The following is a 57,671-nucleotide window of genomic DNA, read 5'->3' on the forward strand; positions in this document are numbered from 1 at the left end:
AGATCAACGTGGACATCCTGACCGAGGCCCTGGCCTCCATGCGGACCGGGAGTCCGGCCTCCGTGCGGACCGACGGGCGGGCGCCCTGGGGGCTGCGGCTGCCGTCCGTCGCCGGGGCCGGGTTCCATGTGGTGCTGCACGGCGCGTGCTGGATCCTGCCGCTGGAGGACGGGTCCGTGGACACGTACCAGGAGCCGATCCGACTGGAGGAAGGTGACGTGATCTTCCTGCGGGACGGGCGCGGGCACATCCTCGCCGACCATCCGGACACCCCGGCCCAGTCCGAGGACACGGCGGATTTCTGTGCCGGCACCCCGATCGGGACGGTCTCGGTGGGCGGCGACGGCGCCCGTACCAGTCTGCTGTGCGGCAACTACCACCTGGACCAGGGCCGGCCCCACCCGCTCGTCGGCCGGCTGCCCGCAGTGATCCACCTGCCGGCGCGGGACGGCCGTCACCCCGAACTGAGCGCCGCCGTGCGGCTGCTGGGCGCCGAGGTGGAGAACCCGCGGCCCGGCTCGGCAGGCATCGTGCCGTCGCTGATCGACTCTTTGCTCCTGTACATCCTGCGGGCCTGGCTGGCGGAGTGTCCGGCCGGGGACAGCGACGGTGCGGGGTGGGCCGCCGCGCTGGCCGATCCCGTGGTGGCCCCGGCGCTGGCGGCAATCCACGAGGAGCCTTCGGCGCAGTGGACGGTCGAGGCGCTGGCCGGGCGCTCCGGGCTGTCCCGGGCGGCGTTCGCCCGTCGCTTCACGGCGCTCGTCGGGGAGCCGCCCGTCGCGTACCTGACCCGCTGGCGGATGACGACGGCGGCGCGGCTGCTGCGGGAGTCGGACGTTCCCCTGGCGGCCGTCGCGGCGCGGGCCGGGTACGGGTCGGAGTTCGCGTTCGCGAAGGCGTTCAAGCGGGAGTTCGGGCAGGCGCCCGGGGGTACCGGCGGGCGGCGAGGGTGGAGCGGGCCGTGGCGTGAGCGGCGCTCCGCGGGTGCGGACAGGGCAGGGCAGGGCAGGGCAGGGTGCCCCGGTCCCGCCCCTTCACCGTTTCTTGTGGGGGCAAGCCCCCACACCCCCGAAACCGCGCTCGGCGCGCCCGGATGTCCCTCCAACGGCCCAACGCAGCGCGCCGCCGGACATGCCCCGTGGCCATGGTGGGCGTGCCGCCATCCGGCGGACGAACCGTCCGGGAGGAACCATGCGCAGAGCGATCCTGGCGGCGGCCCTGGCCGCCGTGAGCGTCATCGGCGTCACCAGCGCCCAGGCCGACCCCGTGGCCCCGGCCGACATCGACGTCTTCACCTGTCTGGACGGGGGTGGCGTCCCGGACTACGGCGACGCCGACCCGGGCGTGCTGACGGTCGACATCAAGGCCATCTGCAAGGGTGGTACGCACAACGGCGAGACGGTGTCCTGACGAGGCGTCTCACCCGCCGCCCGCCATCCGCTCCAGGCGGCTGATCCGTTCGGTCATCGGGGGGTGGGTGGAGAAGAGCTTGGACAGGCCCTCGCCCGGCCGGAACGGGTTGGCGATCATCATGTGGCTCGCCGTCTCCAGGCGCGGCTCCGGCGGGAGCGGGAGCTGCCGGGTGCCCGTCTCCAGTTTGCGGAGGGCCGAGGCCAGGGCCAGCGGGTCGCCGGTGAGGCGGGCGCCGGACGCGTCGGCCTCGTACTCCCGGGAACGGCTGACGGCGAGCTGGATGAGGGACGCCGCGATGGGCCCGAGCAGCATGATCATGATCATGCCGACGATTCCGGGGCCCTCCTCGTCGTCGTCGGACCGGCCGACGGGGATCAGCCAGGCGAAGTTCACCAGGAACATCACCACCGAGGCGAGCGCCCCCGCGACCGACGAGATGAGGATGTCGCGGTTGTAGACGTGGCTGAGCTCGTGGCCGATCACGCCGCGCAGCTCGCGCTCGTCGAGGAGGCGCAGGATGCCGTCGGTGCAGCAGACGGCGGCGTTGCGGGGGTTGCGGCCGGTGGCGAAGGCGTTGGGGGCCTCGGTGGGCGAGATGTACAGCCGGGGCATGGGCCGGCGGGCGGCGGTCGAGAGCTCGCGCACCATGCGGTAGAGGTCCGGCGCCTCGAACTCGCTGACCGGGCGGGCCCGCATCGCCCGCAGGGCGAGCTTGTCGCTGTTCCAGTACGCGTAGGCGTTGGTGCCCAGCGCCACCAGGACGGCGACGATCAGACCCGTCCTGCCGAAGACGCTGCCGATGACGATGATGAGCGCGGACAGCCCGCCTAGGAGTACGGCGGTCCTGAGCCCGTTGTGCCGGCGGTGCACGGTACGCCCTCCAGGTGGTGCGGCAGGGGAACCCTTGAACCAGTGGAACCTTTCGTACTGGTCAACGCGAGGCGGAAGCCGCTAGTTCCCTTGTGCACGGGGTGGGGGGTACGCCGACCGGGTGAGGCGCGCGCCGAGGCGTCCCTCTACAGCAGCGCCCCCGACGCGTACCGCAGCACCAACTGCGGCGCGCCCGACAGCGCGATGCCGGCCGCCGCGGCCAGGCCGATCGCCGCCGCGAGGGAGCGGGGCACGGGTGCCTTCGCCGCGTCGGCATCCACGGTTGCGCCCGCGCCCGTCTCCCCCGCCGGCCGGAAGAGGAACGCCGTCCACTGGAGGTAGTAGTACAGCGCGATGACGACGTTGACGGCCATGACGGCGGCCAGCCAGCCCAGCCCCGCGTCGACCGCCACCGAGAAGACGGTGACCTTGGCGAACAGCCCGATGACGCCCGGCGGCAGGCCGGCCAGGCAGAGCAGGAAGAAGGCGAGGGCGAGCGCCGCGAGGGGGTTCCGCGCGTACAGCCCGCGGTAGTCGTCGACCCGGTGGTGGGCCGCGGTGCGGCCGACGAGGACGGCGACCGCGAACGCGCCGAGGTTCACCGCCGCGTACATCAGCGCGTACGCGACGGTGGAGCCGACGGCGTGCCCGGGGTCGTTCCCGTACCCGGCGGCGGCCAGCGGCACCAGCAGGTAGCCCGCCTGGCCGACCGAGGACCAGGCGAGCAGCCGGACGGCGCTGAGCCGCCGGTCCGGGCGCTGGCGCAGCGCGGCGACGTTGCCGACGGTCATGGTGAGGGCGGCGAGGACGGCCAGGGCCGGCCCCCAGACGTCGGAGTACGACGGGAACGCGACGACCGTCACGAGGGCGATGCCCGTGAAGCCGACGGCCTTGCCGACGACGGAGAGGTAGCCGGCGACGGGCAGCGGCGCGCCGGCGTACGCGTCCGGCACCCAGAAGTGGAAGGGGACGGCGGCCGTCTTGAAGGCGAAGCCGACGAGGGTCAGGACGACGCCGGTGCGGGCGAGGACGGCGAGCCGCGGGTCGACGGCGGCGAGGCTGTGGGCGACGTCGGTGAGGTGCAGGGTGCCGGTGGCCGCGTAGACGAAGCTGACGCCGAGGAGGGTGACGGCGGTGGCGGTGACCGAGGAGAGGAAGAACTTCAGCGCCGCCTCGGAGGAGCGCCGGTCGCCGCGGCGCAGGCCGACGAGGGCGAACGCGGGAAGCGAGGCGACCTCCAGGGCGACGACGAGGGTGGCGAGGTCGCGGGAGGCGGGCAGCAGGGCGGCGCCGGCGGCGGAGGAGAGCAGCAGGAACCAGTACTCGCCGGCGGGGAGTCGCTGTTCCCGCACGGTGGTGGCGGACAGCAGCGCGGTCAGCAGGGCGCCGCCGAGGACCAGGAACTGGAGGATCAGCGTGAAGTGGTCGGCTTCGTAACTGCAGGTGTGGCTGCCGCCGGTGAGGCAGAAGGTGCTGCGAGTGCCGGAGTGCAGCGGGAGCAGAGCCAGTCCGGCCAGCAGCAGGCCGCCGACGGTGATGCCGCCGAGGACGTTCTTCCGCTCGGCGGGCAGGAAGAGGTCGGCGACGAGGACGGCGAGCGCGGCGACGGCGGCGATCAGGGGCGGTGCGACGGCGAGCCAGTCGACGGACTGGACCAGGGAGACGGCCGCGGAGTCGGCGAGGAGAACCATCAGTTGCCTCCTCCGAGGAGCTGCTGGACGGCCGGGTCGGTGAGGCCCAGGAGGGCCGCGGGCCAGAGGCCGGCGAGGACGGTGAGGACGACGAGCGGCGTCCAGGCGGCGAGCTCGTACGGGCGGACGTCCGCGAGCACCGGACCGGCCTCCGCCGCCGGGTGCCGTTCGCCGTCGCCGCCCATGCAGACGCGGCGGACGACGACCAGCAGGTAGGCGGCGGTCAGCAGGGTGCCGAGGCCGGCCAGCGCCATGAAGGTGAGGTAGGCGGGGCGGCTGAGGCCGTCGGCGGGCCGGAAGGAGGCGAACATCGCGAGCATCTCGCCCCAGAACCCGGCCAGTCCGGGCAGTCCGAGGGAGGCGACGGCGCCGAAGGCGAGGAGGCCGCCGAGGCGTGGCGCCCGGCCGTAGAGCGCGGCGCCGGTGGGGCCGGAGAGCCGGTCGAGGTCGGTGGTGCCGTAGCGGTCCTTGATGCCGCCGACCAGGAAGAAGAGGAGGCCGGTGATGAGGCCGTGGGCGATGTTGGCGAAGAGGGCCGCGTTGACGCCGGTGGGCGTGAGGGTGGAGATGCCCAGGAGGACGAAGCCCATGTGGCCGACGGAGCTGTAGGCGATGAGCCGCTTGAGGTCGCCGCCGGAGCCCCGGCGGGCCAGCGCGAGGCAGACCAGCGAGCCGTAGACGATGCCGACGGCGGCGAACGCGGCGAGGTACGGCGCGAAGGTGTGGGCGCCGTCCGGGGCCATGGGAAGGACGATGCGGACGATGCCGTAGGTGCCCATCTTCAGCAGCACGCCCGCGAGGAGCACCGAGCCGACGGTCGGCGCGGCGGTGTGCGCGTCGGGCAGCCAGCTGTGCAACGGGAACATCGGCGCCTTCACCGCGAGCCCCGCGCCGATCGCCAACACCGCGATGACCTGCGTCGAATGGCTCAGCCCCGACCCGTTGTCAGTGGCGAGTGCCACCATGTCGAAGGTGCCGCCCTTGATGCCGACGAGGAGGAGGCCGAGCAGCATGACCACGGACCCGAGCAGGGTGTAGAGGACGAAGCGCCAGGCGCCGCGCTCACGTCCCTCGCCGCCCCAGCGGGCGATGAGGAAGTACATCGGGACGAGCACCGTCTCGAACGCGAGGAAGAACAGCACGAGGTCGAGGACGGCGAACGAGGCGAGGGTGCCGGCCTCCAGGAGCAGCAGCAGCGCCACGAAAGCCTTCGGTGACGGGCCGTCGGGCACGCGGTGGTAGCTGTACAGCGCGCAGAGGAAGGTGAGGAGCGAGGTCAGGACGAGGAGGGGGAGCGAAACGCCGTCCACGCCGAGGTGGAACCGGATGCCGAGGGCCGGGATCCAGCTCACGTCGGTGGTGGCCTGCATCCGGGCCGGCCGGTCGTGGTCGAAGCCGGCGGCCAGGGCGACGGTCAGCGCGAGCACGGCGCCTGTGACGGTGACGCCGTGCCGCAGGACGGCCTGTTCGGGGCTCCGGCCCTTGAGCCCGGGCGGTGCCGGGAGGAGGGCGGCGACGGCTCCGGCGAGGGGCACGCCGACGATCGCGAGGAGGAGGATCTGGAGAACGGTATGGCTCACGGTCAGGCTCCGGAGGCGACGAGGACGGCGGCGACGGCCAGGACGACGGAGCCCGCGAACAGGACGCTCAGGTAGGTCTGGGTGTTGCCGGTCTGGGCCCGGCGGACGGCCGCGCCCAGCAGGCCGGGGGCGGACGCCGCGCCGCGCACGTAGGTCTCGACGACCTCGCGGTCGAGGAAGCGGGCGAGGCGGGCGGCACCGCGCGCCGGACGGACGGCCACCGCGTGCACGACGGCGTCCAGGTGGAAGCCGACGGCGGCGTGCCGGTGCAGCGGGCCGAGGAGGAGCCGGCCGGGGTCGGCGGGGTCCTGGGCGCCGGCGACGCTGCCGTACGCGGCCTCGTGGGTGGCGATGGCCTCCTCCTCGGAGACGGCCGGGGCCTGCTCCGGGTCCGCGGCCACCGCGCCGAGGGGGGTACGGGCGGCGAGGGCGGCGGTGCGGCGCCAGGCCGCGGTGACGACGAGCACGCCGGCGAGCGCGCAGCCGGTGGACAGGAGGGAGGTGGTGAGCGTGGGCGTCAGGGAGCCGCCGTCGAACCAGTCGGGGAGCTTCCAGGCGGCCAGGCCGAGGGCGACCGTGGGGACGAACAGCACCCACAGGACGGCCGTCATGGCGGCGGGCTGCCGGCCGTGGTCGGCGGCCTCGGGGCCGCTGCCGCGGAAGGCGAGCAGCCACAGGCGGGTGGCGTAGGCGGCGGTGAGGACGGCGGTCAGCAGGCCGGCGACCAGCACCGTCCAGCCGACCGCGCCCGGGATGCCGTCCGCCTCGCCGCGGGCGGCGTGCTCGGCGGCGCCCAGCACGGCCTCCTTGGAGAAAAAGCCGCTGAAGGGCGGGATCGCGGCGAGCGCGAGGAGGGCGACGGTCATCGTCCAGAACGCGTCGGGGACGCGCTTGGCGAGGCCGCCCATGCGGGCCGTGGCGGCCAGCGAGTTGGTGCCGGCGGCGTGGATGACCACGCCCGCCCCGAGGAAGAGGAGGGCCTTGAACGCGCCGTGCGAGACGAGGTGGAAGACGGCGGCGCCGCGGTCGCCGACGGCCAGGGCGCCGGTCATGTAGCCGAGCTGGCCGACGGTCGAGTAGGCGAGGACGCGCTTGATGTCGTCCTGCGCGAGCGCGGCGACGGCCGAGCCGACCATGGTGACCGCCGCCAGCACGGCGAGCACCGCCAGGGCCGCGGTGGAGGCGGCGAAGACGGGGAGGAGCCGGGCGACGAGGTAGACACCGGCCGCGACCATCGTCGCGGCGTGGATCAGCGCGGACACCGGCGTGGGGCCGGCCATCGCGTCGGGCAGCCATGTGTGCAGCGGGAACTGGGCCGACTTGCCCGCCACTCCGGCGAGCAGCAGCAGCGCCGTGAGGGTGGGGTGGGAGAGGTCGCCGGAGGCGGCGGTGCGCACGATGCCGTCGATCCGGAACGTCCCGGCGTCGTCGGCGAGCGCGAACACGCCGATCAGGAAGGGGACGTCGCCGAGCTTGGTGACCAGGAACGCCTTGAGGGAGGCGGCGCGGGCGGCCTCCGTCTCCCAGTAGTGGCCGACGAGGAAGTACGAGCAGATGCCCATGACCTCCCAGCCGACCAGCAGCACCATCAGGTCGCCGGAGTAGACGACGAGGAGCATCGCGGAGGTGAAGAGGGAGACGAGCGCGGCGTAGGACGGGTAGCGCGGGTCGTCGCGCAGGTAGGCCGTCGAGTACAGCTGGACGCAGGTGGCGACCACGCCGACGAGCACGGCGACGAGGACGGCGAAGCCGTCCAGGTGCAGGGCGAGGTCGATGGGGACGGAGCCGGTCGGGGTGAGCCGCGTCGCCGCGTCGAGGGCCCGGCCGCCGCCCTGCTGCCAGGCGACGACGACGGCGAGCACGGCGGCGACGGCGGTCGGCAGGAGCGCGAACGGCCGGACGAGTCCGGGCGCGCGGCGGCCCGCCAGGATGCCGCCGACGGCACCCAGGAAGGGCAGCAGCGGGACGAGGGCGGCGGTGGTCGTGGTCGTCACGAGGCGGCCTCGGCCTTCTGCTCGCGGTCGGTGGCGCTGTTTTCGGATGTGGCTCCGTCCGCGTCGTCCTCGCGGAGGTCGCGGAGCCGGTCGAGGTCGGCGGTGCCGCGGTTGCGGTGGACGAGCAGGACGATGGCCAGGCCGATGCCGATCTCGGCGGCGGCGATGGCGATGGTGAACAGGGTGAGGGCCTGCCCGGCGTGCAGCTCGTCGCGCAGCCAGACGTCGAAGGCGACGAGGTTGAGGTTGACGGCGTTGAGCATCAGCTCGACGGACATCAGCACCAGGATGGCGTTGCGCCGGGCGAGGACGCCGTAGAGGCCGGTGCAGAAGAGGAGGGCGGCGAGGACCGCGGGGTAGACCAGGTGCATCAGCGGATCTCTTCCTTCCCCTGCGGCCCCTCGGCCCCGGTCTCGTTCTCCTTGCCCCGCCGGGACAGCACGATCGCGCCGACGAGCGCGGCGAGCAGCAGGACGGACAGCGCCTCGAAGGGCAGCACCCAGTACCGGAAGAGCATCTCGCCGGACACCTTGGTCGAGCCCTGGACCGGTCCGCGGAGGTCGATCCACGTCCTCCGGAAGGCGTCCACGACGACCCAGACCAGCGCGAGGGCGGCGGCGCCGGCGACCGCGATCGCCACGGGCCGGTTACCGGAGTCGGCGTCCGGCGAGCGGCCGATGGGCGCCTTGGTCAGCATCAGCCCGAACAGCAGCAGGACGACCACCGAGCCGACGTAGATCAGCACCTGCACCCAGGCCACGAACTCGGCCGTCAGCAGCAGGTACTCGACGGCCAGCCCGCCGAGCGCCACGACCAGCCACAGGGCGGCGTGCACCAGCTGCCTGGTGGTGACGGTCAGCACGGCGGCGCCGAGGGTGACGAGGCCGACGAGGAGGAAGGCGACCTCGACGCCGGTGGGCGACAGGAAGCCGTGCGCGCCCGAGGCGAGTGCGACGCCGTGGGTGCTCATGCTCCGTCCTCCTTCGCTTCCTTCTCCTGGGCTTCCCGCGCTGCTTGCGCGGCCGCCATCTTCTCGGCCGTCTTGCGGGCCGCCGCGACCTCCTTCGGCTCCTCCGCCGCCGCGTCGAGCGCGGGCGGCTCGGGCACGGTCCACATCCACTCGCGGAGCCGGTCGCGTTCGTGGGTGAGGTCGAGGATGTCCGTCTCGGCGTACTCGAACTCCGGCGACCAGAAGAGGGCGTCGAACGGACACACCTCGATACAGATGCCGCAGTACATGCACAGCGCGAAGTCGATCGCGAACCGGTCGAGGACGTTGCGGCTGCGCTCGCGCCCGCCCGGCGCGGCCGGGGGACGGTCTCCTTGTGGGAGTCGATGTAGATGCACCAGTCGGGGCACTCGCGGGCGCACAGCATGCAGACCGTGCAGTTCTCCTCGAACAGGCCGATCACACCACGGGTGCGGGGCGCGAGTTCGGGCTGCGCGTCGGGGTACTGGACCGTCTGCGTGCGCCGGGTGAGCGTCCGCAGGGTGACGGCCAGGCCCTTGGCCAGGCCGCTGCCGGGGATGTTCATGAGATCGCCACCTTGACGACGCCGGTCAGCGCGATCTGCGCGAGGGCGAGCGGGATGAGCACGGTCCAGGCGAGCTTCTGCAACTGGTCCTCGCGCAGCCGCGGGTAGCTCACCCGCAGCCAGATCACGACGAACGCGAGCACCGCCGTCTTGAGCAGCGTCCACACCCAGCCGAGCCCGTCGGCCCCGAACGGGCCGTGCCAGCCGCCGAGGAACAGCACGGTCGTCAGCCCGCAGAGGACGACGATGCCCGCGTACTCGGACAGCAGGAACATCGCGAACCGCAGACCCGTGTACTCGGTGTACGCGCCGAAGATGATCTCGGAGTCGGCCACCGGCATGTCGAACGGCGGCCGTTGCAGCTCGGCCAGGCCGGCGGTGAAGAACACCAGCCCGCCGACGATCTGCCAGGGCACCCACCACCAGTGGAACGCGTCCAGGATCCCGGGCAGCGAGACCGTGCCCGCCGCCATCGCCACGGAGGCGGCGGCGAGCAGCATCGGCAGCTCGTACGCCATGAGCTGCGCGGCCGTCCGCAGGCCGCCGAGCAGCGAGAACTTGTTCGCCGACGCCCAGCCGGCCATGAGCGAACCGAGCACGCCCACGCCCATCACCGCGAGGACGAAGAACACGCCCGCGTCGATGTACCAGCCGACCGCCGCGCCGGGGCCGATCGGGAGGGCCACCAGGACGAGGAGGTACGGCAGGAGCGCGACGGCCGGCGCGAGCTGGAAGACCCGGCGGTCAGCGTCGGCCGGGACAATGTCCTCCTTCTGCGCGAACTTCACGCCGTCCGCGACGAGCTGCGCCCACCCGTGGAACCCGCCCGCGTACATCGGCCCGAGCCGGCCCTGCATATGGGCCATCACCTTGTGCTCCATCTGCCCCACGAGCAGCGGGAACACCAGGAAGACCCCGAACAGGGCCACGAGGCGCAGCACCACGTCGAGGGCGTCGCTGCTGCTCATGCGGGGTCGCCTCCGGCGGGGTCAGGGTCGTTCTCGGGGGCGCCGCCGTCGCGGGCGGCGGGTCGCTTCCCGCCGGGGGCGGGGGCGTTCCGGCGGGGGCGCCGGGGTGGTCGGCGGGCTCATCGCCGCGTGCGGCGGGCGCGGCGCCGGGTTTCTCGACGGGCGCTCCGGCGGGCTGCTCGCCGTAGGCGGCGGGCTTGTCGTCGGACGCGGCGGGCGTGGCACCGGACCTGTCGGCGGGCGCGACACCGGGCCTGTCGACGGGCGCAACACCGGGTCCCTCGACGGGCGCTCCGGCGGGCTGCTCGCCGGAGGCGGCGGGCTGCTCGCCGGAGGCGGCGGGCTTGTCGCCGGGCGCGGCGGGCTTGTCACCGGGCGCGGCGGGCTTGTCGCCGGGCTCCCCGGCGGGCTGCTCGCCGGACGCGGCGGCCCTCGCGGCCGGCGCGCCCTGCGGGGCGGAAGCGTCCGTCCCGGGCTCCGCCGCTTCGCGCGCGCCCGGCTTCGCAGCCTCCGCCGCTTCAGCCGCCTCCGGCGCCGCGGGCTCCGCAGCGGGCGGGGTCGAGGGGTCGGCGGGGCGATCCGACGCGGTCGGCTTCTCGGCCTGCGGCTCGTCGAAGGCGGGGCGGGCGTGGTGCCACGGGGCGTCGGACGAGCGCGGGGCCGGGTGGCGGGTGGCCGGGGTGGCTTTCGGGGCGCCCGTCGGCGTGGTCGCGGGGGCCGGGCCCGTACCCGCGTCCGTACCGGACTGGCTCACCGAGCCGTCGCTCGCGCTGCGCGCACGGCGGGGCGTCGCGCCGGCGGTCCCCTGCCGGCTCGTCGAGCCCTCGGAGGCGCTGCCCGTAGGGCGGGGAGCGGCGGCGCCGGGCCGGGTTTGGCTCTGGTCCTGGCTCGCCGAACCGTCCGACGCACTCCGGTTCCGCCGGGGGGCGGCGGCGCCGGCCTCGCTCTGGCCGGCGGAGTCCTCGGACGCGCCGCGCGTCCGGCGCGGCGCCGGAGCGGCGCCCTCCGGGGCCGTCGGCACCGACTGGCTCGCCGAGCCGTCCGACACACCGCGCGTACGCCGGGGAGCGGCGGCGCCCGCCTCACTCTGGCCGACGGAGCCCTCCGACGCGCTGCGCGTACGACGCGGAACGGCCGCACCCGCCTCGCCCTGGCTCGCCGAACCCTCCGACGCGCTCCTCGCGCGGCGCGCCGGGGCCGTCGTTTCCTGGCTCGCCGAACCGTCGCCCGCGGTGCGGGTGCGGCGGACCGGGCGGTCGCCCGCCGCGGCCGGGCCCGTCGCGCGGGCGGCGCGGGCCGGGCGGGCCGGGGCGGGCGGGAGCTGGCCCTTGAGGGGCCCCACTCGTTGGGGTCGGGGACGCCGGGCGGGAGCATCTGCCGCCGCTTGGGCCCGCCGTGATCGGATTCCCCCGGCTCCTTCGCGCCCGGCCACGCCTTGACGACCCGCGCCGCCAGGACGAAGTCCTTGCGCAGCGGGTGGCCCTCGAAGCCCTCGGGAGCAGCAGCGGCGTCAGGTTCGGGTGGCCGGTGAAGTCGACGCCGAACATCTCGTGCGTCTCGCGCTCGTGCCAGCCCGCGCCGGCGTACACCTCGACCGCGGTCGGGAGCGCGGGCGCGTCGTGCGGCACGGTGGTGCGGACGACGAGGCGGCGGACGGACGCGTCGGCGGCGGTCGGCAGGGCGACGAGGTGGGCGCAGACGAGGAAGCCCGTGCCGGGCTCGTCGACGGCGCTCAGCCAGTCGAAGAAGGTGCAGCCGAGCACGTCGCGGGCGGCGGTGAGGGCGGGGATCCAGGACGCCGCGGGGACGTCGACGGTGAGCAGGCCGTACGCCTCCTCGGCCGTGGCGTCCGCGCCGAAGAGGTCGGTGACGGGTGCGGGCAGCCAGCCGGTCATCGGCCGCCCTCCCCGGGGCCGTTCGCAGGGCCCTTCGCCGGGCCGTTCCCGGAACGGTCCTCGGAACCGTTCGCCGAGCCGCTCTCAGAGCTGTTCGCCGGGCCATCCCCGAAGCCGCTCGCAGCGCCACCCCCGGAACGGCCCCCGGAGTTGCCCTCCGCACCGTTCCCGGAGTCGGCCCCAAGGGCGCTCCCCGAGTTCCCCGCGGACCCAGCCGCCCCGGCCGTCGGTGCCACCCCCGCCGCCGGCGACGCCGGCGCCGTCACCGGCGCGCTGTGCAGCTCCGCGACGGACGCGGCCGGTACAGCGGCGGAGGGCGTCGTACCCGCCGGCGCCCCCGGCGCCACAGCGCCGTACCGCTCCGCCGTCGACTCCGCCGCGATCTTCTCCTGCAGCTTGAGGATGCCCTGGAGCAGCGCCTCCGGCCGGGGCGGGCAGCCGGGGACGTAGACGTCCACCGGGATGATCTGGTCGACACCCTTGGTGACGGAGTACGAGTCCCAGTAGGGGCCGCCGCAGTTGGAGCAGGCGCCGAACGAGATGACGTACTTCGGCTCGGGCATCTGCTCGTAGAGCCGCTTCACGGCGGGCGCCATCTTGTCCGTCACCGTGCCGGAGACGATCATGAGGTCGGCCTGCCGGGGGCCGGGCGCGAACGGGATGACGCCGAGGCGGATGAAGTCGTGCCGGGCCATGGACGCGGCGATGAACTCGATCGCACAGCAGGCGAGGCCGAAGTTGAACACCCAGAGGCTGTAGCGGCGGCCCCAGTTGAGGACCACCTTCATGGGCTCGGGGGCCAGCCGGGCCAGCGCGCCCAGGCGGCGGGGCTCGGGCAGGCCGACCGGCTCGGCGCGTGTCACGTCCACTCCAGGACGCCCTTCTTCCATGCGTACAACAGGCCAACGGCGAGGAAGCCGAGGAAGACGAACATCTCGACCAGGGTGGCGGCACCGTAGCCGGGCGCGGCGAAGACCGTGGCCCAGGGGAACAGGAAGACCGAGTCCACCGCGAAGATCACGTACAGGAAGGCGTAGACGTAGTAGCGCACCTGGGTGTGGGCCCAGCCCTCGCCGACGGGGTCGACGCCGCACTCGTACGTCAGCAGCTTCTCCGGCGTCGGCACGACGGGCCGCAGCAGCCGCCCAGCGCCGAACGCCACGGCGACGAAGAGCGCGCCGAGGACGCCGAGCAGGGCGACCAGGCCGTAGCCGTGGAAGTAGGCGGTGGACTCCGCCGCGAGCCGGATGTCGGCCGTCGCGATGCGCGCGGTTGCCTCCGGCACGTCCGGCCCCTCACTCCCTGTGTGCGGCTGTTCGTCCGCATTCGACGATCTGTACGCACAGGAGTCTAGGCGCTACGGGCCGGGGACCGGGCAGCGCTGCCCGGCCGGGGGTGGGGTTCTCCCCACCGGGACGCTCCCGGGGCCCCCATGGCGGGGACCCCGGGGCTCCGGGCAGGCTTGGACCGTGACCGCCCGTATCCCCTCCCCGACACTCACCCGCCCCCGGCCCCGGGTCCCCGGCCTCCACGAGGGCGGGCCCGAGGACGAGCGACTGCCGCCCGCCCGGTTCGCGTTCGACGCGTGGACCTGGAAAGAGGTCCTCTACCTGCTGAGCAACCTGCTGACGTCGCTCCTCGGGTTCGTGTACGTGGCGCTGTGGCTGTTCGCGGGCGTGCTGCTGTCGTTCACCGTCATCGGTCTGCCGCTGCTGGCGGTGGGCCTGGTGGGCGTGCGGTTCGTGGGGCGGATGGAGCGTGGCCGGGCGCGGGCGCTGCTGGGCGTCCGGGTCGACGAACCGAGCCCGCTGCCGCGCGGCGGATCCCGCGGCGGGGCCGTCGGCTGGGTCTGGAGGACCCTCAAGGACACGGTGGCCTGGCGGACCACGCTGTACACGCTGATCCGGCTGCCCTGGGGCGTGCTCACCTTCGGCGTGACGATCTGCGCCCTCTTCGTCGCCTGGCCGGTGCTCGGGCACCTCGCGCGGGCCATGGCCTCGGTCGACCGGGCGATGGCGCGCGGGCTGCTGAGCCCCTCCGACGAGCTGGAGCGGCGCGTGGCGGAGCTGGAGCAGGACCGGGGGATCGTGGTCGACACGGCCGCCGCCGACCTGCGGCGCATCGAACGCGACCTGCACGACGGCGCGCAGGCCCGGCTCGTCGCCCTCGCCATGGGGCTGGGGCTGGCGAAGGAGAAGGTCCTGGAGGACCCGGAGGCCGCGGCGAGGATGGTCGACGAGGCGCACGGCGAGGTGAAGCTCGCCCTCCAGGAGCTGCGGGACCTGGCCCGCGGCATCCATCCGGCGGTGCTGACGGACCGCGGCCTGGACGCCGCCCTGTCGTCGCTGGCCGGCCGCTGCACCGTCCCCGTCGCCGTCCATGTGGACCTCGACAGCCGCCCGGCGCCCGCGATCGAGGGCATCGCGTACTTCACCGTCTCCGAACTCCTCCAGAATGTCAGCAAGCACAGCCGGGCCCGGACCGCCGAGGTGGAGGTGTGGCGGAAGGGCGACCGGCTGCTGCTCCAGGTGCGGGACGACGGGCAGGGCGGCGCGTCCACCGCCGGCGGCAGCGGGCTGGCCGGGCTCGCGGAGCGGCTGGGCTCGGTCGACGGCCTGTTCGAGGTGGACTCGCCCGCCGGCGGCCCGACGATGATCACGGCCGAACTGCCCTGGCGGTCACGGAGCTGACGGCCGAGGGAGGTGGAGGCGGAAGGACACTTGTGCTTCCGCCTCGACTCCTCCTCACCATCCCCAGGGGCACCGGGGGTAGGGAGAACCCCACCCCGAGGACACCCACTCACCGCATGGCCGGGCCCTCCCCCGCGGGAGAACCTGAAGGCATCCCGCACTTCCGGCGGACGCGACGGACGCAGAGGACAGAGGAACCCTGGAGATGGCCATCGACTACGGAGACCACGGATACCCGACCGCCCCCGCGGAGCCGCACCACCGGCTGCCGCTCGTGCTGCGGGCGCCCCTGTCGGGACGCACCTGGCGCGCGTTCCTCTACCTCCAGCTGAGCCTGCCGATCTCGATCGCCGGCTTCACCTGGGCCGTCACCACGGTCTCGCTGGGCCTCGGCCTCCTGGTCACCTTCATCGGCCTGCCCGTGCTGGCCCTCGGCCTCGCCGGGGCGCGGGTGCTGGGCACGGTGGAGCGGACGCGGGCCCGGCTGCTGCTCGACGCGGACGTCGAGGGGCCGCTGCCCGTCCAGGCGGAGAACCGGAACGGCGGGTTCATGGGCTGGGTGTGGGCGCTGCTGAAGAGCGGCGCGTCCTGGCGGCACATGGTCTACGCGGTGGTGCAGATGCCGTGGGCCATCTGCACGTTCGCGGCGTCGCTGATCCTCCAGATCCTGGGCTGGGGCCTGTTCCTCTACCCGGCCTACCAGTGGATGTACCCGGCGTGGTGGGGGCAGCCGGGCATGCAGGTCTTCAGCGACCGCACCCACGAGATCTACCTCGACAACCCCTTCGAGGTCGCCGCCACGTCCGCCGTCGGCCTGGTGATCGTCCTGGCCACCCCGTGGCTGATCCACGGCATGGCCACCATGGACCGGGTGCTGGTGAAGACCCTGCTCGGCCCGTCGAAGCTGGCCGTCCGGGTCGCCAGGCTGGAGCAGGACCGGGGCGTCGTGGTCGACACCGCCGCCGCCGACCTCCGGCGCATCGAACGCGACCTGCACGACGGCGCGCAGGCCCGGCTCGTCGCCCTCGCCATGGACCTCGGCCTGGCGAAGGAGAAGCTGCTGGAGGACCCGGAGGCCGCCGCGAAGATGGTGGACGAGGCGCACGGGGAAGTGAAGATCGCCCTCCAGGAGCTGCGGGACCTCGCCCGCGGCATCCACCCCGCCGTCCTCACCGACCGCGGCCTGGACGCCGCCCTCTCCTCCGTCGCCGGCCGCTGCACCGTCCCCGTCGAGGTGCACGTGGACCTCGACCGCCGCCCGGCGCCCGCGATCGAGGGCATCGCGTACTTCACCGTCTCCGAACTCCTCCAGAACGTCAGCAAGCACAGCCGGGCCCGCGGCGCGCGGGTGGAGGTGTGGCGCTCGGGCAACCGCGTGATGCTGCAGGTGTGGGACGACGGGCGGGGCGGCGCGTCCACCGCCGACGGCAGCGGGCTGGCCGGGCTCGCCGAACGCCTCCGCTCGGTCGACGGCCTGCTGCTGGTCGACTCCCCCGCCGGCGGCCCCACCACCGTCACCGCGGAGCTGCCCTGGCGCGACCGCTGACCGTCCGCCCGGGCGACCCGCCGGCCGACCACCGGGCCGACGCGCCGGCCATCCCACCAAACGACCCGCCGCCCGCCGCTTGCCGCCCGCAGACCGCCGACTGCCGACTGCCGACTGCCGACTGCCGACTGCCGACCGATCACACCGCGGCCCCGGACCGTCCGTCCCGGGGCCGTTTTGCTGCGATGCTGTGGGGCGTCGCAGTCGTAGCGCGGGCCGGAGCGTCCGCAGGAAAGCCAGGGGGCCGGACGCGTGGTCGAGAACGCCGCGGACAGGGTGCGGGTGGTCATCGCCGAGGACTCGGTGCTGCTCAGGGAGGGCCTGACCCGGCTGCTCACCGACCGCGGTCACGAGGTCGTGGCCGGGGTCGGGGACGCCGAGGCGCTGCTGAAGGCGGTGCGGGTGCTGGCCGACGAGGGGGCGCTGCCGGACGTGGTGGTCGCGGACGTCCGCATGCCCCCCACCCACACGGACGAGGGCGTCCGCGCCTCCGTCCGGCTCCGTAAGGACCACCCGGACCTGGGTGTCCTGGTCCTTTCGCAGTATGTGGAGGAGCAGTACGCGACCGAGCTGCTCGCCGGCAGCAGCCGCGGGGTCGGCTACCTGCTCAAGGACCGGGTGGCCGAGGTGCGGGAGTTCGTGGACGCCGTGGTCCGGGTGGCCCGGGGCGGCACCGCGCTGGACCCCGAGGTCGTCGCCCAGCTGCTGGGCCGCAGCCGCAAGCAGGACGTCCTGGCCGGGCTCACCCCGCGTGAGCGGGAGGTCCTGGGGCTGATGGCGGAGGGCAGGACGAACGGTGCCATCGCCCGCCAGCTCGTGGTGAGCGACGGGGCCGTGGAGAAGCACGTCAGCAACATCTTCATGAAACTTGGGTTGTCGCCGAGTGACGGAGATCATCGGCGGGTGCTCGCGGTGCTCACGTACCTGCGGTCGTGAGCGGCGCCCCGGCTTTCCGTTCTCCGCCGGTTCCGGGGGCCGCGCCCCCCGGACCCCCTCGGCATGCGCCGTCCCCAAGCGCCGGACGGGCCGGAGCGTGCGCCGGGACGCGCTTGAACACCTTCCCGGCGCTTCCGCTTCCGCCCGCCTGACACCCCGTCAGCCCGGCGGGTGCCGGGGCCGGACGCCCGGCCTCCTCCTCCGGTCCTGGTCCCCGGGGCGGAGGGCGTACGCCGGAGCACCGACGGGATCGAGGATGGCCGGAAGCGGGCATGCCAGGATGGGGGTGCTGCGGGGCCTCCCCATCCCGTGATCCGTCCCGGATGGCCGTGCCCCGCCCACGTACGATGGCGATGGGAACGCCGGTCGGCACCTCGTGTGCGGGACCGCCGTCACGAGGGAGGTCCGAAGCAGTGACCAGCCAGGTCAGCAGCCCGGCCGAACAGGCCGAACCAGCCGAACAGCAGCCAGGCTTCTCCCCGCCCGGGGCCGGGGACGAGTCGTCGCGCCTCACCGGGCAGCGCGCCTCCGCGCCCGAGGCGGGCTCGGGCGGCAAGGAGGTCCGCCGCCTGGACCGGGTGATCATCCGTTTCGCGGGTGACTCCGGTGACGGTATGCAGCTCACGGGTGACCGTTTCACGTCCGAGACGGCCTCGTTCGGCAATGACCTGTCGACCCTGCCGAACTTCCCCGCCGAGATCCGGGCGCCCGCGGGAACCCTGCCGGGCGTCTCCTCGTTCCAGCTGCACTTCGCCGACCACGACATTCTCACCCCCGGCGACGCCCCGAACGTCCTGGTCGCGATGAACCCGGCCGCGCTCAAGGCCAACATCGCGGACGTCCCGCGCGGCGCGGAGATCATCGTCAACACCGACGAGTTCACCAAGCGCCCGATGGCCAAGGTCGGCTACGCCACGAACCCGCTGGAGGACGGCTCGCTGGACGCCTACAACGTCCACCCCGTCCCCCTGACGACGCTGACGATCGAGGCGCTCAAGGAGTTCGGGCTCTCCCGCAAGGAGGCCGAGCGCAGCAAGAACATGTTCGCGCTGGGGCTGCTGTCGTGGATGTACCACCGGCCGACGGAGAACACCGAACGGTTCCTGCGGAAGAAGTTCGCGAAGAAGCCGCAGATCGCCGAGGCGAACGTCGCCGCGTTCCGAGCGGGGTGGAACTTCGGTGAGACGACGGAGGATTTCGCGGTCTCCTACGAGGTCGCCCCGGCGGCGTCCGCGTTCCCGGCCGGTACCTACCGCAACATCTCGGGGAACCTGGCGCTGTCGTACGGGCTGATCGCCGCTTCCCGTCAGGCGGATCTGCCGCTGTACCTGGGCTCGTACCCGATCACTCCGGCCTCCGACATCCTGCACGAGCTGTCGAAGCACAAGAACTTCGGGGTGCGCACCTTCCAGGCGGAGGACGAGATCGCGGGGATCGGTGCGGCGCTGGGGGCGGCGTTCGGCGGGTCGCTGGCGGTGACGACGACGTCCGGTCCCGGGGTGGCGTTGAAGTCGGAGACGATCGGGCTCGCGGTCTCCCTCGAACTGCCGCTGCTGATCGTGGACATCCAGCGTGGTGGCCCCTCGACCGGTCTGCCGACCAAGACCGAGCAGGCGGACTTGTTGCAGGCGATGTACGGGCGCAATGGTGAGGCGCCGGTGCCGGTGGTGGCGCCGAAGACGCCGGCCGACTGTTTCGACGCCGCCCTGGACGCGGCGCGGATCGCGCTGACCTACCGCACGCCGGTCTTCCTGCTCTCCGACGGCTACCTGGCCAACGGCTCGGAGCCGTGGCGGATCCCGGAGCCGGACGAACTGCCCGATCTGCGGGTGCAGTTCGCGACCACGCCCAACCACGAACTGGCCGACGGCACCGAGGTGTTCTGGCCGTACAAGCGCGACCCCGCCACGCTGGCCCGCCCCTGGGCGGTGCCGGGGACGCCGGGGCTGGAGCACCGCATCGGCGGGATCGAGAAGCAGGACGGCACGGGCAACATCTCCTACGACCCGGCCAACCACGACTTCATGGTCCGCACCCGCCAGGCGAAGATCGACGGGATCGCGGTCCCCGACATCGAGGTGGACGACCCCGCGGGCCAGGCCCGCACCCTGGTGCTGGGCTGGGGTTCGACCTACGGTCCGATCACCGCGGCCGTACGCCGCGTCCGCGCCGCCGGCGCCCACGTCGCCCAGGCGCACCTGCGTCACCTCAACCCCTTCCCGCGCAACCTGGGCGAGGTCCTCGGCCGCTACGAGAGAGTCGTGGTGCCGGAGATGAACCTCGGCCAGCTCGCCCTGTTGCTGCGCGCCAGGTATCTGGTGGACGTGCGCTCCCACACCCAGGTCAGCGGCATGCCGTTCAAGGCCGAGCAGCTCGCCACCGTGCTCAAGGAGGCCATCGATGTCTGAGGCGCTGAAGCTGGTGCCCAAGGCGGAAGCCAAGCAGTCCATGAAGGACTTCAAGTCCGACCAGGAAGTGCGCTGGTGCCCGGGCTGCGGCGACTACGCCATCCTCGCCGCCGTGCAGGGGTTCATGCCCGAACTGGGCGTCGCCCGGGAGAACATCGTCTTCGTCTCCGGCATCGGCTGCTCCTCCCGCTTCCCGTACTACCTCAACACCTACGGGATGCACTCCATCCACGGCCGCGCCCCCGCCATCGCCACCGGGCTCGCCACCTCCCGCCGCGACCTTTCGGTGTGGGTGGTCACCGGTGACGGCGACGCGCTCTCCATCGGCGGCAACCACCTCATCCACGCGCTGCGCCGCAACGTCAACCTCAAGATCCTGCTGTTCAACAACCGGATCTACGGGCTGACCAAGGGCCAGTACAGCCCCACCTCCGAGGTCGGCAAGATCACCAAGTCGACGCCGATGGGGTCGCTGGACGCGCCCTTCAACCCCATCTCGCTGGCGATCGGCGCGGAGGCGTCATTCGTCGCCCGCACCATCGACTCCGACCGCAAGCACCTGACGGAGGTGCTGCGCCAGGCCGCCGACCACCCGGGCACGGCGCTGGTGGAGATCTACCAGAACTGCAACATCTTCAACGACAACGCCTTCGAGGCGCTGAAGGACAAGGAGCAGGCGCAGGAGGCGGTGATCCGGCTGGAGCACGGGCAGCCGATCCGCTTCGGCGCGGAGCTGTCCAAGGGCGTCGTACGCAACGCCGCGACCGGCGACTTGGAGGTCGTCGAGGTCACACCCGAGAACGAGGCCCAGATCCTCGTCCACGACGCCCACTCCACCTCCCCGACCACCGCGTTCGCACTCTCGCGGCTCGCCGACCCCGACACGCTGCACCACACGCCCATCGGCGTGCTGCGCAGCGTGCAGCGGCCGGTCTACGACACGCTGATGGCCGACCAGTTGGAGACGGCCGTGGAGCAGCGGGGCAAGGGGGACCTCGCCGGACTGCTCGCGGGGGGCGACACCTGGACGGTGGTCGGGTAGGGGATCCCCAGCCCCGCCCTTTCACCGTTTCTTCCAGGGCTGCGCCCCGGACCCCGGCAGCGCGGCTTCACCGCGAGGCCCTCAGACGCCGGACGGGCCATTCAGCCCGTCCGGCGTCTGGGGACAACCGCGCGGAGCGCGGCTTCCGGGGGTGCGGGGGCCGGCCCCCGCAAGAAACGGAGAAAGGGCGGGACCGGGGCACCACCAAACGAGTGCCCCCACCGCGTCGGGCCCGCCCGCCCCCACGACGGCCCGCTGTCATAGGGGCATGGCCGAAGCCGACGTCCCCCTTCCCCCGACCGCCTCCGCTACCGCGTGAAACGCGCCCTCCTCGGCCCACCCCTGGTGACGGAGCGCCTCGCACAGGAGAAGCTGTCCAACCCGTTGGCCCTCGGCGTCCTCGCCTCCGACTGCATCTCGTCCACCGCGTACGGCTCGGAGGAGATGCTCCGCATCCTCGTCCCGGTGGCCGGAGTCGCCGCGTTCACGCTACTGCTGCCGGTGACCGGGGCGATCCTCCTCGTCCTGCTGCTGGTGACGCTGGCCTACCGCGACGTCGTGTCCGTCTACACCCGGGCCGGCGGCTCGTACGTCGTCGCCCGGGAGAACCTGGGGCCGCGCGTCGCGCAGATCGCGGCCGTGGCGCTGCTGGTGGACTACACGGTCACGGTCGCCGTGCAGACCGCCGCCGGCACGGACGCGCTGATCTCGCTCGCCCATCTGGCCGGCCACGGCTACCACGGCATCGACCACCTCAAGCTGCCGCTCACGGTCGCCGTCGTGGTGCTGCTGATGTACGGGAATCTGCGCGGGCTCCGTGAGGCGGGCCGGGCGTTCGCGCTCCCTGCGTATCTGTTCATGGCGGCGGTGGCGCTGCTGCTGGTCGCCGGGCTGGTCCGGTGGCTGGTGACCGGCGGGCTGCCGCACGCCGACACGGCGGCGCGCGGTGCCGTACCGCTGGGCACGGCGGGGCACGGCTGGCTGTACGGCGCGTCGCTGTTCATCGTGCTGCGCGCGTTCGCGAACGGCGGTTCGTCGCTCACCGGCCTGGAGGCGATCTCCAACGGCGTGTCCGCGTTCCGTCCCCCGCAGGGCCGCAACGCGCGCCGCACCCTCACCGTGATGAGCGTGATCCTCGGGATCATGGTGTCCGGCGTCTCGGCGCTGGCCCACTTCACGCACGCCATCCCGTACGAGGACGGCAACCCGACCGTCCTCGCCCAGGAGGCGCACCTGGTCTTCGGCGACGGCCGGGCGGGGACGGCGGGGCTGGTGTTCGTCCAGCTCGCCACCGCGCTGATCCTCTACACCGGCGCCAACACACCGTTCACCGGCTTCCCCTTCCTCGCCAGCTTCGTCGCCGAGGACCGCTTCCTGCCCCGCCAGCTCACCCGGCGCGGCCACCGCCTCGCCTTCTCCAACGGCATCATCTGCCTCACCGTCGTCTCGCTGGCGCTGCTGCTCCTCACCGGCGGCAATGTCGACAAGCTGGTCGCGCTGTACGCGATCGGCGTCTTCACCGGCTTCACCATGGCGGCCGCCGGGATGACCGCGCACCACCTGCGCTCGTCCGGACCGGGCCGGCGGGCGAAGGTCGGGGTGAACCTCGCCGCCGCCGTCGTCTCGGCCCTGGTGGTGCTGATCTTCGCGATCACCAAGTTCACGGAGGGCGCGTGGCTGGTGGTCGTGGTCTTCCCGCTCGGCGTGTGGGCGCTGATCCGCATCAACCGCCACTACCGGACGGAGGCGGCGGTGCTGGAGAACGTCCCCGCCTTCACCACCGGCGGGCCGCACTGGCGGCGGCACCTGGTGTACGTCCTGGTCGACAGCCTCGACCTGGCCGCCGTCAAGGCGCTGCGGTACGCGCACGAGCTGCGGCCGGACGAGGTCCGCGCCCTGCACTTCGTCATCGACGAGGCCCGGGCGCGGCGGCTGGCCGCCCGCTGGGAGGCGACGCCCGGCACGAACGTCCCGCTGGAGCTGATCGACTGCCCGGACCGCCGGCTCCGGCACGCCGTCCTCGAACTCGCGGCCCGGACCACCTCCGACGGGTCGACCGCGCTGACCCTGCTCGTCCCCCGGCGGATGTACTCGACGCCGCTCGGCCGGCTCCTGCACCGCAACACGGGCGAGCAGATGGCGCGGACGCTGGAGCAACTGCCCGACGTGGTCGTCACCATCCTGCCGTTCGACGTCTCCCGGGCGGTGGAGCGGCTGCGGGGGCGCTACGGCCGGGGTCGTCCCGCCCGTCGGCGCCGTCATGACCGTCATTCGGTACGGACATGACAGGCACCCCCGGACGGCGTTACCTTCGCGAGGTCGTCGTCGCACCGCCGGGAGGGATCCGTGAAGCCGGACACGCAGCAGAACGAGACGCGCACGGGGTTCCTGTGCGGTCTCGCCGCCTACGCGATCTGGGGGCTGTTCCCCCTGTACTGGCCGCTCCTGGAGCCGGCCGGGGCGTTCGAGATCCTGGCGCACCGGATGGTGTGGTCCTTGGTGACGGTCGTGGCCGCGCTCGCCCTCACGCGGCGCTGGGCCTGGATACCCCCGCTGCTGCGGCAGCCGAAGCGGCTCGGGATGATCGCGCTGAGCGCCGCGACGATCTCGGTGAACTGGGGCATCTACATCTGGGCCGTCAACGCGGGCCATGTGGTCGAGACGTCGCTCGGCTACTTCATCAACCCCCTCGTCGTCATCGCCCTCGGCGTCGTCGTCCTGCGCGAACGGCTGCGGCCCGCGCAGTGGGCGGCCGTCGGCGTCGGCGCGGCGGCGGTGATCGTGCTGGCGGTGGGCTACGGCAAGCTGCCGTGGATCGCGCTGGGCATCTCGGCGTCGTTCGGCACCTACAGCCTCTTCAAGAAGCAGGTGGGGCTGGGCGGACTGGAGTCGATGGCCGCCGAGACGGCCGTCCAGTTCCTGCCCGCGCTCGGCTTCCTGATCTTCCTCGGCGCGGACGGCAAGAGCACGTTCGCGAGCGAGGGCACGGGGCATCTGCTGCTGCTCCTGGCCTCCGGCGCGATCACCGCGCTGCCGCTGGTGTCGTTCGGCATGGCGGCGGTCCGGCTTCCCCTGTCCGTCCTGGGCATGCTCCAGTACCTGGCCCCGATCTTCCAGTTCGCCCTCGGCCTCGCCGTCTTCCACGAGTCGATGCCGCCGGAGCGGTGGGCGGGCTTCGCGCTGGTGTGGCTGGCGCTGGCCATGCTGACCTGGGACGCGATGCGCTCGGCGCGGGCGACGCGGGTGGAACTGGCGGCGGCCCGGGAGCGGGCGGCGGCGGAGGTGGTGGGGTCCGACGGGCCGGGTGTCACGGCGGGCGCCACGGCCCCGGCGGAGCGGACGCGGCCGGAGGCCGCCGTGGAGGCTGCGGCGGGTGTCGCGGGCGAGCCGGATGGGGCGGCGGGGGGCGGCGGGGTGTGAACGGATGGGCGGGGGCGGCGCCTGGCTCTACGATCTGGAGCCTGAGAACGCTGCCCGTGCGCTCAACGCACAGCCCTGGAGGCCGGTTTGCTACGAAACAGCCCGAATGCCGGGATCTGCGACAGTGAGTAAAAACCGGCCTGCCACTACTTAAACGCGCAGGTCACGCCCTGTGATCCCCGCGCACGCGGGGGTGGTCCCCCTTCGCAGTGACATGCTTTGAATCGGGCAAGTGGTCCCCGCGCACGCGGGGGTGGTCCCGCAGGAACAGGGTCGGCGCCCCGGGGCCCGGTGTGGTCCCCGCGCACGCGGGGGGGTGGTCCCACCCGCCCGAGCGCTTCCAGGGCGAAGGCGTCGTGGTCCCCGCGCACGCGGGGGTGGTCCCTACGGTCCGGTCACCATCGCGGGCAAGTCGCTGTGGTCCCCGCGCGCGGGGCCCCCGCCCGATATCCGGATACCGAACCCCCCTGTCCGAATTCCGCCCTTGACGCATCTCCGAAAACCCCTTGAACATCATGGGCACGTCAAAAGGACGGGAGCCCCCCATGCTTGATGTCCAAGGTCCCAGCCTGCCCACCAGCCCCCGAAGACGCCGCCGTTCCGCCGCTCTCCTCGCGTGCGGCGCGGCCGCGGCGGCGACGCTCATCGGCGTGTCTCCGTCGCTCGCGGCGCCGGTCACGACAGTGACCAGAGCGGCGAAAGCCGACGCGCCCGAGATACCCGCCGCCAACGTCAAGGCGCACCTCAACCAGCTCCAGTCGATAGCCAACGCCAACAGCGGCAACCGGGCCCACGGCCGCGCCGGCTACAAAGCGTCGCTCGACTACGTCAAGTCGAAGCTGGACGCGGCCGGTTACAAGACGACCGTGCAGCAGTTCACCACCAGCGGCGCGACCGGCTACAACCTGGTCGCCGACTGGCCCGGCGGGGACGCGAACCACGTCGTGTTCGCCGGGGCGCACCTCGACTCGGTCAGTGCGGGGCCGGGGATCAACGACAACGGGTCCGGGTCCGCCGGGATCCTCGAAGTGGCGCTCACCGTGGCCAAGTCCGGCTACAAGCCCGACAAGCACCTGCGGTTCGGCTGGTGGGGTGCGGAGGAGCTGGGCATGCGCGGCTCCTCGTACTACGTCAACCAACTGCCGTCCACCGAGCGGTCGAAGATCGACGCGTATCTGAACTTCGACATGATCGGCTCGCCCAACCCCGGCTACTTCGTCTACGGCTACGACGCCTCGCTGAAGAGCCTCTTCGAGGACTGGTTCGCCGCCCGGCAGATCGCCACCGAGGTCGACACCGAGGGCGACGGGCGCTCGGACCACGCGCCGTTCCAGCAGGCGGGCATCCGCGTGGGCGGCCTGTTCAGCGGTGCGGACTACATCAAGACCGACGAGGAGGCCCGCAACTGGGGCGGGACGGCCGGCAAGGCGTTCGACAGCTGCTACCACCGCTCGTGCGACACGATCGCGAACCTCGACGACAAGGCGCTCGGCACCAACAGCACCGCCATCGCGGGCGCCGTCTGGAAGCTGAGCGGCGGCGGGTCCACCAACCCGCCCACCGGCACCAGCTTCGAGAGCAAGACGCCGGTCGCCATTCCCGACAACGGTCCGGCCGTCGAGTCCCCGATCGCCGTCAGCGGCCTCACCGGCAACGCACCGGCCGCGCTCAAGGTGTCCGTGGACATCACGCACACCTACCGCGGCGACCTCACCGTGGACCTCGTCGGACCGAGCGGGCGCACGTACCGGCTGAAGTCCTCCAGCGCCAACGACTCGGCCGCCGACGTCGTCGCCACCTACACGGTCGACGCCTCGTCCGAGACCGCCAACGGCACCTGGAAGCTCCGCGTCCAGGACGTCGCCGCCCAGGACAGCGGCACCGTCAACAGCTGGAAGCTCACCTTCTGAGCCCTGCGGCGCGGAGCGGGTCCGGACCCCGGCCCGCTCCGCGCCGTCACGCCGTCACGCCGTCACGTCCTTCGCCGTGAAGCGGGCCCACGCCGCCGACCCGAACACCGCCGCGTACAGCGCCTGGAGGCCCAGGTTCCGTCCGATCTGGTCCCAGTACACCGGGTCCCGGAGCAGGTCGGAGAAGCTCAGCCAGTAGTGCGGGAACAGATACGGCTGGATCGTGTGCAGCTGCGGGAACTGGTCCAGGATCTGCACCGTAATCAGCAGCCCCACCGTCGTCGCCATCGCCGCGATGCCGCTGCCGGTGAGGGTCGAGACGAACAGGCCGAGCGCCGCGACGCCGATCAGCGACGCGGCCACCACCCCGGCGATGGCCACGCCGCGCAGCAGCCCGTCGCCGAAGGACACCGTCGTCCCGCTGATCAGCGTGACGTCGCCCAGTGGGAAGAGGAGCGCGCCCACCAGCAGCGCGGAGCAGGCGACGACGAGGGTGGCGGCGAGGCAGAAGACGACCGTGGCGGTGAACTTCGCGAGCAGCAGCCGGCTGCGGCCGGCCGGGGCGACCAGCAGATAGCGCAGGGTGCCGCTGCCCGCCTCGCCGGCGATCGAGTCCCCGGCGATCACGCCGATGGCCATCGGCAGGAAGAAGGGGAGCGTCGCGGCGAGCGACGCGAAGACGAGGAAGAGGCCGTTGTTGGTGACCTGGCTGACGAAGGCGGGGCCGTCGCCGCGCCCGCCACCGAACGAGCCGTCCCCGTCGCTCGTCTCGATCTTGACCGCGATGCCGACCAGCACCGGCACGGCCGCGAGCACCCCCAGCAGCGCCAGCGTGCGCCAGCGCCGGAAGACGGTGGTGATCTCGTTGCGGAACAGGGACAGCCGCCACACAGCGCGCGGCGGTCGGACGGCGACGGTCGCGGGGGCCGTCCCGGGCTCAGCCCGCGACATCGAAGCCCTCCCCGGTGAGCGCGACGAACGCGTCCTCCAGCGAGACCCGTTGGGTGCCGAACGAGCGCACCCGGACGTCCGCCCGGACCAGGGCCGCGTTGAGGTCCGCGAGGTCGGGCGGCGGGGTACCGGTGGGCAGTTCGCCGGTGACGCGGTCGTCGGCGACCGCCAGATCGTTCACGCCGTGCTCCTTGAGGACGCGGACCGCGTCCGCCGTGTCGGGGGTGGTGACGGCCAGCCGGCCGCGGGTGGACGAGGCCAGGTCGGCGACCGTGCCCTGGGTGAGCAGCCGGCCGCGCGCCATCACCGCGGCGTGCGAGCACACCTGCTCGATCTCGTCGAGGAGGTGGGAGGAGAGGAAGACGGTCGTGCCCTCCGCGGCCAGCCCCCGCACCAGGGACCGGATCTCGCGCATGCCCTGCGGGTCGAGACCGTTGGTCGGCTCGTCCAGGACCAGCAGTTCGCGCGGCTGGAGCAGCGCGGCGGCCAGGCCGAGCCGCTGCTTCATGCCGAGCGAGTAGGCGCGCGCCTTCTTCCCCGCCGCCCCCGCCAGACCCACCCGCTCCAGGGCGTCCGCCACCCGGGCGGCGCGCGTGCGCGGGTCGGCGGTGGGGTCGGCGGCGTCGTACCGGACGAGGTTGTCCCGGCCGGACAGGAACCCGTACAGCGCCGGGCCCTCGATGAGGGCCCCCACCCGGGGCAGCACCCGGCCGCCGGTCCGGGGCATCGGCTCGCCGAGCACCCGGGCCTGCCCCGACGTGGGCTCGATCAGCCCCATGAGCATCCGGATCGTCGTCGTCTTGCCCGAACCGTTGGGGCCGAGGAAGCCGAAGACGCTGCCGCGCGGCACGACGAGGTCGAGGCCGTCCACCGCGAGCTGCCCGCCGCGGTAGCGCTTGGTCAGCCCCCGCGTCTCGATGACCGGCCCGGGGGCGGGGGCAGGCGTGGGGCCGGGGGCAGGCTCGGGGCCTGGCATCGCCGCCTCGGGCCCGGGGTGCGTCATCGGCGCGGCACCCGTCATCGGCGCGGGGTCCGGCATGGGCTTCGCCTCGGGCTGCGGCACGGACTTCGCCCCAAGCTTCGGCGCGGGCTCCGGCGCGGGCTTCGCCCCCGCTCCCGACCCCGCTCCCGACCCCGCCTCCGGTTCCGTCCCCGGTTCCGTCACAGGCCCCTCTCCCCTCCCCCGTACCGCCCGCGCGCCCTACCTCGTCCCTGCCGCGGCCCTACCGCGTCTTCCGGCCGCTACCGGTTGGCGTCCGCGGCCTTCAGCAGCGCTTCCTTGGTGACCGCACCCGCGTACACCTTGCCGTCGTCCGTCAGCAGCACGTTCACCAGGCGGGTGCTGACCATCCTGCCGGAGCCGAACGAGCCCGTGACCTTGCCGGCGAAGCTGTCGAACAGCTTCTCCGCGTCCTTGGCGTGCGCCCCGCCCGCGTGGGCACCGCCCTTCGGGCCGACGCCCTTGCCGGACCCCATGGCCCCGGCGCCCGCACCGTCGCCCATGCCCTTGCCGGCGTCGAGTTCGGCGATCGTCGCCCAGCCGGTGCCCGTCGTCTTCGGGGCGGACGCGGCGTCCGTGCCCGGGGCGGCCGGGAGGCGGCCCTTGCCGTGGTCGTCCGTACCGTGGCCGGCGCCCTTGCCCTGCGATCCCTCGGTCACCTTCGCCCCCTTGGGCGGAGTGAACGAGAAGGTGGACGCGCTCGGCCGGTCGAAGGAGACCTTGGTGAAGGCCACGTCGACGGCCGCCTTGCCGCCGCCCTTCGGGGTGACCGTGAACTTCAGCGGGACGCCGTTCTTCGCGTCCACGGCTATCCGCACCGATCCGATCGTCGACTCGCTCTGCTTGGGCGTGAGGGTCAGCCGGTAGGCGTCCCGTCCGGCCACCTTGGCCGTGCCGTCGACGGCCACGTCCGTGGTGCCCTGCGCCGCGGCGAGGGTCTTCCTCGCCAGCTCCTGCGGGGAGGCGTCGGCGAGCCCGTCGGGGAGCTTGTGTTCCTTGCCCGCACCGGCCGCGCCCTTGGGCGCCGTCGCGTGGTACGCCGTGTTGCTGCCGCTGTCGTACGCCCAGACCTGCTGCCCGTTGCGGACGAGGCTGTACTCCGCGGCGCGTTCGACGATCGACACCCGCTGCTTGTCCGGGCCGTCCGCCGCGACGCGCAGCGTGTGCGAGCCGGAGGCCAGTTCCGTCAGCTTGCCGGCCGGGTTGGCGTCGCCCTTGTGCTCGCCGCCGGCCTTCCCCATCGCCCCGCCGAGCGAGACACCGGACGGGAGGGAGGGCAGGCCGAGGTCGGTGGTGACGCGGACGGAGCCGGAGAGCTGCTGTACGTCCGAGGCGGCGACCTTGGCCAGCAGGTCCTGTGCGCTGATCTTCGGCAGGTCGGGGTCGCCCGAGGTGGCGAGGGCCGAGCCGATGCCGATCGTGGCGGCGGCGACCCCGGCCACCGCGACGGGGACCGCGTAACGGACGGCCTTGCGGCGGCCGGCCCCCGAGGGCCCGGTGGCCCCGGCCGGCTCGTGGCCGTCGGCGCCGGGTGTCGGTTGGTTCCGTGCCATGTGCTCTACCTCCGTCGTCTGCGGCGGTCTCTCGCGTCGTGCACTCGTCCATCCCCTGGCTCATGTGGCCCGACCGCTCGGTGGGGGCGCCGGAGTCGGGAGGACTGCCCTCCCGCACGACTCCGTCCATTCCACCAACGCACGGTGCTCCGGTCATCAGCCGCCGGGCTCAACTCACGGTACCTCTCGGGTATGACAAGCCCTAGGGGACGAACCACCGGGAGGATGAGCGGGGTTCTCCCCGGCGACCGGCCGTGCACGGCCCGGCGGACCGTCCGGACCGGGCACGTCCGTCCGGAAGACCGCAACATCGTGCTCACGACTACCGGTTGAGCACGCCCGTTTCATCCCGGTTGGGGGACGTGGGTACGGACCGGTGCCCACCGGCCCCACCCGTCACCCGGTGGCCGGTTCGCGTCGCCCGTCTCGGGCGGCCGGTTCCCGCCGGTCGCCGAAACCGTCCCGGAAGCCACTCCGATGTGCCTCGGAAGCCCCCCGAGAACCGCCCGGCAGCCGCCCCCGGGCTGTCGGCCCAGAACCGTCGGCCCGGACCGTCGGCCGACCGTTTCCTCAACCGCCCGGACCATCAGCCGCCCGGTTCCTCGGCCACCCGGGCCCGTCAACCACCCGGTTCCTCGGCCACCCGGACCCGTCGGCCATCCGATTCCCCGGTCACCCCGGACCCGTCAATCACCCGGTCCCGCGGCCGCCCGGACCCGTCGGCCGCCCGGACCCGTCAGCCCGCGCGGTGCACGACCGCGTCGCAGAGCTCCTCCAGCGCGGCCCTGGCCGGGCACTCGGGCAGCGGCGCGAGCGTGGCGCGCGCCTCCTCGGCGTAGCGGACGGTGTCGCGGCGGGCCTGCTCCAGGGCCGGGTGGGCGCGCAGCCTGCGGAGTACCTCGGCGAGCCGGCCGTCGTCGGCGAGATCGCCGTCGAGCAGGGCGCAGAGCTCCAGGTCGTCCGGGTCGCCGGTGGCCTCGGCGCGGGCCCGCAGGTGCAGGACGGGGAGGGTGGGGATGCCCTCGCGCAGGTCGGTGCCGGGGGTCTTGCCGGACTCGTGGGAGTCGCTCGCGATGTCGAGGACGTCGTCGGCGAGCTGGAAGGCGGCGCCGAGCCGCTCGCCGTAGTGGGTGAGGGTCTCCACGACGCGCTCGTCAGCGCCGGACATCATGGCGCCGTAGCGGCCGGAGACGGCGATCAGCGAGCCCGTCTTGCCGCCGATGACGTCGAGGTAGTGCTCGATCGGGTCGCGCCCGTCGAGCGGGCCCGCGGTCTCCAGGATCTGGCCCGTCACCAGGCGTTCGAACGCCTCGGCCTGGATCCGGACGGCCTCGGGGCCGAGGTCGGCGAGGATCCAGGAGGCGCGGGAGAAGAGGAAGTCGCCGGTGAGGACGGCCAGGGAGTTGCCCCAGCGGGCGTTGGCGCTGGGCGCTCCGCGGCGCATGTCCGCCTCGTCCATGACGTCGTCGTGGTAGAGGGTCGCGAGGTGGGTGAGCTCGACGACGACGGCCGAGGGCACGACGCCGGGCGCGTACGGGTCGCCGAACTGGGCGGCGAGCATCACCAGCAGCGGCCGGAAGCGCTTGCCCCCCGCGCGGACGAGGTGCTGCGCGGCTTCGGTGATGAAGGGCACACCGCTCTTGGTGGCCTCCAGGAGGCCCTCCTCGACAGCGGCCAACCCGGCCTGGACATCGGCTTCAAGAGCCTGGTCCCGCACGCTCAGCCCGAAGGGCCCGACGACGGTCACGAGGGGTACTCCTGTCTGCCTGCGATCACGGGGATTGTCGATGTGTCGCTGTCTTCACCAAAAGTCAGCGTATCCGGTCGGTTGTGGATCACCGTGGGCGGCTGCCCGAACAGCGGCCCGCCACCGACCCTCCCCGGGGCGTTTTGTCCCCTTCTCCGCGGCTTCCCTTCGACCGTTTCCCGGCCGTTTTCCGGACCGCTCCCCGGCCCCTTCGAGCCGCCCCCGGCCCATACCGGCCGCCCCCGCCCGTCGAAAAGGGGCCGGACGGGCCGGAATCAGCCTGTCCGGCGGATGGACGGAGAGGGGAGGGCGGCCGGGTGGGAACGGGCGGGCGCGCACCGGCGGCGACCAGAAACGGAATTGTCGATTCCGGAGCTGTTTCCGACCCCGGCACCGGCGTCGGTACCGAAGCCGGTGCCCGTTCCGAAGCCGACGTCGATCCCCGAGCCCGTACTGATCCACAAGCCGATTCCGATTCCGAAGCCGGTACCGATCCCGAAGCCGACGCCGATCCCGAAGTCGGTGCCGATCCGGGCGCCGGTGCCGATCCGGGCGCCGGACCCCGCCTCCGCGGAACCGGCGTGACGAGCGGTGCCCCCTGCGGGGGACACCGCCCGGCGACCCCGACCCTGACCCCGACCCCAGCCCTGACCCTGGCCCCGCCCCCGCCCCCGCGATCACGATCCGTCAGAGCGTCGCCACCGCTCGTGCCAGGCGCGGCGACGCGTACGCCGTCCCGCAGACGAACCGCATCACCGGGCCGTAGCTCGCCGCCGCCGGCAGGCCGGTGAAGAAGAGGCCGGGGACCGACGAGTGGTAGCCCGCGCCGAGGCGGGGACCGCCGGCGCTCGCCGCCAGCCGGGCGCGGACGCTGTCCCCGAGGAAGTCCAGGGCGCCCAGGTCGACCCCGTAGCCCGTGGCGGCGATCACATGGTCGGCGGCGAGCTCGCTCTCCGGCCCGCCGGCGGTCTCCGCGAGCGTCAGCACCGGCCGGCCGTCGACCAGCCGGGCCCGGACGACCCGCTTGCCCTCGGTGACCTGCACCCGGCCCACGAAGCGCTCGCGCAGCCACCAGGCGCCGAGCGGCCCGAGCACCCGGCGGACCAGGTACGCGCGGGTCCGCGGGGGCAGCCGGCGGAAGCCGTCCGCGTGGTACGAGAACGCGTACAGCGACCAGGCCCGCCCGAACGGGGTGTCCGGCTTCAGCGGCGACTGCCCGTCCGGCGCCGCCCCGAAGCGGACCGCCCCGCGCCGCCGGGCCACGACCCGCACCGAGGCGGCGCCCGCCTCCGCGAGCAGCACGGCGGTCTCCAGCGCCGACTGCCCGGCGCCGATCACGGCGACGTGCCGGCCCGCGAAGCCGGACAGGTCGCGGTGGTGCGAGCTGTGCGAGAACGGGACGCCCTCGGCCGGCCCGCCGGGCACCGCCGCGGCCAGTTCGGCGGGGACCCGGGCCAGTCCGCTCAGCCCGGTGGCCACCACGACCGCGCGGGCGGCGAACTGCTCGCCCGAGTCCAGCTTGAGCTCGAACCCAGGGCCGCCCTGCCGCCGTTCCACGGACTTCACCCGCACCTGTTCCAGCCCCGGCACCAGCCGCCGCTGGAACCACTGCCCGTACGCCGCGAAGGTCTCGACGGGGATGACGTCCCAGTCGGACTCGTAGCGCCGCTCCCCCGCGTCCAGGCAGTAGTCGAGCAGGGTGTGGCCGGGCTGCGGGGCGTCGATGTCCGAGGCCGAGGGGGTGGATTTGAGCAGCATCCCGGCGGGCATCTGCTCCCGCCAGCTCACCATCGGCGAGCCGAAGACGCGCGTCGGGACGCCGCGCGCCTTCAGATGGGCCGCGGTCGAGAGGCCGTACGGGCCGGCCCCGATGACTGCTACCGGAAGTGTCACGAGTCCCCTCCCAGGGCGTCTACCGGTCCGCGAGGCGCTCACGGGGCCGGTCTGCTGCGTCGCTTCCGCGCACGCGGTGCGTACGCGGACCGTGCGAGGCGGGTGCGACCGCTGGGGTGCGGGAGTCGCACGGGGCGGGTACGGGCGCCGGGGACGCGCACGGGCCCTCGCTCACCCGGGCCCAGCACTCCTCACGCGGGCGACGGGAAGCGCCTGCCCCGCCCCCGTCACCCCACCCCGACCGCCCGTCGCCCCCGTCGTCACCCCGCCCCGGCCGCCCGTAGCCACCCCCGCCGCCATCCCGCCACGGCCGCCTGAAGCCACCCCGCCGTCACTCCGTCCGCTCGGCCACCGCCGCCGGGGCGGCGGGCGTCGACCGGGCGGCGGCCGCGTGGGCCCGGCGCCGGGAGCGCCACAGCTGCCACAGGTGTCTCGTCCCGGGCCGGACGAGCCGGGCGAGCATGGTCAGGAACGGCTTCATGTCGTCCCGCGCCGCCCACGCCAGCTCCGTGCCGTTGGCGCGGGCGGGGGCGTGCGGGGTGGTGTAGCCGCTGCGCCGGTAGGCGGCCAGCGCGGGCAGATCGATGTTCTCGACGACGAACCGCCGGCCGGCGAGCTGCTCGCCCTCCGGGACCGGCCGCCCGGTGAGGTCGAGGTGCTGGGCGCGGACGACGTCTATGCCCGCCTCGTTCTCGAACAGGCGGAACTGGGCGCCCATCCGGGGGTTGAAGTCCAGCAGCTTGTACCGGCCGTCACGGCGGTCGAACCGCCAGTCGAGGTCGACGATGCCGCAGAAGCCGATCTGTTTGATGAACTGGGCCGTCATCGCGGCCAGTTCGGGATTGTCGACGACGTAGGCGTTGGCGGTCATGCCCGCGTGCGGCGGCCAAGAGCGCACCTTCACGCCGGTGAACAGGGCGCGCGGCACGCTGTCGGCGTCGAAATAGGCGTGGACGATCCAGTCCTCGGCCTCCTCGCGCGGCAGGTACTCCTGGAGGATCACCCCCGGCTGGGGCCCCCAGTCGCGGGCCAGCTCCAGCAGCCGGCGGGCGTCGGCGATCCGCGTCGTCCCGGCCACGGCCGGCCTGCGGCGGCGCTCGAACGCCTCGCGGTTCTTGGCCACCAGCGGGAAGACGGCGGTGGCCGCGTACTTCTCGATCTCCTCGTAGGTGGCGGGGAACAGTGTCGTCGGGGCCGGCACCCCGTGCTCCACGCACAGCTCGTACAGCCCCTGCTTGCTCGCCAGTCGCCGTGGCAACTCCCGTTCCACCGGCGGGAAGAGGTACGGGCCGGCCAGCGTGTCCGCGTGCTCGGCGATGAGCACGGCCGCCTCCTCGTCGGTGGGCAGCAGCACGGTGGGACGGCCGATCCGCTCGGCTATCCGGAGCAGGCCCGCCACCAGCTCCCCGGCCCCTTCGGTGCCGGTCGTCGGCCAGACGAATCCGGCGTTCAGATAACGCGAGACGGCCGCCGGGGTCCACCGGTCCTCGGTGATGGCGTACATGGGTACGCCGAGTCTTCCGAGGCTGCGGATCGCACCGACGCCGCCGTGGTGCAGGGGATAGTCACCGAACTTCACGATCAACCCGGGCACTGACCCGTCCGCCGATACGGACGCGCTCCTGCTCGCCACCAGCTCCCCCCTCGGCCACCCCGCCCTCAGCGGCCCCCCACTGTGTGTGACCCGACTTAGGACGCTACTTCGGAATCATCGCCTCCAGCAAGGAGTTACCGGACATTGCCCTACCTTTTCCCCGCATTGGAACACCGTTTCCCGAAGCGGGAACGCCCCTCGAACAGCTCTTGCCCGTCGGCCGTCAACCCGTAATGTGAGGGTCCCGTGCATCCGAGGTGCATGACACGCATCCCGGCATGCGTCCCGAGTGCATCCCGACATGCATTCCGACGTGCATCCCGACGTGCATTCCCAGTGGAGAAGGCGAGGACGCGAGACCCATGCCCCAGCACAGCCCCCACGAACTGCCCGAAGGAGACCCCTTCGGCGCGGACGCGCTCCCCTATGGCGTCTTCACCACCCCGGACGCTCCCGAGCGCCCGCGGATCGGCGTGCGCTACGGCGCGTACGTCCTCGACGCGGCGACCGCCGCCGCCGAGCGCGGGTCGGCGTACGCCGATCTGCTCGACCAGCCCGTGCTCAACCCGCTGATGGCCGCCGGACGCCCGGTCTGGCAGGCCGTACGCGCGGAGATCCGCGGCATGCTCGACGACGGCACCCTGCCCGGCGGGCACGCCCACCCGCTGGACGAGGTGACCCTGCACCTGCCGTTCGAGGTCGCGGACTACGTCGACTTCTACGCGAGCGAGCACCACGCGACCAACGCGGGCCGCATCTTCCGCCCCAACGGCCAGGCACTGCCGCCCAACTGGAAGCATCTCCCCATCGGCTACCACGGCCGCGCGGGAACGGTCGTCGTCTCCGGCACGGACGTCGTACGCCCCCAGGGGCAGCGCAAGGCGCCCGACGAGGACCTCCCCTCGTTCGGCCCGTCCCGCCGGCTCGACATCGAGGCCGAGGTCGGCTTCGTCGTCGGCACCCCGGCGCCCGCCCGGACGCCCGTACCGCTGGGCGCCTTCCGCGACCACGTCTTCGGCGTCTGCCTCGTCAACGACTGGTCCGCGCGCGACATCCAGTCCTGGGAGTACGTGCCGCTCGGCCCCTTCCTCGGCAAGTCCTTCGCCACGTCGGTCTCCGCCTGGATCACCCCCCTCGAAGCCTTCGACACGGCCCGCGTCGCGCCGCCGGCCCGCGACTTCCCGCTGCTCCCGTACCTCGACGACTCCGACGCGCCCGAGCCCGGCGGCATCGACATCCGCCTGGAGGTCCGCATCAACGACGAGGTCGTCGCCCGCCCGCCCTTCTCCGCCATGTACTGGACGGCGGCGCAGCAGCTCGCCCATATGACGGTGAACGGCGCGTCCCTGCGCACCGGCGACTTCTACGCGTCCGGAACGGTGAGCGGCCCGGAGCCGGACCAGCTCGGGTGCCTGCTCGAAATCACGGCGGGCAAGGGCCCGTTCCTCGCGGACGGCGACGAGGTCGTGATCACGGCTTGGGCGCCGGGGCGCGACGGGGCGCGCATCGGACTGGGTGAGGTCGCGGGGCGCGTGCTTCCGGCCGGGGGCCGGTAAGGGGCCCCATCCCCGCCCCTTCACCGTTTCTTGCGGGGGCTTCGCCCCCGCACCCCCCGCAACCGCGCTCCGCGCGGTTGTCCTCAAACGCCGGACGGGCTGAATTCAGCCCGTCCGGCGTTTGAGGACGAGCGGCGAAGCCGCGATAAAGGGGGTCTGGGGCGCAGCCCCAGGAATCGGCGAAGGGGCGGGACCGGGGCACAGCCCGCCGCAGGCGCTCCTACCGCACGAACACCCCCGCATCCCCCGCCAGTTCCAGGAAATACTGCGGCGCCACCCCCAGCACCAAGGTCACCACGACCCCCACCCCGATCGCCACCGTCGTCAAAGCGCTCGGTACGGCGACCGTAGGTCCGTCCGCTCGCGGCTCGTTGAAGAACATCAACACGATCACCCGGATGTAGAAGAACGCGGCGATGGCCGACGACACCACACCCACGATCACCAGCGGAGTGCCCCCGCTCTCGGCCGCCGCCTTGAAGACCGCGAATTTTCCGGCGAAGCCGCTGGTCAGCGGGATGCCGGCGAAGGCGAGCAGGAAGACCGCGAAGACGGCGGCGACGAGCGGCGAACGCCGTCCGAGGCCGGCCCACTTCGACAGTTGCGTCGCCTCGCCGCCGGCGTCCCGCACCAGCGTCACGACGGCGAACGCGCCCAGCGTGACGAAGGAGTAGGCGGCCAGGTAGAAGAGGACGGACGAGACGCCGTCGGGGCTGATGGCGATGACGCCGGCGAGGATGAAGCCGGCGTGGGCGATGGAGGAGTAGGCGAGGAGCCGCTTCACGTCGGTCTGGGTGACGGCGACGATCGCGCCGACCAGCATCGTCAGGATGGCGACGCCCCACATGACCGGCCGCCAGTCCCAGCGCAGGCCGGGCAGGACGACGTAGAGCAGCCGCAGGAGGGCGCCGAAGGCGGCGACCTTGGTGGCCGCGGCCATGAAGCCGGTGACGGGCGTGGGGGCGCCCTGGTAGACGTCGGGGGTCCACATGTGGAAGGGCGCGGCGCCGACCTTGAAGAGGAGGCCCATGAGGACCATCGCGCCGCCGATGAGCAGCAGCGCGTCGTTGCCGGTGGAGGAGGCGAGGGCCGGGGAGACGGTGCGGACGGTGCCGTTGACGACGTCGGCGATGCCCGCGTAGGTGACCGTGCCGGCGTAGCCGTAGAGCAGGGCCACGCCGAACAGCAGGATGGCCGAGGAGAAGGCGCCCAGGAGGAAGTACTTGACCGCCGCCTCCTGGGAGAGCAGCCGCTTGCGGCGGGCCAGCGCGCACAGGACGTACAGCGGGAGGGAGAAGACCTCCAGCGCGACGAAGAGTGTCAGCAGGTCGTCGGCCGCGGGGAACACCAGCATGCCGGCGACCGCGAACAGCAGCAGCGGGAAGACCTCGCTGGTGGTCCAGCCGGCCTTCACCGCTTCCTGTTCGGCGTCGCCGCCGGGGACGGCGGCGGCCTGGGCGGCGAAGGAGTCGACGGGGCGGCCGTGTGTGGCGGGGTCGAGCCGGCGTTCGGCGAAGCCGAGGGCGGCGACCAGGGCGACGAGGAGGATCGTGCCCTGGAGGAAGAGGGCCGGGCCGTCGACGGCGACCGCGCCCATCGCCGCCACGTGCGCCTTGCCGGTGGCGTAGCCCTTGGCGGCGAGGGCGACGACGGCCGCGAACGCGGCGGCGAGCCCGACGACGGTGACGGCCACCTGGGCGAGGTGGCGGGACCGGCGCGGCAGGAACGCCTCCGCGAGGACGGCCACCACGGCGGCGCCGAGGACGATCAGCACCGGTGAGAGCTGGGCGTACTCGATGTGCGGTGCGGGGATCTTCCTGGGGGCGTCGGCGAGGACCGCCGACGCGGACGAGTCTGTCCACAGGCTGTGGACGGCGGCTGCTCGGCTCACTTCGCGCCCTCCGCGGTGCTCACCCGGACATCGGGCCGGGGGTCGGTCTTGTGGACCTGGGACATGGTGTGTTCGACGGCGGGGTCGAGGATCCGCGTCACCGGCTTCGGGTAGACGCCCAGGAAGAGGAGCAGGGCGATCAGCGGGGTGACGACGACCAGCTCCCGGGCCTTCAGGTCGGGCATGCCGCGCACCGGTTCCTTCACCGGCCCGGTCATGGTGCGCTGGTACAGCACGAGGACGTAGAGCGCGGCGAGGACGATGCCGACGGTGGCGACGGCGCCCGCCACCGGGTACCGGCTGAACGTGCCGACCAGGACGAGGAATTCGGAGACGAACGGCGCGAGGCCGGGCAGCGACAGGGTGGCCAGCCCGCCGATGAGGAAGGTGCCCGCGAGGACCGGGGCGACCTTCTGCACCCCGCCGTAGTCGGCGATGAGCCGCGAGCCCCGGCGGCTGATCAGGAAGCCGGCGACCAGCATCAGCGCGGCCGTGGAGATTCCGTGGTTGACCATGTAGAGGGTGGCGCCGCCCTGGCCCTGGGTGGTCATCGCGAAGACGCCCAGGATGATGAAGCCGAAGTGCGAGAGCGAGGCGTAGGCGATCAGCCGCTTGATGTCGCGCTGGGCGACGGCGAGCAGGGCGCCGTAGAGGATGCTGATCAGCGCCAGCACGATGATCACCGGGGTGGCCCACTTGGACGCGCCGGGGAAGAGCTGGAGGCAGAACCGCAGCATCGCGAAGGTGCCGACCTTGTCGACCACGGCGGTGATCAGGACGGCGACGGGCGCGGTGGCCTCGCCCATGGCGCCGGGCAGCCAGGTGTGCAGCGGCCAGAGCGGCGCCTTGACGGCGAAGGCGAAGAAGAAGCCCAGGAATAGCGCGCGTTCGGTGACGGTGGCGAACTCCAGCTTGCCCGCGGCCCGGGCCTGGACGATCTCCTGGAGGGAGAACGTGCCGGTGCCGAGCTGGTCGGCGGTGACCGCGTACAGCCCGACCACCGCGGCCAGCATGACGAGCCCGCCGGCGAGGTTGTACAGCAGGAACTTCACGGCCGCGCGGGAGCGGCGGGCCGCCGCCTCGCCCGCGTCGGCCGGTTCCCCGGTCCGGTCCCCGAAGCCGCCGATGAGGAAGTACATCGGGATGAGCATGGCTTCGAAGAAGACGTAGAAGAGGAAGACGTCGGTGGCCTCGAAGGAGATCACCACCATCGCCTCGACCATGAGGATCAGGGCGAACAGGCCCTGGGTGGGCCGCCAGCGGCGGTCGGCCGCCGCGGTCTCCAGCGGCTCGGCGTCGTGCCAGCCGGCCAGCATGACGAAGGGGACGAGCAGTGCCGTCAGGGCGACGAGGACCACGCCGATGCCGTCGACGCCCAGTTCGTAGCGGACCCCGAAGTCCGCGATCCAGGCGTGGGATTCGGTGAGCTGGAACGCGTTCCCGTCCGGGTCGAAGCGGGCCAGCTGGACGGCGGCCAGGGCGAGTGTGGCGAGGGAGAAGGTCAAAGCGAGCCATTTGGCCGCCCCTCGGCGCGCGGCCGGGACCGCGGCGGTGACCACCGCGCCCACGGCGGGGACCGCGGCGGTCGCGGTGAGCAGGGGAAATGACATGATCAAACCGCCCTCATCAGCAGGGTCGCGGCGATCAGCACCGCCGCGCCGCCGAACATCGAGACCGCGTACGACCGCGCGTAGCCGTTCTGCAGCCTGCGCATCCGGCCGGAGAGTCCGCCGACGGTGACGGCGGTCCCGTTGACGGCGCCGTCCACCACCGTGCGGTCGATCGCCTCCAGGCCCCGGGTCAGCTGTTCGCCGCCGCGGACGAGGACGATGTGGTTGAAGTCGTCCTGGAGGAGATCGCGGCGGGCCGCCCGGGTGAGCAGCGAGCCGCGCGGCGGGGTGACGGGGACGGGCTTGCGGCCGTACTGGAACCAGGCGAGCGCGACGCCGACGACGAGGACGGCCATGGTCGCCCCGGTGACGGTGAGCGCGCCGACCGGGGAGTCGCCCTCCTCGTGCCCGGTGACGGGCTCCAGCCACTTCAGGAAGGTGTCGTTGAGGGTGAACAGGCCGCCCGCGAAGACCGATCCGACGGCGAGCAGGATCATCGGGATCGTCATCGACTTCGGCGACTCGTGCGGGTGCGGGAGCTCCCCGGCGCCGTGCGTCCCGTCGCCGTGCTTCTCGGCGGCGGGCTCGGCGCTGGGCGCGTCCGGCGAGGGGGCCGGGGCCCACCGCTTCTCGCCGAAGAACGTCATGATCATCACGCGGGTCATGTAGTACGCGGTGATGGCCGCGCCGAGCAGGGCCGTGCCGCCGAGGATCCAGCCCTCGGCGCCGCCCTTGGCGAAGGCCGCCTCGATGATCTTGTCCTTGGAGAAGAAGCCGGAGAGACCGGGGAACCCGATGATGGCGAGGTAGCCGAGCCCGAAGGTGACGAAGGAGACCGGCATGTACCGCCAGAGGCCGCCGTAACGGCGCATGTCCACCTCGTCGTTCATGCCGTGCATGACCGAGCCGGCGCCGAGGAAGAGCCCGGCCTTGAAGAAGCCGTGGGTCACCAGGTGCATGATCGCGAAGACGTAGCCGATCGGGCCGAGGCCGGCGGCGAGCACCATGTAGCCGATCTGCGACATCGTCGAACCGGCCAGCGCCTTCTTGATGTCGTCCTTCGCGCAACCGACGATCGCACCGAAGAGGAGGGTGACCGCCCCGACCGTGACCACGGCCAGCTGGGCGTCCGGCGCCCCCTCGAAGATCGCCCCGGATCGGGTGATCAGGTAGACGCCGGCGGTCACCATGGTGGCCGCGTGGATCAGGGCCGAGACCGGGGTGGGGCCCTCCATGGCGTCCCCGAGCCAGCTCTGCAGCGGCACCTGGGCCGACTTGCCGCAAGCTGCCAGCAGCAGCATCAGGCCGATGGCGGTGAGCTTGCCCTCCCCCGCCCCGTCGGCCCCGGTGAGCACCGGGTCGAAGGCGAAGGTGCCGAACGTGGTGAACATCAGCATGATCGCGATGGACAGTCCGACGTCGCCGACGCGGTTGACGAGGAACGCCTTCTTGGCGGCGGTCGCGGCGCTCGGCTTGTGCTGCCAGAAGCCGATCAGCAGGTAGGACGCGAGGCCGACGCCCTCCCACCCGACGTACAGCAGCAGGTAGTTGTCGGCCACGACGAGCAGCAGCATCGCGGCGAGGAAGAGGTTCAGGTAGCCGAAGAAGCGGCGGCGCCGCTCGTCGTGCTCCATGTACCCCACGGAGTAGAGGTGGATCAGCGTGCCCACGCCCGTGATCAGCAGGACGAAGGTCATGGACAGCTGGTCGAGGTGGAAGCCGACGTCGGCGCGGAAGCCGCCGACCGGCACCCACCGGAAGACGGTGACGTCCAGCGCGCGGTCGTCGGCGTTCCGGCCCAGCATGTCGGCGAAGAGCACCGCGCCGAGGGCGAAGGAAGCGGCCGCGAGCAGGGTGCCCAGCCAGTGCCCGGCGCGGTCCAGGGCCCGTCCGCCGCAGAGCAGGATCCCCGCCCCCAGCAGGGGCGCGAGGACGAGCAGTCCGATGAGGTTCTCCATTGGCGGCGTCCCCTTACAGCTTCAGCAGACTGGCGTCGTCGACCGAGGCCGAGTGGCGGGCGCGGTAGACCGAGACGATGATCGCGAGCCCGATGACGACCTCGGCCGCGGCCACGACCATCGTGAAGAAGGCGATGATCTGGCCGTCGAGGTTGCCGTGCATCCGGGAGAAGGTGACGAACGCCAGGTTGCAGGCGTTCAGCATCAGCTCGACGCACATGAAGACGACGATCGCGTTCCGCCGGACGAGCACCCCGACGCCCCCGATGGTGAACAGCAGGGCGGACAGGTAGAGATAGCTGACCGGGTTCACTTGACGGCTCCCTTCCGGTCCTCGTCGCCGTCGCGCTCCAGCCACTCGCGCGACCGCTGCTCCAGCGCCGCGAGGTCCGCGAGCGCCTCGCCGGAGACGTCCCGCACCTGGCCACGGGCGCGGAGCGTGGGGCTGACGCTGAGATCGGACGGGGTGCCGTCCGGCAGCAGGGCGGGGATGTCGTTGGCGTTGTGCCGGGCGTAGGTGCCGGGGGCGGGCAGCGGCGCCACATGGCCGCCCTCGCGCACCCGCTGCCGCGACAGCTCCTTCTGGGTGGCGGCCCGGCGGATGCGCTCGCGGTGGGTGAGCACCATGGCGCCGACGGCGGCGGTGATCAGCAGGGCGCCGGTGATCTCGAAGGCGAAGACGTACTTGGTGAAGACCAGGGCGGCGAGCCCCTCGACGTTGCCGCCGGAGTTGGCCTGGCCGAGCCCGTCGAAGTGGTGCAGCGAGGCGTTGGAGATGCCGGCGATCAGCAGGACGCCGAAGCCCAGTCCGCACAGGGCGGCCAGCCACCGCTGGCCCCGGATGGTCTCGCGGAGGGAGTCGGCGGCGGTGACGCCGACGAGCATGACGACGAAGAGGAACAGCATCATGATCGCGCCGGTGTAGACGACGATCTGCACGATGCCGAGGAAATAGGCGCCGTTGGCGAGGTAGAACACCGCCAGCACGATCATCGTCCCGGCGAGCGACAGCGCACTGTGCACCGCCCTCTTCATCAGCACCGTGGCCAGCGCGCCGGCCGTGGCGACGACCGCGAGGATCCAGAACTGGACGGCCTCGCCGGTGGAGGTGACGGAGTCCGCGGCGAGATTCACGCCTCCACCCCCTCGGACGCGGGCTTCTCGCCCTTGGTGACCGCCACTTGGCGCTCGGTGCCGGGCGCCGCCTCGGTCACCAGCCCCCGGTAGTAGTCCTGTTCGGTCATGCCGGGGAAGATCGCGTGCGGGGAGTCGACCATGCCGTCCTCCAGGCCGGCGAGCAGCTCCTCCTTGGTGTAGATGAGCGATTCCCGGCTCTTGTCGGCGAGTTCGTACTCGTTCGTCATGGTGAGCGCCCGGGTCGGGCACGCCTCGACGCACAGCCCGCACAGGATGCAGCGCAGGTAGTTGATCTGGTAGACGCGCCCGTACCGCTCGCCCGGCGAGTAGCGCTCCTCGTCCGTGTTGTCCGCGCCCTCGACGTAGATGGCGTCGGCCGGGCAGGCCCAGGCGCACAGCTCGCAGCCGATGCACTTCTCCAAGCCGTCCGGGTGGCGGTTGAGCTGGTGCCGGCCGTGGAAGCGCGGCGCGGTGGGCTTCTTGTACTCCGGATACTGCTCGGTCAGCCGCTTCTTGAAGACGTCCTTGAACGTCACCCCGAAACCGGCCACGGGGTTCTTGCGGGGACGTGGGGCGTCCTCGCGGGCAGACTCAGGCACCGCCGGCCTCCTTTCCGTCACGAGTTCCGGCACGCGACCCCTCACAGGTCTCGTCACTCAGAGTATGCACCCCGCCACTGACAGAGACCTCGCTGAGCTCCCGCTCCCGCCGTGACCTGCGGCGCGGCACCGGTGGCAGCGTCTGCCCGGGCAGCGGCGGCACGGGGTAGCCGCCGGCCATGGGGTCGAACTCGCCGTCGCCGTCAGGGGCTTCCTCGTCCCGTCCGCCCCGGCCCCGGAAGAGGTCGGCGACGAAGGAGACCAGCAGGATCGCGACGACCGCGCCCGCGACGTAGAGGACGATCGACTGGAAGTCGTAGTCCTCGTTCCGCAGCGCCCGTACCGTCGCCACGAGCATCAGCCAGACCATCGAGACCGGGATGAGGATCTTCCAGCCCAGCTTCATGAACTGGTCGTAGCGCAGCCTCGGCAGGGTCGCGCGCAGCCAGATGAAGAAGAACAGGAGCAGCTGGAGCTTGACGACGAACCAGAGCATCGGCCACCAGCCGTGGTTCGCGCCCTCCCAGAAGGCCGAGATCGGGTACGGCGCCCGCCAGCCGCCGAGGAACAGCGTCACCGCGACCGACGAGACCGTCACCATGTTGACGTACTCGGCGAGCATGAACATCGCGAACTTGATGGACGAGTACTCGGTGTTGAAGCCGCCGACCAGGTCGCCCTCGGACTCCGGCAGGTCGAACGGCGCCCGGTTCGTCTCCCCGACCATCGCGACGATGTAGACGATGAAGGAGACCGGCAGCAGCAGCACGTACCAGCGGTTGTGCTGCGCGTCCACGATCGCCGAGGTGGACATCGAGCCGGAGTAGAGGAAGACCGCGGCGAACGACAGGCCCATCGCGATCTCGTAGGAGATCATCTGGGCGCAGGAGCGGAGGCCGCCGAGCAGCGGGTACGTGGAGCCGGAGGACCAGCCGCCGAGGACGATGCCGTAGATGCCGACGGAGGCCGTGGCCAGGATGTAGAGGACGCCGATGGGCAGGTCGGTGAGCTGCATCGTGGTCCGGGTGCCGAAGATCGACACCTCGTCGCCGGCCGGACCGAAGGGGATCACCGCGATCGCCATGAAGGCCGGCACGGCCGCGACGATCGGCGCCAGGATGTACACCACCTTGTCGGCGCGCTTGACGACGATGTCTTCCTTCAGCATCAGCTTCACACCGTCGGCCAGGGATTGCAGCATTCCCCAGGGCCCGTGCCGGTTGGGGCCGATGCGCAGCTGCATCCAGCCGATCAGCTTGCGTTCCATGACGATCGACAGCAGCACCGTCACCATCACGAACGCGAAGCAGAAGACGGCCTTGACGACCACGAGCCACCAGGGGTCGTGGCCGAACACCGACAGGTTCTCGACGGCCAGGCCGCGCAGGGAGCCGGGCTCCCCCGGCCGGACCGCGTCCACGGCGGGGATCACGACAGCACCTCCGGTCCCTCGACGCCTCCGCCGGGTGCGATGCGCACGGCCTCCCCGGGGCGCGCCCCGGTGTCGGAGGCGACGCCGCCGCCGGCGCAGTTCAGCGGGAGCCAGACCACCCGGTCCGGCATGGGCGTGATCAGCAGCGGCAGCCGGACGGTGCCGGCCGGTCCGGTGACGGCCAGCGGCTCGCCGTCCGCGACGCCCGTCTCGGCCGCGGTGGCCGGGGAGAGCCGGGCGACGGCCGGGTGCCGGGTGGCGGCCAGGGCGTCGTCGCCGTCCTGGAGCCGGCCCTGGTCGAGCAGCAGCCGGTGGCCGGCGAGCACGGCCTCGCCCGGGCCCGCGGCGGGCGCCGGGCGGGCGGGTTCGGCGGGGTCGGCGGCGCGGGCGCCGGTCCAGGCGCCCAGCCGGGCCAGTTCGGCGCGCGCCGCCCGGACGTCGGGCAGCCGCAGCGGTACGGGACCGTGCGGACCCGTACCTTCCGCCGCCATGGCATCGGCGAGCATGTGCAGGACGCGCAGATCCGGCACGACGTGCCGGCGCACCATCTGGTCGGGCTTGAGCGCCGCCTCGAACGGGCGGGCCCGGCCCTCCCAGTCGACGAAGGTGCCGGACCGCTCGACGACGGCCGAGACGGGGAAGACCACGTCCGCCCGGTCCGTCACCTCGCTCGGCCGCTGCTCCAGCGAGACCAGGAAGCCGACCGCGTCCAGCGCCTCGCGCGCCCGCGCCGGGTCGGGCAGGTCGGCGGGCTCCACCCCGGCGACGAGCAGGGCGCCCAACTCGCCGGTGGCGGCCGCCTGGACGATCTGCCCGGTGTCCCGGCCCGTCGCGCGCGGCAGTTCGGACAGCCCCCAGGCGGCGGCCGTCTCCTCGCGGGCGCGCGGATCGGTGGCGGGCCGGCCGCCGGGCAGCAGCCCGGGCAGGGTGCCCGCCTCGACCGCGCCGCGCTCCCCGGCCCGGCGCGGGATCCACACCAGCTCGGCGCCGGTCGCGGCGGCCGCCGCCACGGCGGCGGTCAGCAGGCCCGGCACCCCGGCCGCCCGCTCGCCGACGACGATCACGGCGCCTTCGGCACGCAGCGCCTCGGCCGCCGCACGGGCGTCCTGGGCGGTGCCGTCGGCCAGCGCGCGCAGCCACTCCGGCTCGGTACCGGGTGCGGCGGGCAGCAGTGTGCCGCCCGCCTTCTCCAGCCCCCGCGTGGCGAACGGCGCGACGGAGAAGACGCGTTGGCCGTGCTTGCGCCACGCCTTCCGCAGCCGCAGGAAGACGCCCGGCGCCTCCTCCTCGGCCTCGAAGCCGACGAGCAGCACGGCCGGCGCCCGCTCCAGCGAGCGGTACGTCACCCCCGTGCCGTCGAGGTCCCGGCCGCGGCCGGCCACCCGGGCGGCCAGGAAGTCGGCCTCCTCGCCGCTGTGCACCCGGGCGCGGAAGTCGACGTCGTGCGTGCCGAGCGCGACACGCGCGAACTTGGCGTACGCGTAGGCGTCCTCCAGCGTCAGCCGGCCGCCGGTCAGCACCCCGGCCCGGCCGTGCGCGGCGGCAAGCCCGCGGGCCGCCGCCTCCAGCGCCTCCGGCCAGCTCGCCGGCTCCAGGACGCCCTCGGCGTTGCGCACCAGCGGCGTCTCCAGCCGCTCGGGCCGCTGCGCGTAACGGAACGCGAAGCGCCCCTTGTCGCACAGCCATTCCTCGTTGACCTCGGGGTCCTCCTGCGCGAGCCGGCGCATCACCTTGCCGCGCCGGTGGTCGGTGCGGGTCGCGCAGCCGCCCGCGCAGTGCTCGCACACCGTCGGCGACGAGACGAGGTCGAACGGCCGGGCGCGGAACCGGTACGCCACCGAGGTCAGCGCGCCCACCGGGCAGATCTGGATGGTGTTGCCCGAGTGGTACGAGAGGAAGGGGTCGCCCTCGCCGGTGCCGACCTGCTCCAGCGCCCCGCGCTCCAGCAACTCGATCATCGGGTCGCCGGCGATCTCGTTGGAGAACCGCGTGCAGCGGGCGCAGAGCACGCACCGCTCGCGGTCCAGCAGGATCTGCGGCGAGACCGGCACCGGCTTCTCGTAGGTGCGCTTGCGGCCCTCGAACCGGGTGTCCGCCTGCCCGGCGGTCATCGCCTGGTTCTGCAGCGGGCACTCGCCGCCCTTGTCGCAGACCGGGCAGTCCAGCGGGTGGTTGATGAGCAGCAGCTCCATCACCCCGCGCTGCGCCTTCCCCGCCACCGGCGAGGTGAGCTGGGTCTTCACCACCATCCCGTCGGTGCAGGTGATGGTGCAGGACGCCATGGGCTTGCGCTGGCCCTCGACCTCCACGATGCACTGCCGGCAGGCACCCACCGGGTCGAGCAGCGGGTGGTCGCAGAACCGGGGGATCTCGATGCCCACCAGCTCCGCGGCGCGGATGACGAGGGTGCCCTTGGGGACGGAGACCGGGATGCCGTCGATGGTGACGGACACCAGGTCGTCGGGGGGTACGGCCGCGTTCCCCCCGCCGGAGGGCGCGGACGTGGTGACGGTCATACGTGCACCTCCGGGTGCGACTGGTCGGCCCACACCGTGGACTTCGCCGGGTCGAAGGGGCAGCCACGGCCCTTGACGTGCTGCTCGTACTCGGCCCGGAAGTACTTCAGCGAGGAGAAGATCGGGCTCGCCGCGCCGTCGCCAAGGGCGCAGAACGACTTGCCGTTGATGTTGTCGGCGATGTCGTTGAGCTTGTCGAGGTCGGTGAGCCGGCCTCGGCCCGCCTCGATGTCGCGCAGCAACTGGACGAGCCAGTACGTCCCTTCGCGGCAGGGCGTGCACTTGCCGCAGGACTCGTGCGCGTAGAACTCGGTCCACCGGGTGACCGCCCGGACGACGCAGGTGGTCTCGTCGAAGCATTGGAGCGCCTTGGTGCCCAGCATCGAGCCGGCGGCGCCCACCGCCTCGTAGTCCAGCGGCACGTCCAGGTGCTCGTCCGTGAGCAGCGGGGTCGAAGAGCCGCCGGGCGTCCAGAACTTGAGCCGGTGGCCGGGGCGCATCCCGCCGCTCATGTCGAGCAGCTGGCGCAGGGTGATCCCGAGCGGCGCCTCGTACTGGCCGGGCCGGACGACATGGCCGCTCAGCGAATACAGCGTGAAGCCCGGGGACTTCTCGCTGCCCATCGAACGGAACCATTCCTTGCCCCGGTTGAGGATCGCGGGAACCGAGGCGATGGATTCGACGTTGTTCACCACAGTGGGGCAGGCGTAGAGGCCCGCCACCGCGGGGAAGGGGGGTCGCAGCCGAGGCTGGCCGCGGCGGCCTTCGAGCGAGTCGAGGAGGGCCGTCTCCTCGCCGCAGATGTAGGCGCCCGCGCCCGCGTGCACGGTGATGTCCAGGTCGATGCCGCTGCCGAGGATGTTCCGGCCGAGGTAGCCGGCCGCGTACGCCTCGCGGACGGCCTCGTGCAGCCGGCGCAGGACGGGGACGGTCTCGCCGCGCAGGTAGACGAACGCCCGCTCGGAGCGGATCGCGTAGCAGGCGATGATCATTCCCTCGACGAGGGAGTGCGGGTTGGCGAAGAGGAGGGGGATGTCCTTGCAGGTGCCCGGCTCGGACTCGTCCGCGTTGACGACGAGGTAGTGCGGCTTGCCGTCGTTCTGCGGGATGAACTGCCACTTCATCCCGGTGGGGAAGCCCGCGCCGCCGCGGCCGCGCAGTCCGGAGTCCTTCACATAGGCGATCACGTCGTCCGGTGACATCGCCAGGGCCTTGCGCAGCCCCTGGTAGCCGTCGTGCCGGAGGTAGGTCTCCAGCGTCCAGGAGCGGGGTTCGTCCCAGAAGGCGCTGAGCACGGGCGCGAGCAGCTTCTCGGGCCCTTCCCCGCCGCCGGCCTCCGGCCGCGGGGTCCCGCCGTAGTCGGTGGACACGGTCATTCCTCCCCCTCCTCGGTGGCCCCGGTGAGCGGCCCGGTCCCGGTGACCGGCCCGCTGGGATGGGCGGGGTCCGAGGCGGACGTGGGCCGGGGTGCGTCGTGGGAGCTCGGGTGCTCCGGGGGGCGCTCGCCCAACGGCGGTGCGCCGCGCGGTGGTCCGACGCGCGCCGGGCCGGTCTCGCCCCTGGCCAGCCGCAGCCCGGCCAGCGAGGCGTGCCCGGCGCCGCCGCCCGCCTCTACCGCGCCCGGCCGCTCGTCCGGGAAACCGGCCAGGATGCGGGAGGTCTCGCGGTACGTGCAGAGGGGCGCCCCGCGCGTGGGCTCGACCGTGCGCCCGGCGCGCAGGTCGTCCACCAGGCGCTTGGCGCTCTCGACGGTCTGGTTGTCGAAGAACTCCCAGTTGACCATCAGCACCGGCGCGAAGTCGCAGGCCGCGTTGCACTCGATGTGTTCCAGGGTGACCTTGCCGTCGCCGGTGGTCTCCCCGTTCTCCACGCCCAGGTGCGTCTTGAGCGCGTCGAAGATGGCGTCGCCGCCGAGCACCGCGCACAGCGTGTTGGTGCACACCCCCACCTGGTAGTCGCCGCTCGGCTTGCGGCGGTACATGGTGTAGAAGGTGGCGACCGCCGTCACCTCGGCCGTGGTCAGGCCCAGTTGCTCGGCGCAGAAGCGGACGCCGGTGCGGGTGACGTACCCCTCCTCGGCCTGCACCAGGTGCAGCAGCGGCAACAGCGCGCTGCGGCTGTCCGGATACCGGCCGATCACCTCCCGCGCGTCGGCCTCCAGCCGGGCGCGCACCTCGGCGGGGTAGTCGGGGGCGGGGAGCTGGGGCATCCCCAGGTCTGTTCCTGTGCTCACCGGTCGACGCCTCCCATCACAGGATCGATGGACGCCACCGCGACGATGACGTCGGCGACCTGGCCGCCCTCGCACATCGCCGCCATGGACTGGAGGTTGTGGAAGGAGGGGTCGCGGAAGTGGACCCGGTACGGGCGGGTGCCGCCGTCGCTGACGACGTGGGCGCCCAGCTCGCCGCGCGGCGACTCCAGGGCCGCGTACGCCTGCCCCGGGGGCACCCGGAACCCCTCCGTCACCAGCTTGAAGTGGTGGATCAGGGCCTCCATCGAGGTGCCCATGATCTTCTTGATGTGGTCGAGGGAGTTGCCGAGCCCGTCCGGCCCCAGGGCCAGCTGCGCGGGCCAGGCGATCTTCCTGTCCGCGACCATGACCGGCCCCGGCTCCAGCCGGTCCAGGCACTGCTCGACGATCCGCAGCGACTGCCGCATCTCCTCCAGCCGGAGGAGGAGGCGCCCGTACGCGTCGCAGGTGTCCGCCGTCGGCACCTCGAAGTCGTACGTCTCGTAGCCGCAGTACGGGTCGGACTTCCGCAGGTCGTGCGGGAGTCCGGCGGCGCGGAGCACCGGGCCGGTGACGCCGAGGGCCATGCAGCCGGTGAGGTCGAGGTAACCGACGTTCTGCAGGCGGGCCTTGTAGGCGGGGCTGCCGACCACGAGCTTGTCGTACTCGGTCAGGTTCTTGCGCATCTTCTTCACGAACTCGCGCACCTGGTCCACCGCGCCGGGCGGCAGGTCCTGGGCGAGGCCGCCGGGGCGGACGTACGCGTGGTTCATCCGCAGGCCGGTGATCAGCTCGAAGATGTCAAGGATCATCTCGCGGTCCCGGAAGCCGAAGATGGCGACCGTGGTGGCGCCGAGCTCCATGCCGCCGGTGGCGATGAACACCAGGTGCGAGGAGATGCGGTTGAGCTCCATGAGCAGCACGCGCAGCGTCGTGGCCCGCTCGGGGATCTGGTCCTCGATGCCGAGCAGCCGCTCCACGCCCAGGCAGTACACCGTCTCGTTGAAGAGCGGCATGAGGTAGTCCATGCGCGTGACGAAGGTGGTCGCCTGCGTCCAGTTGCGGTATTCGAGGTTCTTCTCGATGCCGGTGTGGAGGTAGCCGATGCCCGCGCGGGCCTCGGTGACCGTCTCGCCGTCGATCTCCAGGATCAGGCGGAGCACGCCGTGCGTGGAGGGGTGCTGGGGGCCCATGTTGACGACGATGTGCTCGTCGTCGGTCTTGCGGGCGGCGGAGACGACCTCGTCCCAGTCCCCGCCGGTGACGGTGTAGACGGGCCCTTCGGTGGTCTCGCGGGGCCCTTCGGTGCTTCTGGGGCCCTTCTCCGTGCCCGGGGGTGGGCCGCCGTGCCGTTCGCGTGCGCGTTCGCGGAACCGTGCGGGCTCGTGTTCGCGGAACCGTGCGGGCTCGTCGGGGATTCGCTGGTGGACATCAGCTGTACGACCTCCGCTGGTCCGGAGACGGGATCTGAGCGCCCTTGTACTCGACGGGGATGCCGCCGAGCGGGTAGTCCTTGCGCTGCGGGAAGCCCTGCCAGTCGTCCGGCATCATGATCCGGGTGAGCGCCGGATGGCCGTCGAAGACCAGGCCGAAGAAGTCGTAGACCTCGCGCTCGTGCCAGTTGTTGGCCGGGTAGACGTCGACGACGGACGGCACGTGCGGATCGGCGTCGGGGGCGGTGACCTCCAGCCGGATCAGCCGGGCGTGCGTCACCGAGCGCAGGTGGTAGACGGCGTGCAGCTCGCGGCCCTTGTCCCCCGGGTAGTGGACGCCGCTGACGCCGGTGCAGAGTTCGAAGCGGAGCGCCGGGTCGTCGCGGAGCGTCCGGGCGACGCGCGGCAGGTGCTCGCGCGCGATGTGGAAGGTGATCTGCCCGCGGTCGACGACGGTCTTCTCGATGGCGTTCGACGGGACGACGCCCTGCTCCTCCAGCGCGCCCTCCAGCTCGTCGGCCACCTCGTCGAACCAGCCCCCGTAGGGCCGGGCGGTCTCGCCGGGCAGCCGGACGGTCCGGACCAGGCGGCCGTAACCGGTGGTGTCGCCGCCGTTGTTGGCGCCGAACATGCCCCTGCGGACGCCGATGACCTCGCCGGTGTCACCGCGCTGGACGGGGACCCGGTCGTCCGGGCGGCCCCGCTCGTCCTGCTCGCTCACGGCAACAGCCCCTTCATCTCGATGAGCGGCAGGGACTTCAGCGCCGCCCGCTCGGCCTCGCGGTCGGCCTCGGCCCGGTGCGGGCCGAGCTTCTCGCCCTGGATCTTCTTGTGGAGCTTGAGGATCGAGTCCATGAGCATCTCGGGGCGCGGTGGGCAGCCGGGCAGGTAGATGTCGACGGGGACGATGTGGTCGACGCCCTGGACGATCGCGTAGTTGTTGAACATGCCGCCGCTGGAGGCGCAGACGCCCATGGCGATGACCCACTTGGGGTTGGGCATCTGGTCGTAGACCTGGCGCAGCACCGGCGCCATCTTCTGGCTGACCCGGCCGGCGACGATCATCAGGTCGGCCTGGCGGGGGGAGCCGCGGAACACCTCCATGCCGAAGCGGGCCAGGTCGTAGCGGCCGGCGCCGGTGGTCATCATCTCGATGGCGCAGCAGGCGAGGCCGAAGGTGGCGGGGAAGACCGACGCCTTGCGGACCCAGCCGGCGGCCTGTTCGACGGTGGTCAGCAGAAAGCCGCTGGGCAGCTTCTCCTCAAGACCCATGTGCGTGTGGCCCCCTAGTCCCATTCCAGGCCGCCGCGCCGCCAGACGTAGGCGTAGGCGACGAAGACGGTGAGTACGAAGAGCAGCATTTCGACGAGGCCGAACAGCCCGAGGGAGTCGAAGGCGACGGCCCAGGGGTAGAGGAAGACGATCTCGATGTCGAAGACGATGAAGAGCATCGCCGTCAGGTAGTACTTGATCGGGAAGCGGCCGCCGCCGGAGGGCTGCGGCGTCGGCTCGATGCCGCATTCGTAGGCTTCGAGCTTGGCGCGGTTGTACCTCTTCGGCCCGATGAGCGATGCCATGACCACGGAGAAGATCGCGAAGCCGGCACCGAGGGCTCCCAGTACGAGGATGGGCGCGTAGGCGTTCACCGCTCCTCGCTCCTTCCAGTCGACGATGACTGCTGGCTGACCGGGCCTTCGCGCGGACCGCTCACCGGCGAACACCGCGGAAGGGTTCTGCGAAGATCGCGGGTATGTGAGGCAGTTCACAAGCCCGGGTCGAGGGCATCTTATGCCCGGCGGTCTGTGATCTGCGACACGGCGAACAGCACGGCGTTTGTGATCTCCACCACCTGACGAACGATCATCAAGTCGGATGATCGGTGATCTTCTCACCCGAAGCGTCCGAGTGATCGCCAGTGGTCACATTCCGGTGCTTTCCCGCTGGTCGAGGCGGCCTCCGAGGGGTGAGGCGTTATCAAGCCATGCGGGCCGCAGGCAAATTGGCACCTGCCACCGTCAACTGATATAGGCGCACGCCCCGCTGAGGGGCCGTGACCGATCGTCGGCTCGTGCCCGGATTCACCATCGGCCGGACGACCGCCCGGCGGTCGCGCGGCGGCCGCACCCCGGCCGTCGACAAGAGCGCGCGCACGTGAAGTCCGCCACGTACGCGTCCGAACAGTGTCCGATTTGCCCAGTGATCTTCGACGACCGAGACCGGAACGTGATATGCCGCGCCGCCGAACGCCCTCCGCGCCCAAATGCCATGCTTAACCGCATGATCACGATTGGGGGAAGGGGCAGCGGAAAGCCCGCTTCCGGTGCGCCTGCCCCGAATTCCGGGCACTCGAACGCCGATTGTGGTCCACGTCACTTATATTGAACTCCACCTACGGCGCCTGGTAAGCCCTTGTCCCATGTCCCCCAACGCGCACATAACCAGCCACCGGAAGCCCCGTCGCCCCGCGACGCAGTCGTGGGCCATCCGCTCGGGTGTTGCCGGTGGCGTCCTCAGCACCCTGGCCGTCACGGGCGCCGCGCAGGCGACCGCCGCCGAGAAGCCGGCCGAGGCCACGATCGAGATGCCGGCCATCAACGCCGCGCTCTCCGCCTCGGTCGCCGAAAGCGCCGCGGCCACGCAGCAGACCGCGAACGACTACCAGGTCCGTGCGCAGGTGGACAAGGCCGTCGACCACGCCCGCGTCGCCGCCAAGAAGGCCAAGCAGGAGGCCGACCGCAAGGCCGAGGCCGAGCGCAAGGCCGCCGAGGCCAAGGAGAAGCGCGAGGCCGAGCAGGCCCGCGCCTCCCGCGACGCCCAGCGCACCACCCTCGGCACCAAGGCCGGCGCCTCCGCCGACAGCGACGACGAGGGCACCGGCGCGCAGGGCTCCGGCACGAGCACCACCACCACGTCCACGAAGAGCACGGGCGCGACGGGCAACGCCGCCACCCTCATCTCCTTCCTCCGGGCGCAGGTCGGCAAGGCGTACGTGATGGGCTCCACCGGCCCGTCCTCCTACGACTGCTCCGGCCTGGTCATGGCCGCCTACCAGCAGATCGGCATCAGCCTCCCCCGCGTCTCCCAGGACCAGTCGACCGCCGGCACCCAGGTCTCCCTCTCCAACCTGCAGCCGGGCGACATCGTCTACTGGGGCGCCGCGGGCAGCGCCTACCACGTCGGCGTCTACATCGGCGGCGGCAAGTTCATCGGCGCCCAGAACCCGAGCACGGGCATCGTCGAGCGCGACATGAGCTACTCCCCGCCCACCGGCGCGGTCCGCGTCATGTGACGCACCCACAGGACGAGTGAAGGGCCGCCACCCCACCGGGGGTGGCGGCCCTTCGCCGTACCCGAGTGGCCTCAGCCGTTCCTGACCTTCAGGGCGCCGCTGGACGTCGTCAGGGCCAGGTGGTGGGGGGCCGAGGGGGACTGGGGGACGGATATGTCTTTGGCGCCGCTGTCGGTGGTGGCGGTGACGCGGTAGGGGCCGGCGGGGGCGGTGAGGGTGAGGGAGCCGCTGGAGGTTTCGGCTTCGACGTCCTGGGGGGACGCGAGGGTGAGGTTGAGGGCTCCGCTGGTGGCCTTCGCCTTCACGGGGCCGGACTTGAGGTCGTGTCCCGTCACCGCGCCGCTGGTGGACTCGACGTCGAGCGGGCCCGCGACGTCGGTCAGCTCGATGGCGCCCGATGACGACTTCACATGCGTCGCGCCCACGCCGTTCAGGTCGAGGGAGCCGCTGGACGTCCCGCCGCTGACGGGGATTCCGGCGGGGACGGTGGCCTCGTAGTCGACCGAGCAGTCCTCGCCGCAGCCGCCGAGGACGAGGACGCCGTTCTCGACGCGGTGGGTGGGGCCGTCCGGGCGGTCGTCGCGGTAGTGGACGGTCCGGTGGAGCTCGGCGCCGGTGGTGCCGGGCTTGCCGTGGAGGGTGATGGCGCCCGAGTCGCCGTCGATGCGGATCGCGCTGATCTTCCGGGACACCGTGGCGTCGTCCTCGGACTTCTTCATCGGGCCAAGGTCGCACGCGCTGAGTGCGCCGACGGCGGCCACGGCCGTCAGAAGGGCGGCGGCGATCGGACGAAGGCGGGAGCGCATGGGTACGTCACCGTTCCTCACGGGTGGAAGGAGTCCTCGGGCTGTGCGTCGAGGTTAGATCCGGCCGGTGGTGCCTCGGTATGGGGAAACCCCCGGTTCTTCCCTGACTCCTTCGCCACCCCGGCGTCAGGGTCGGCCTTCCGGCCGGGCCCGCGCCGGGCGGTTGCGGGGCCGGCTCGCCGTTCCAGGCCGCCGTTCCAGGGGAGCGGTATTTCCGCAGGTCAGCAGGTATGACGACAGTTCGGCGTCCCCTCTTCTCCCCGGCTCGTTGCGGGTCCGGACGAGGCGCCGCGAAGCTTCTTCCCGTCGACGGCGGCGCCCTTCTCCGCGCCGTTCCCGACCGATCCGGTAAGACCAGTGAGACCACTACGGGGGACCACCCATGCGCAAGAACCTCATCCGCTCGGCCGCACTGGCCGCCACGGCGCTGGCCGGCGTGCTGTCGCTGAGCGCCTGCGACAAGGGCGATTCCGGGAACGGGGCTTCCGCTCCGGCCGCCTCCTCCGCGCCCTCCGCCTCGGACGGCACGTCACGCCCCGCGGACCAGGGCTCCGCGAACAAGGGCCAGGAGGCCGGCCCCGGCGGCGGCAAGGGCTCGGGTTCGCAGGGGACGTCGGCGGAGAAGGCGACCGGGAAGCCGGGCCACAGCGGCAAGGCGCCCGCCCCCGGCGGCAGGAACACCCCGGGCGAGAGCGGTGACAAGAAGGGCTACGGCCAGGTCTGCGGCACCAACGACCTGACCTGGGCCGCCACCTCGAAGACCCAGGCCGGCGGCTACATCGAGATATCCGTGCGGGCCAAGCCGGGCATCACCTGCTCGCTCCCCGGCGTGTACCCGGTCGTGGCGATCGGCTCCGACGGCACCGAGGCGCAGCCGGCCGAGCAGTCCGTCGGCAAGCAGATCAAGCTGAGCGGCGGCACCACCGCGTACGCCGGGCTGAACCCCAAGACCACCAACGACCACTCCGGCAAGGAACTGGACGACATCACCGTCATGGTGAGCCGGGACGACAGCGGCGACCCGGTCGGCCTCAAGGTCGGCAGCACCCGGTTCGACCGGCCGGAGGTCACCAACTGGCACGCCTCGCCGCAGGGGGCCGTCCCCGGCGTCGGCGCCAACGACCAGTAGCTCAAGCCCTTAAGGGATCCGGCCCAGAGCCCGGTCCACCAGTTCCCCCGCGCTCCCCGTGTACCGCGCCGGATCGCACAGTTCGGCGCACTCCTCCGCCGTGAGGACGCCGGACAGCCGGGGGTCGGCGGCCAGCACCTCGGCCAGGGGCCGGCCCGTACGGGCCGCCTCGCCGGTGAGTTCGGTCAGCAGCCGCTTCGCCTCCGCCTTCCCCAGCCGGGGGGCGAGGACGGCGGAGACCCGCTCCGACACCATCTGGCCGCCCGTCAACGCCAGGTTGGCGGCCATCCGCTCCGGGCGGATCTCCAGGCCCTCCGCGAGCTCTACGGCCGTGTGTGCCGCACCGCCCGTCAGCCGCAGGCACTCGCGCAACGGCAGCCACTCCGCATGCCAGGTGCCTCCCGAGCGCTCGTCCTCCGCGAGGAGCTGCTGCGTGAGGACGGTCGCGAGCGCGGGCACCTGGAGGGCGGCCGTGCGGATCATCGTGGCCAGCACCGGGTTCCGCTTGTGCGGCATCGCCGACGACGAACCGCGCCCGGCCACCGCCGGCTCGGCGACCTCGCCGACCTCCGTGCGGGTCAGGTTCTGCACATCCACGGCGAACTTGCCCAGCGCCCCCGCGGCCAGCCCGAGGACCGCCCCCAGGTCGGCCATCGGCGTGCGCAGCGCGTGCCACGGCAGCGCGGGCCGGCCCAGCCCGGTCTCCTCGGCGAACAGCGCGCCGAGCCGGCCCGCGTACGCGTCCGGGTCGGGCTCCCCCGCCAGGCGCGCGTATTCGAGGTAGCCCGCCAGCGTCCCCGCCGCGCCGCCCAGCGCGACGGGCAGCCCGCCGTCCAGCAACCGTTCGATCCGCCCGGCGGCGTCCAGTACGAGCTGCCGCCATCCGGCCGCGCGCAGCCCGAAGGTGGTGGGGACGGCCTGGAGGGCGAGGGTACGGGCGGCGGCCGGCGTGTCGCGGTGCGCGGCGGCCAGCCGGCCGAGCGCGCCGGCGGTCCGCAGCAGGTCCGCGTGGATCAGCCGCAGCACCCGCGCCGCGACCAGCAGGGCACCCGTGTCGAAGACGTCCTGGCTGGTGGATCCCCGGTGGACGTACTCGGCCGCCGCCGGGTCCCGTTCCGCGACCACCGCGGTGAACGCTGCCACCAGCCCCACCACCGGGTTGGCCGTCTCGCGCGCCGCGAGCGCCAGCGCGCGGACGTCCAAGCGCGCCGCGCCGGCCGCCTCGCTGATGACCAGGGCCGCTTCCGGCGGCACGGTCCCGAGCCGGGCCTGCGCCCGGGCCAGTGCCGCCTCCGCGTCGAGCATGGCCCGCACCCAGGCGGCGTCGCCGGTGGCCTCCTCCACAGGGGTGCCGGCCCGTACGGGAGAGAGCAGGCCGGTGTCGTGGAAGGCGTCCCGGTCGTGGGCGGTCATCGAGTCTCCTCGCGCGGGGTGGTGATGCGTGCC

General features: G+C 72.7%; 43 protein-coding genes and 4 pseudogenes. 14 read left to right on the forward strand and 33 right to left on the reverse strand.

The window, feature by feature from the left end; translation table 11 throughout:
- Positions 1-8 precede the first annotated feature (8 nt).
- A pseudogene (locus ACQEVS_RS15350) lies at positions 9-959 on the forward strand (AraC family transcriptional regulator); the annotation flags it as partial.
- Between the two features lie 232 nt (positions 960-1,191).
- Positions 1,192-1,410: a hypothetical protein gene (locus tag ACQEVS_RS15355; protein WP_433028172.1), complete on the forward strand. Its 219-nt coding sequence runs from the start codon at positions 1,192-1,194 to the stop codon at positions 1,408-1,410.
- Positions 1,411-1,419: 9 nt separating this feature from the next.
- Here the strand turns inward: ACQEVS_RS15355 and htpX are convergent, their stop codons facing one another.
- The 11 genes and pseudogenes from htpX to ACQEVS_RS15410 all read right to left on the reverse strand — a co-directional run bounded on the left by htpX (position 1,420) and on the right by ACQEVS_RS15410 (position 13,231).
- Complete coding sequence (htpX, locus tag ACQEVS_RS15360) at positions 1,420-2,283, reverse strand: zinc metalloprotease HtpX (protein WP_433020689.1); 864 nt, start codon at positions 2,281-2,283, stop codon at positions 1,420-1,422.
- Between the two features lie 146 nt (positions 2,284-2,429).
- On the reverse strand, positions 2,430-3,974 hold the full coding sequence (locus tag ACQEVS_RS15365; RefSeq protein ID WP_433020692.1) for an NADH-quinone oxidoreductase subunit N: 1,545 nt from the start codon (positions 3,972-3,974) through the stop codon (positions 2,430-2,432).
- Positions 3,974-5,554: a complex I subunit 4 family protein gene (locus ACQEVS_RS15370; RefSeq protein WP_433020695.1), complete on the reverse strand. Its 1,581-nt coding sequence runs from the start codon at positions 5,552-5,554 to the stop codon at positions 3,974-3,976. Before ACQEVS_RS15370 ends, ACQEVS_RS15365 begins: the two co-directional genes overlap by 1 nt.
- Positions 5,555-5,556: 2 nt before the next feature.
- Positions 5,557-7,548, reverse strand: a complete 1,992-nt coding sequence (locus ACQEVS_RS15375) for an NADH-quinone oxidoreductase subunit 5 family protein (RefSeq protein ID WP_433020698.1) — start codon at positions 7,546-7,548, stop codon at positions 5,557-5,559.
- Positions 7,545-7,919 (reverse strand): NADH-quinone oxidoreductase subunit NuoK, encoded by a 375-nt coding sequence (gene nuoK / locus ACQEVS_RS15380; protein ID WP_433020701.1) that lies wholly within the window; start codon positions 7,917-7,919, stop codon positions 7,545-7,547. Before nuoK (ACQEVS_RS15380) ends, ACQEVS_RS15375 begins: the two co-directional genes overlap by 4 nt.
- Positions 7,919-8,518, reverse strand: coding sequence for an NADH-quinone oxidoreductase subunit J family protein (locus tag ACQEVS_RS15385; protein WP_433020704.1), 600 nt, complete (start codon positions 8,516-8,518; stop codon positions 7,919-7,921). The genes nuoK (ACQEVS_RS15380) and ACQEVS_RS15385 overlap by 1 nt, the downstream gene beginning before the upstream one ends.
- Positions 8,515-9,083: pseudogene (locus tag ACQEVS_RS15390) on the reverse strand (NuoI/complex I 23 kDa subunit family protein). Before ACQEVS_RS15390 ends, ACQEVS_RS15385 begins: the two are co-directional and overlap by 4 nt.
- A complete protein-coding gene (locus ACQEVS_RS15395) occupies positions 9,080-10,051 on the reverse strand; it encodes a complex I subunit 1/NuoH family protein (RefSeq protein WP_398272915.1) in 972 nt (323 codons plus the stop codon). Before ACQEVS_RS15395 ends, ACQEVS_RS15390 begins: the two are co-directional and overlap by 4 nt.
- A 526-nt stretch (positions 10,052-10,577) precedes the next feature.
- A pseudogene (locus ACQEVS_RS15400) lies at positions 10,578-11,946 on the reverse strand (NADH-quinone oxidoreductase subunit C); the annotation flags it as partial.
- The gene (locus ACQEVS_RS15405) at positions 11,943-12,836 is read right to left on the reverse strand and encodes an NADH-quinone oxidoreductase subunit B (protein WP_433020709.1); all 894 of its coding nucleotides are present in this window, start codon (positions 12,834-12,836) and stop codon (positions 11,943-11,945) included. The gene ACQEVS_RS15405 and the pseudogene ACQEVS_RS15400, both read right to left, overlap by 4 nt.
- Positions 12,806-13,231, reverse strand: a complete 426-nt coding sequence (locus ACQEVS_RS15410; protein ID WP_433020712.1) for an NADH-quinone oxidoreductase subunit A — start codon at positions 13,229-13,231, stop codon at positions 12,806-12,808. The genes ACQEVS_RS15405 and ACQEVS_RS15410 overlap by 31 nt, the downstream gene beginning before the upstream one ends.
- 196 nt (positions 13,232-13,427) lie before the next feature.
- On the opposite strand from ACQEVS_RS15410, the gene ACQEVS_RS15415 reads away from it, so the two are divergent.
- The 8 genes from ACQEVS_RS15415 (at position 13,428) to ACQEVS_RS15450 (ending at position 25,898) form a co-directional block, all read left to right on the forward strand.
- Positions 13,428-14,636, forward strand: a complete 1,209-nt coding sequence (locus ACQEVS_RS15415; RefSeq protein ID WP_433027560.1) for a sensor histidine kinase — start codon at positions 13,428-13,430, stop codon at positions 14,634-14,636.
- A 205-nt stretch (positions 14,637-14,841) separates the two neighbouring features.
- Entirely contained in the window at positions 14,842-16,182 is a 1,341-nt protein-coding gene (locus ACQEVS_RS15420) for a sensor histidine kinase (protein ID WP_433020715.1), read from the forward strand.
- A gap of 276 nt (positions 16,183-16,458) precedes the next feature.
- Complete coding sequence (locus tag ACQEVS_RS15425; RefSeq protein ID WP_433027563.1) at positions 16,459-17,118, forward strand: response regulator transcription factor; 660 nt, start codon at positions 16,459-16,461, stop codon at positions 17,116-17,118.
- Positions 17,119-17,531: 413 nt separating this feature from the next.
- The gene (locus tag ACQEVS_RS15430) at positions 17,532-19,526 is read left to right on the forward strand and encodes a 2-oxoacid:acceptor oxidoreductase subunit alpha (RefSeq protein ID WP_433020718.1); all 1,995 of its coding nucleotides are present in this window, start codon (positions 17,532-17,534) and stop codon (positions 19,524-19,526) included.
- Positions 19,519-20,568, forward strand: a complete 1,050-nt coding sequence (locus tag ACQEVS_RS15435; RefSeq protein ID WP_433020721.1) for a 2-oxoacid:ferredoxin oxidoreductase subunit beta — start codon at positions 19,519-19,521, stop codon at positions 20,566-20,568. Before ACQEVS_RS15430 ends, ACQEVS_RS15435 begins: the two co-directional genes overlap by 8 nt.
- A 315-nt stretch (positions 20,569-20,883) precedes the next feature.
- Complete coding sequence (locus ACQEVS_RS15440; protein ID WP_433020724.1) at positions 20,884-22,854, forward strand: APC family permease; 1,971 nt, start codon at positions 20,884-20,886, stop codon at positions 22,852-22,854.
- A 60-nt stretch (positions 22,855-22,914) separates the two neighbouring features.
- Entirely contained in the window at positions 22,915-23,988 is a 1,074-nt protein-coding gene (gene rarD, locus ACQEVS_RS15445; RefSeq protein ID WP_433020727.1) for an EamA family transporter RarD, read from the forward strand.
- 545 nt (positions 23,989-24,533) lie between these two features.
- Positions 24,534-25,898 carry a M28 family metallopeptidase gene (locus ACQEVS_RS15450; RefSeq protein WP_433020730.1) on the forward strand — a complete coding sequence of 455 codons (1,365 nt, stop codon included), beginning with the start codon at positions 24,534-24,536 and terminating at the stop codon, positions 25,896-25,898.
- Between the two features lie 54 nt (positions 25,899-25,952).
- Here the strand turns inward: ACQEVS_RS15450 and ACQEVS_RS15455 are convergent, their stop codons facing one another.
- The 4 genes from ACQEVS_RS15455 to ACQEVS_RS15470 form a co-directional block, all read right to left on the reverse strand.
- Positions 25,953-26,849, reverse strand: a complete 897-nt coding sequence (locus ACQEVS_RS15455) for an ABC transporter permease (protein ID WP_433020734.1) — start codon at positions 26,847-26,849, stop codon at positions 25,953-25,955.
- Positions 26,836-27,825 carry an ATP-binding cassette domain-containing protein gene (locus ACQEVS_RS15460; RefSeq protein WP_433027566.1) on the reverse strand — a complete coding sequence of 330 codons (990 nt, stop codon included), beginning with the start codon at positions 27,823-27,825 and terminating at the stop codon, positions 26,836-26,838. Before ACQEVS_RS15460 ends, ACQEVS_RS15455 begins: the two co-directional genes overlap by 14 nt.
- 266 nt (positions 27,826-28,091) lie before the next feature.
- Positions 28,092-29,402, reverse strand: a complete 1,311-nt coding sequence (locus ACQEVS_RS15465; protein WP_433020737.1) for a LolA family protein — start codon at positions 29,400-29,402, stop codon at positions 28,092-28,094.
- Between the two features lie 736 nt (positions 29,403-30,138).
- Positions 30,139-31,149 (reverse strand): polyprenyl synthetase family protein, encoded by a 1,011-nt coding sequence (locus tag ACQEVS_RS15470; protein WP_004941721.1) that lies wholly within the window; start codon positions 31,147-31,149, stop codon positions 30,139-30,141.
- A gap of 360 nt (positions 31,150-31,509) precedes the next feature.
- Here ACQEVS_RS15470 and ACQEVS_RS15475 point away from each other — a divergent pair, with 360 nt between their 5' ends.
- Entirely contained in the window at positions 31,510-31,734 is a 225-nt protein-coding gene (locus ACQEVS_RS15475) for a hypothetical protein (RefSeq protein WP_433020741.1), read from the forward strand.
- A 102-nt stretch (positions 31,735-31,836) separates the two neighbouring features.
- On the opposite strand, the gene ACQEVS_RS15480 is transcribed toward ACQEVS_RS15475, so the two are convergent.
- Together ACQEVS_RS15480 and ACQEVS_RS15485 are read right to left on the reverse strand one after the other, a co-directional pair.
- Entirely contained in the window at positions 31,837-33,042 is a 1,206-nt protein-coding gene (locus tag ACQEVS_RS15480; protein ID WP_433020744.1) for an FAD-dependent oxidoreductase, read from the reverse strand.
- Positions 33,043-33,373: 331 nt separating this feature from the next.
- Positions 33,374-34,636, reverse strand: coding sequence for an ATP-grasp domain-containing protein (locus ACQEVS_RS15485; protein WP_433020747.1), 1,263 nt, complete (start codon positions 34,634-34,636; stop codon positions 33,374-33,376).
- Between the two features lie 362 nt (positions 34,637-34,998).
- Between ACQEVS_RS15485 and fahA the strand changes: the two genes are divergently transcribed.
- A complete protein-coding gene (gene fahA, locus ACQEVS_RS15490; protein ID WP_433020750.1) occupies positions 34,999-36,192 on the forward strand; it encodes a fumarylacetoacetase in 1,194 nt (397 codons plus the stop codon).
- Between the two features lie 220 nt (positions 36,193-36,412).
- Here the strand turns inward: fahA and nuoN are convergent, their stop codons facing one another.
- From nuoN to ACQEVS_RS15560, 14 genes and pseudogenes are all read right to left on the reverse strand, one after another.
- Entirely contained in the window at positions 36,413-38,083 is a 1,671-nt protein-coding gene (nuoN, locus tag ACQEVS_RS15495) for an NADH-quinone oxidoreductase subunit NuoN (protein WP_433020753.1), read from the reverse strand.
- Positions 38,080-39,693, reverse strand: a complete 1,614-nt coding sequence (locus ACQEVS_RS15500) for an NADH-quinone oxidoreductase subunit M (RefSeq protein WP_433020756.1) — start codon at positions 39,691-39,693, stop codon at positions 38,080-38,082. The genes nuoN and ACQEVS_RS15500 overlap by 4 nt, the downstream gene beginning before the upstream one ends.
- 2 nt (positions 39,694-39,695) lie before the next feature.
- Entirely contained in the window at positions 39,696-41,651 is a 1,956-nt protein-coding gene (gene nuoL / locus ACQEVS_RS15505) for an NADH-quinone oxidoreductase subunit L (RefSeq protein ID WP_433020759.1), read from the reverse strand.
- Positions 41,652-41,664: 13 nt separating this feature from the next.
- Positions 41,665-41,964 (reverse strand): NADH-quinone oxidoreductase subunit NuoK, encoded by a 300-nt coding sequence (nuoK, locus tag ACQEVS_RS15510; RefSeq protein WP_004941739.1) that lies wholly within the window; start codon positions 41,962-41,964, stop codon positions 41,665-41,667.
- Positions 41,961-42,785: an NADH-quinone oxidoreductase subunit J gene (locus tag ACQEVS_RS15515; protein WP_433020763.1), complete on the reverse strand. Its 825-nt coding sequence runs from the start codon at positions 42,783-42,785 to the stop codon at positions 41,961-41,963. Before ACQEVS_RS15515 ends, nuoK (ACQEVS_RS15510) begins: the two co-directional genes overlap by 4 nt.
- Positions 42,782-43,387, reverse strand: coding sequence for an NADH-quinone oxidoreductase subunit NuoI (gene nuoI / locus ACQEVS_RS15520; protein ID WP_185943884.1), 606 nt, complete (start codon positions 43,385-43,387; stop codon positions 42,782-42,784). Before nuoI ends, ACQEVS_RS15515 begins: the two co-directional genes overlap by 4 nt.
- Positions 43,380-44,819, reverse strand: a complete 1,440-nt coding sequence (nuoH, locus tag ACQEVS_RS15525; protein WP_433020767.1) for an NADH-quinone oxidoreductase subunit NuoH — start codon at positions 44,817-44,819, stop codon at positions 43,380-43,382. The genes nuoI and nuoH overlap by 8 nt, the downstream gene beginning before the upstream one ends.
- Complete coding sequence (locus ACQEVS_RS15530; RefSeq protein ID WP_433020770.1) at positions 44,816-47,335, reverse strand: NADH-quinone oxidoreductase subunit G; 2,520 nt, start codon at positions 47,333-47,335, stop codon at positions 44,816-44,818. Before ACQEVS_RS15530 ends, nuoH begins: the two co-directional genes overlap by 4 nt.
- A complete protein-coding gene (gene nuoF / locus ACQEVS_RS15535) occupies positions 47,332-48,711 on the reverse strand; it encodes an NADH-quinone oxidoreductase subunit NuoF (protein ID WP_433020773.1) in 1,380 nt (459 codons plus the stop codon). The genes ACQEVS_RS15530 and nuoF overlap by 4 nt, the downstream gene beginning before the upstream one ends.
- Positions 48,708-49,544 (reverse strand): NADH-quinone oxidoreductase subunit NuoE, encoded by an 837-nt coding sequence (gene nuoE / locus ACQEVS_RS15540; protein WP_433027569.1) that lies wholly within the window; start codon positions 49,542-49,544, stop codon positions 48,708-48,710. Before nuoE ends, nuoF begins: the two co-directional genes overlap by 4 nt.
- Positions 49,545-49,564: 20 nt before the next feature.
- Positions 49,565-50,866: pseudogene (locus ACQEVS_RS15545) on the reverse strand (NADH-quinone oxidoreductase subunit D); the annotation flags it as partial.
- A gap of 133 nt (positions 50,867-50,999) precedes the next feature.
- Complete coding sequence (locus ACQEVS_RS15550) at positions 51,000-51,722, reverse strand: NADH-quinone oxidoreductase subunit C (protein ID WP_433020776.1); 723 nt, start codon at positions 51,720-51,722, stop codon at positions 51,000-51,002.
- Positions 51,719-52,273, reverse strand: coding sequence for a NuoB/complex I 20 kDa subunit family protein (locus tag ACQEVS_RS15555; protein ID WP_185943878.1), 555 nt, complete (start codon positions 52,271-52,273; stop codon positions 51,719-51,721). The genes ACQEVS_RS15550 and ACQEVS_RS15555 overlap by 4 nt, the downstream gene beginning before the upstream one ends.
- 14 nt (positions 52,274-52,287) lie before the next feature.
- Positions 52,288-52,647, reverse strand: coding sequence for an NADH-quinone oxidoreductase subunit A (locus ACQEVS_RS15560; protein ID WP_004941767.1), 360 nt, complete (start codon positions 52,645-52,647; stop codon positions 52,288-52,290).
- A gap of 770 nt (positions 52,648-53,417) precedes the next feature.
- Between ACQEVS_RS15560 and ACQEVS_RS15565 the strand changes: the two genes are divergently transcribed.
- The gene (locus ACQEVS_RS15565; protein ID WP_433020781.1) at positions 53,418-54,290 is read left to right on the forward strand and encodes a C40 family peptidase; all 873 of its coding nucleotides are present in this window, start codon (positions 53,418-53,420) and stop codon (positions 54,288-54,290) included.
- A 71-nt stretch (positions 54,291-54,361) separates the two neighbouring features.
- On the opposite strand, the gene ACQEVS_RS15570 is transcribed toward ACQEVS_RS15565, so the two are convergent.
- Positions 54,362-55,009 (reverse strand): DUF4097 family beta strand repeat-containing protein, encoded by a 648-nt coding sequence (locus ACQEVS_RS15570; protein ID WP_433020783.1) that lies wholly within the window; start codon positions 55,007-55,009, stop codon positions 54,362-54,364.
- A 469-nt stretch (positions 55,010-55,478) separates the two neighbouring features.
- Here ACQEVS_RS15570 and ACQEVS_RS15575 point away from each other — a divergent pair, with 469 nt between their 5' ends.
- Complete coding sequence (locus ACQEVS_RS15575) at positions 55,479-56,225, forward strand: DUF4232 domain-containing protein (RefSeq protein ID WP_433020785.1); 747 nt, start codon at positions 55,479-55,481, stop codon at positions 56,223-56,225.
- A gap of 9 nt (positions 56,226-56,234) precedes the next feature.
- Here the strand turns inward: ACQEVS_RS15575 and ACQEVS_RS15580 are convergent, their stop codons facing one another.
- Positions 56,235-57,638, reverse strand: a complete 1,404-nt coding sequence (locus tag ACQEVS_RS15580; RefSeq protein ID WP_433020788.1) for a class-II fumarase/aspartase family protein — start codon at positions 57,636-57,638, stop codon at positions 56,235-56,237.
- Positions 57,639-57,671: the final 33 nt, after the last annotated feature.

The sequence above is a fragment of the Streptomyces sp. CA-181903 genome, from assembly GCF_050937075.1.
Taxonomy (GTDB): Bacteria; Actinomycetota; Actinomycetes; order Streptomycetales; family Streptomycetaceae; genus Streptomyces.

What these genes read in the sequence shown, in the direction of transcription:
- ACQEVS_RS15395 (WP_398272915.1), bottom strand. Translation starts at nt 10,051, where the DNA reads ATGAGCAGCAGCGACGCCCTCGACGTGGTGCTGCGCCTCGTGGCCCTG.
- ACQEVS_RS15575 (WP_433020785.1), top strand. Translation starts at nt 55,479, where the DNA reads ATGCGCAAGAACCTCATCCGCTCGGCCGCACTGGCCGCCACGGCGCTG.
- ACQEVS_RS15405 (WP_433020709.1), bottom strand. Translation starts at nt 12,836, where the DNA reads ATGGAAGAAGGGCGTCCTGGAGTGGACGTGACACGCGCCGAGCCGGTC.
- ACQEVS_RS15450 (WP_433020730.1), top strand. Translation starts at nt 24,534, where the DNA reads ATGCTTGATGTCCAAGGTCCCAGCCTGCCCACCAGCCCCCGAAGACGC.
- fahA (WP_433020750.1), top strand. Translation starts at nt 34,999, where the DNA reads ATGCCCCAGCACAGCCCCCACGAACTGCCCGAAGGAGACCCCTTCGGC.
- ACQEVS_RS15460 (WP_433027566.1), bottom strand. Translation starts at nt 27,825, where the DNA reads ATGCCAGGCCCCGAGCCTGCCCCCGGCCCCACGCCTGCCCCCGCCCCC.
- ACQEVS_RS15365 (WP_433020692.1), bottom strand. Translation starts at nt 3,974, where the DNA reads ATGGTTCTCCTCGCCGACTCCGCGGCCGTCTCCCTGGTCCAGTCCGTC.
- ACQEVS_RS15530 (WP_433020770.1), bottom strand. Translation starts at nt 47,335, where the DNA reads ATGACCGTCACCACGTCCGCGCCCTCCGGCGGGGGGAACGCGGCCGTA.
- ACQEVS_RS15465 (WP_433020737.1), bottom strand. Translation starts at nt 29,402, where the DNA reads ATGGCACGGAACCAACCGACACCCGGCGCCGACGGCCACGAGCCGGCC.
- nuoL (WP_433020759.1), bottom strand. Translation starts at nt 41,651, where the DNA reads ATGGAGAACCTCATCGGACTGCTCGTCCTCGCGCCCCTGCTGGGGGCG.
- nuoK (WP_433020701.1), bottom strand. Translation starts at nt 7,919, where the DNA reads ATGCACCTGGTCTACCCCGCGGTCCTCGCCGCCCTCCTCTTCTGCACC.
- ACQEVS_RS15355 (WP_433028172.1), top strand. Translation starts at nt 1,192, where the DNA reads ATGCGCAGAGCGATCCTGGCGGCGGCCCTGGCCGCCGTGAGCGTCATC.
- nuoF (WP_433020773.1), bottom strand. Translation starts at nt 48,711, where the DNA reads ATGACCGTGTCCACCGACTACGGCGGGACCCCGCGGCCGGAGGCCGGC.
- ACQEVS_RS15435 (WP_433020721.1), top strand. Translation starts at nt 19,519, where the DNA reads ATGTCTGAGGCGCTGAAGCTGGTGCCCAAGGCGGAAGCCAAGCAGTCC.
- nuoE (WP_433027569.1), bottom strand. Translation starts at nt 49,544, where the DNA reads ATGCCCCAGCTCCCCGCCCCCGACTACCCCGCCGAGGTGCGCGCCCGG.
- ACQEVS_RS15500 (WP_433020756.1), bottom strand. Translation starts at nt 39,693, where the DNA reads ATGTCATTTCCCCTGCTCACCGCGACCGCCGCGGTCCCCGCCGTGGGC.
- ACQEVS_RS15385 (WP_433020704.1), bottom strand. Translation starts at nt 8,518, where the DNA reads ATGAGCACCCACGGCGTCGCACTCGCCTCGGGCGCGCACGGCTTCCTG.
- ACQEVS_RS15455 (WP_433020734.1), bottom strand. Translation starts at nt 26,849, where the DNA reads ATGTCGCGGGCTGAGCCCGGGACGGCCCCCGCGACCGTCGCCGTCCGA.
- ACQEVS_RS15580 (WP_433020788.1), bottom strand. Translation starts at nt 57,638, where the DNA reads ATGACCGCCCACGACCGGGACGCCTTCCACGACACCGGCCTGCTCTCT.
- ACQEVS_RS15570 (WP_433020783.1), bottom strand. Translation starts at nt 55,009, where the DNA reads ATGAAGAAGTCCGAGGACGACGCCACGGTGTCCCGGAAGATCAGCGCG.
- ACQEVS_RS15420 (WP_433020715.1), top strand. Translation starts at nt 14,842, where the DNA reads ATGGCCATCGACTACGGAGACCACGGATACCCGACCGCCCCCGCGGAG.
- ACQEVS_RS15565 (WP_433020781.1), top strand. Translation starts at nt 53,418, where the DNA reads ATGTCCCCCAACGCGCACATAACCAGCCACCGGAAGCCCCGTCGCCCC.
- ACQEVS_RS15555 (WP_185943878.1), bottom strand. Translation starts at nt 52,273, where the DNA reads ATGGGTCTTGAGGAGAAGCTGCCCAGCGGCTTTCTGCTGACCACCGTC.